Source organism: Cryobacterium sp. RTC2.1 (genome assembly GCF_035018685.1).
GTDB lineage: Bacteria > Actinomycetota > Actinomycetes > Actinomycetales > Microbacteriaceae > Cryobacterium > Cryobacterium glucosi.
The window spans coordinates 1-53,671 of the sequence record NZ_JASJXJ010000006.1; the positions used below are offsets into that span (position 1 = coordinate 1).

The 53,671-nt window shown below is 62.3% G+C and carries 51 protein-coding genes and 1 pseudogene; 21 read left to right on the plus strand and 31 right to left on the minus strand.

The features are described 5' to 3' along the window. Positions 1–507 precede the first annotated feature (507 nt). On the minus strand, positions 508–3,639 hold the full coding sequence (locus QN357_RS01710; protein WP_322188734.1) for a hypothetical protein: 3,132 nt from the start codon (positions 3,637–3,639) through the stop codon (positions 508–510). 2,168 nt (positions 3,640–5,807) lie between these two features. Between QN357_RS01710 and QN357_RS01715 the strand changes: the two genes are divergently transcribed. Both QN357_RS01715 and QN357_RS01720 read left to right on the plus strand, forming a co-directional pair. Further along, on the plus strand, positions 5,808–6,149 hold the full coding sequence (locus QN357_RS01715) for a helix-turn-helix transcriptional regulator (RefSeq protein WP_322188732.1): 342 nt from the start codon (positions 5,808–5,810) through the stop codon (positions 6,147–6,149). A 22-nt stretch (positions 6,150–6,171) separates the two neighbouring features. Then, on the plus strand, positions 6,172–7,527 hold the full coding sequence (locus QN357_RS01720) for a type II toxin-antitoxin system HipA family toxin (RefSeq protein ID WP_416347602.1): 1,356 nt from the start codon (positions 6,172–6,174) through the stop codon (positions 7,525–7,527). Between the two features lie 400 nt (positions 7,528–7,927). Here the strand turns inward: QN357_RS01720 and QN357_RS01725 are convergent, their stop codons facing one another. Beyond that, the gene (locus tag QN357_RS01725; RefSeq protein ID WP_322188728.1) at positions 7,928–8,317 is read right to left on the minus strand and encodes a hypothetical protein; all 390 of its coding nucleotides are present in this window, start codon (positions 8,315–8,317) and stop codon (positions 7,928–7,930) included. Between the two features lie 127 nt (positions 8,318–8,444). On the opposite strand from QN357_RS01725, the gene QN357_RS01730 reads away from it, so the two are divergent. Further along, positions 8,445–8,666 carry a hypothetical protein gene (locus tag QN357_RS01730; protein ID WP_322188726.1) on the plus strand — a complete coding sequence of 74 codons (222 nt, stop codon included), beginning with the start codon at positions 8,445–8,447 and terminating at the stop codon, positions 8,664–8,666. An 83-nt stretch (positions 8,667–8,749) separates the two neighbouring features. Here the strand turns inward: QN357_RS01730 and QN357_RS01735 are convergent, their stop codons facing one another. Both QN357_RS01735 and QN357_RS01740 read right to left on the minus strand, forming a co-directional pair. Then, positions 8,750–9,196, minus strand: coding sequence for a hypothetical protein (locus tag QN357_RS01735; RefSeq protein WP_322188724.1), 447 nt, complete (start codon positions 9,194–9,196; stop codon positions 8,750–8,752). Between the two features lie 114 nt (positions 9,197–9,310). Then, positions 9,311–9,937, minus strand: a complete 627-nt coding sequence (locus QN357_RS01740; protein ID WP_322188722.1) for a hypothetical protein — start codon at positions 9,935–9,937, stop codon at positions 9,311–9,313. Between the two features lie 806 nt (positions 9,938–10,743). On the opposite strand from QN357_RS01740, the gene QN357_RS01745 reads away from it, so the two are divergent. Then, entirely contained in the window at positions 10,744–11,502 is a 759-nt protein-coding gene (locus QN357_RS01745; protein ID WP_323504362.1) for a site-specific integrase, read from the plus strand. 99 nt (positions 11,503–11,601) lie between these two features. On the opposite strand, the gene iscB is transcribed toward QN357_RS01745, so the two are convergent. From iscB to QN357_RS01765, 4 genes are all read right to left on the minus strand, one after another. Then, positions 11,602–13,209, minus strand: coding sequence for an RNA-guided endonuclease IscB (gene iscB, locus QN357_RS01750; RefSeq protein WP_323504353.1), 1,608 nt, complete (start codon positions 13,207–13,209; stop codon positions 11,602–11,604). A 443-nt stretch (positions 13,210–13,652) separates the two neighbouring features. Further along, positions 13,653–13,967 (minus strand): hypothetical protein, encoded by a 315-nt coding sequence (locus tag QN357_RS01755; RefSeq protein WP_322188716.1) that lies wholly within the window; start codon positions 13,965–13,967, stop codon positions 13,653–13,655. Positions 13,968–14,186: 219 nt separating this feature from the next. Further along, the gene (locus tag QN357_RS01760; protein ID WP_322188714.1) at positions 14,187–14,573 is read right to left on the minus strand and encodes a hypothetical protein; all 387 of its coding nucleotides are present in this window, start codon (positions 14,571–14,573) and stop codon (positions 14,187–14,189) included. Beyond that, on the minus strand, positions 14,570–14,887 hold the full coding sequence (locus tag QN357_RS01765; RefSeq protein WP_322188712.1) for a hypothetical protein: 318 nt from the start codon (positions 14,885–14,887) through the stop codon (positions 14,570–14,572). Before QN357_RS01765 ends, QN357_RS01760 begins: the two co-directional genes overlap by 4 nt. Positions 14,888–15,169: 282 nt before the next feature. On the opposite strand from QN357_RS01765, the gene QN357_RS01770 reads away from it, so the two are divergent. Next, on the plus strand, positions 15,170–15,805 hold the full coding sequence (locus QN357_RS01770) for a helicase associated domain-containing protein (RefSeq protein ID WP_322188710.1): 636 nt from the start codon (positions 15,170–15,172) through the stop codon (positions 15,803–15,805). A 278-nt stretch (positions 15,806–16,083) separates the two neighbouring features. Here QN357_RS01770 and QN357_RS01775 read toward each other — a convergent pair whose 3' ends face one another. The 6 genes from QN357_RS01775 to QN357_RS01800 form a co-directional block, all read right to left on the minus strand. Next, positions 16,084–17,307 (minus strand): ROK family protein, encoded by a 1,224-nt coding sequence (locus QN357_RS01775; RefSeq protein ID WP_322188708.1) that lies wholly within the window; start codon positions 17,305–17,307, stop codon positions 16,084–16,086. 83 nt (positions 17,308–17,390) lie between these two features. Continuing rightward, positions 17,391–18,830 (minus strand): glycoside hydrolase family 5 protein, encoded by a 1,440-nt coding sequence (locus QN357_RS01780; RefSeq protein WP_322188706.1) that lies wholly within the window; start codon positions 18,828–18,830, stop codon positions 17,391–17,393. Positions 18,831–18,836: 6 nt separating this feature from the next. Then, positions 18,837–19,727, minus strand: a complete 891-nt coding sequence (locus QN357_RS01785) for a carbohydrate ABC transporter permease (protein ID WP_322188704.1) — start codon at positions 19,725–19,727, stop codon at positions 18,837–18,839. A gap of 13 nt (positions 19,728–19,740) precedes the next feature. After that, the gene (locus tag QN357_RS01790) at positions 19,741–20,619 is read right to left on the minus strand and encodes a sugar ABC transporter permease (protein WP_322188702.1); all 879 of its coding nucleotides are present in this window, start codon (positions 20,617–20,619) and stop codon (positions 19,741–19,743) included. A gap of 71 nt (positions 20,620–20,690) precedes the next feature. Then, positions 20,691–21,956, minus strand: a complete 1,266-nt coding sequence (locus tag QN357_RS01795) for an extracellular solute-binding protein (RefSeq protein WP_322188700.1) — start codon at positions 21,954–21,956, stop codon at positions 20,691–20,693. Between the two features lie 30 nt (positions 21,957–21,986). Further along, positions 21,987–23,354 carry a GH1 family beta-glucosidase gene (locus QN357_RS01800; protein WP_323504354.1) on the minus strand — a complete coding sequence of 456 codons (1,368 nt, stop codon included), beginning with the start codon at positions 23,352–23,354 and terminating at the stop codon, positions 21,987–21,989. A 649-nt stretch (positions 23,355–24,003) separates the two neighbouring features. Here QN357_RS01800 and QN357_RS19490 point away from each other — a divergent pair. The 4 genes from QN357_RS19490 (at position 24,004) to QN357_RS01815 (ending at position 26,591) form a co-directional block, all read left to right on the plus strand. Beyond that, positions 24,004–24,369, plus strand: a complete 366-nt coding sequence (locus tag QN357_RS19490) for a helicase associated domain-containing protein (RefSeq protein ID WP_322188696.1) — start codon at positions 24,004–24,006, stop codon at positions 24,367–24,369. A 262-nt stretch (positions 24,370–24,631) separates the two neighbouring features. Then, a complete protein-coding gene (locus tag QN357_RS01805; protein ID WP_322188694.1) occupies positions 24,632–24,877 on the plus strand; it encodes a hypothetical protein in 246 nt (81 codons plus the stop codon). Continuing rightward, positions 24,874–25,683, plus strand: a complete 810-nt coding sequence (locus QN357_RS01810) for a metallophosphoesterase (protein ID WP_322188692.1) — start codon at positions 24,874–24,876, stop codon at positions 25,681–25,683. The genes QN357_RS01805 and QN357_RS01810 overlap by 4 nt, the downstream gene beginning before the upstream one ends. Before the next feature lie 305 nt (positions 25,684–25,988). Continuing rightward, positions 25,989–26,591 carry a hypothetical protein gene (locus QN357_RS01815; RefSeq protein WP_323504355.1) on the plus strand — a complete coding sequence of 201 codons (603 nt, stop codon included), beginning with the start codon at positions 25,989–25,991 and terminating at the stop codon, positions 26,589–26,591. A gap of 179 nt (positions 26,592–26,770) precedes the next feature. On the opposite strand, the gene QN357_RS01820 is transcribed toward QN357_RS01815, so the two are convergent. After that, positions 26,771–27,676, minus strand: coding sequence for a hypothetical protein (locus tag QN357_RS01820; protein WP_322188688.1), 906 nt, complete (start codon positions 27,674–27,676; stop codon positions 26,771–26,773). 388 nt (positions 27,677–28,064) lie between these two features. Between QN357_RS01820 and QN357_RS01825 the strand changes: the two genes are divergently transcribed. Both QN357_RS01825 and QN357_RS01830 read left to right on the plus strand, forming a co-directional pair. Continuing rightward, on the plus strand, positions 28,065–29,012 hold the full coding sequence (locus tag QN357_RS01825; protein ID WP_322188686.1) for a GIY-YIG nuclease family protein: 948 nt from the start codon (positions 28,065–28,067) through the stop codon (positions 29,010–29,012). A gap of 358 nt (positions 29,013–29,370) precedes the next feature. Next, positions 29,371–29,880 carry a DUF6804 family protein gene (locus QN357_RS01830; RefSeq protein WP_322188682.1) on the plus strand — a complete coding sequence of 170 codons (510 nt, stop codon included), beginning with the start codon at positions 29,371–29,373 and terminating at the stop codon, positions 29,878–29,880. Positions 29,881–29,976: 96 nt separating this feature from the next. Here QN357_RS01830 and QN357_RS01835 read toward each other — a convergent pair whose 3' ends face one another. From QN357_RS01835 to QN357_RS01860, 7 genes are all read right to left on the minus strand, one after another. Then, positions 29,977–30,774 carry a J domain-containing protein gene (locus QN357_RS01835; protein ID WP_322188680.1) on the minus strand — a complete coding sequence of 266 codons (798 nt, stop codon included), beginning with the start codon at positions 30,772–30,774 and terminating at the stop codon, positions 29,977–29,979. Beyond that, positions 30,771–31,061: a hypothetical protein gene (locus tag QN357_RS01840; protein ID WP_323504356.1), complete on the minus strand. Its 291-nt coding sequence runs from the start codon at positions 31,059–31,061 to the stop codon at positions 30,771–30,773. Before QN357_RS01840 ends, QN357_RS01835 begins: the two co-directional genes overlap by 4 nt. 859 nt (positions 31,062–31,920) lie before the next feature. Then, entirely contained in the window at positions 31,921–32,487 is a 567-nt protein-coding gene (locus tag QN357_RS01845) for an SLATT domain-containing protein (RefSeq protein ID WP_322188676.1), read from the minus strand. A gap of 302 nt (positions 32,488–32,789) precedes the next feature. After that, entirely contained in the window at positions 32,790–32,975 is a 186-nt protein-coding gene (locus QN357_RS01850; protein WP_322188674.1) for a hypothetical protein, read from the minus strand. A gap of 4 nt (positions 32,976–32,979) precedes the next feature. Then, positions 32,980–33,384 (minus strand): DUF6527 family protein, encoded by a 405-nt coding sequence (locus tag QN357_RS19495; RefSeq protein ID WP_369125146.1) that lies wholly within the window; start codon positions 33,382–33,384, stop codon positions 32,980–32,982. Further along, a complete protein-coding gene (locus QN357_RS01855; RefSeq protein WP_322188672.1) occupies positions 33,381–34,556 on the minus strand; it encodes a ThiF family adenylyltransferase in 1,176 nt (391 codons plus the stop codon). The genes QN357_RS19495 and QN357_RS01855 overlap by 4 nt, the downstream gene beginning before the upstream one ends. After that, positions 34,531–34,773, minus strand: coding sequence for a multiubiquitin domain-containing protein (locus tag QN357_RS01860; protein WP_322188670.1), 243 nt, complete (start codon positions 34,771–34,773; stop codon positions 34,531–34,533). The genes QN357_RS01855 and QN357_RS01860 overlap by 26 nt, the downstream gene beginning before the upstream one ends. Positions 34,774–34,915: 142 nt before the next feature. Here QN357_RS01860 and QN357_RS01865 point away from each other — a divergent pair. The 8 genes and pseudogenes from QN357_RS01865 to QN357_RS01900 all read left to right on the plus strand — a co-directional run. Further along, positions 34,916–35,074: pseudogene (locus tag QN357_RS01865) on the plus strand (helix-turn-helix domain-containing protein); the annotation flags it as partial. Positions 35,075–35,119: 45 nt separating this feature from the next. Next, the gene (locus QN357_RS01870; RefSeq protein ID WP_323504364.1) at positions 35,120–35,311 is read left to right on the plus strand and encodes a hypothetical protein; all 192 of its coding nucleotides are present in this window, start codon (positions 35,120–35,122) and stop codon (positions 35,309–35,311) included. 5 nt (positions 35,312–35,316) lie between these two features. Continuing rightward, positions 35,317–35,874, plus strand: a complete 558-nt coding sequence (locus tag QN357_RS01875) for an ImmA/IrrE family metallo-endopeptidase (protein ID WP_322189885.1) — start codon at positions 35,317–35,319, stop codon at positions 35,872–35,874. Next, positions 35,871–36,827 (plus strand): hypothetical protein, encoded by a 957-nt coding sequence (locus QN357_RS01880; protein ID WP_322188668.1) that lies wholly within the window; start codon positions 35,871–35,873, stop codon positions 36,825–36,827. Before QN357_RS01875 ends, QN357_RS01880 begins: the two co-directional genes overlap by 4 nt. A gap of 55 nt (positions 36,828–36,882) precedes the next feature. Continuing rightward, positions 36,883–37,548, plus strand: a complete 666-nt coding sequence (locus tag QN357_RS01885; protein ID WP_322188666.1) for a hypothetical protein — start codon at positions 36,883–36,885, stop codon at positions 37,546–37,548. Positions 37,549–37,667: 119 nt separating this feature from the next. After that, the gene (locus tag QN357_RS01890) at positions 37,668–39,236 is read left to right on the plus strand and encodes a type I restriction-modification system subunit M (RefSeq protein ID WP_322188664.1); all 1,569 of its coding nucleotides are present in this window, start codon (positions 37,668–37,670) and stop codon (positions 39,234–39,236) included. Beyond that, positions 39,233–40,402 (plus strand): restriction endonuclease subunit S, encoded by a 1,170-nt coding sequence (locus tag QN357_RS19500; protein ID WP_322188662.1) that lies wholly within the window; start codon positions 39,233–39,235, stop codon positions 40,400–40,402. Before QN357_RS01890 ends, QN357_RS19500 begins: the two co-directional genes overlap by 4 nt. Then, positions 40,399–43,455, plus strand: a complete 3,057-nt coding sequence (locus QN357_RS01900; protein ID WP_322188660.1) for a type I restriction endonuclease subunit R — start codon at positions 40,399–40,401, stop codon at positions 43,453–43,455. The genes QN357_RS19500 and QN357_RS01900 overlap by 4 nt, the downstream gene beginning before the upstream one ends. A 1,016-nt stretch (positions 43,456–44,471) precedes the next feature. Here QN357_RS01900 and QN357_RS01905 read toward each other — a convergent pair. Continuing rightward, positions 44,472–45,077 carry a helix-turn-helix domain-containing protein gene (locus QN357_RS01905; protein ID WP_174774595.1) on the minus strand — a complete coding sequence of 202 codons (606 nt, stop codon included), beginning with the start codon at positions 45,075–45,077 and terminating at the stop codon, positions 44,472–44,474. A gap of 78 nt (positions 45,078–45,155) precedes the next feature. On the opposite strand from QN357_RS01905, the gene QN357_RS01910 reads away from it, so the two are divergent. After that, positions 45,156–45,815 carry a class I SAM-dependent methyltransferase gene (locus tag QN357_RS01910; protein WP_323504357.1) on the plus strand — a complete coding sequence of 220 codons (660 nt, stop codon included), beginning with the start codon at positions 45,156–45,158 and terminating at the stop codon, positions 45,813–45,815. On the opposite strand, the gene QN357_RS01915 is transcribed toward QN357_RS01910, so the two are convergent. The 3 genes from QN357_RS01915 to QN357_RS01925 all read right to left on the minus strand — a co-directional run bounded on the left by QN357_RS01915 (position 45,793) and on the right by QN357_RS01925 (position 50,315). Next, a complete protein-coding gene (locus tag QN357_RS01915; protein ID WP_323504358.1) occupies positions 45,793–46,899 on the minus strand; it encodes a DNA alkylation repair protein in 1,107 nt (368 codons plus the stop codon). The two genes, QN357_RS01910 and QN357_RS01915, sit on opposite strands and share 23 nt — an antisense overlap. Before the next feature lie 160 nt (positions 46,900–47,059). Then, a complete protein-coding gene (locus QN357_RS01920) occupies positions 47,060–49,852 on the minus strand; it encodes a cation-transporting P-type ATPase (protein ID WP_323504359.1) in 2,793 nt (930 codons plus the stop codon). A gap of 64 nt (positions 49,853–49,916) precedes the next feature. Beyond that, complete coding sequence (locus QN357_RS01925) at positions 49,917–50,315, minus strand: ATP-dependent DNA ligase (RefSeq protein ID WP_241975293.1); 399 nt, start codon at positions 50,313–50,315, stop codon at positions 49,917–49,919. Positions 50,316–50,543: 228 nt separating this feature from the next. Between QN357_RS01925 and QN357_RS01930 the strand changes: the two genes are divergently transcribed. Then, positions 50,544–50,960, plus strand: a complete 417-nt coding sequence (locus QN357_RS01930; RefSeq protein ID WP_322136979.1) for a PLD nuclease N-terminal domain-containing protein — start codon at positions 50,544–50,546, stop codon at positions 50,958–50,960. Here the strand turns inward: QN357_RS01930 and QN357_RS01935 are convergent. From QN357_RS01935 to QN357_RS01955, 5 genes are all read right to left on the minus strand, one after another. Further along, a complete protein-coding gene (locus tag QN357_RS01935; protein WP_323504360.1) occupies positions 50,904–51,854 on the minus strand; it encodes a DNA-3-methyladenine glycosylase 2 family protein in 951 nt (316 codons plus the stop codon). The genes QN357_RS01930 and QN357_RS01935 overlap by 57 nt on opposite strands. Positions 51,855–51,963: 109 nt before the next feature. Continuing rightward, positions 51,964–52,134, minus strand: coding sequence for a hypothetical protein (locus tag QN357_RS01940; RefSeq protein ID WP_166788304.1), 171 nt, complete (start codon positions 52,132–52,134; stop codon positions 51,964–51,966). A gap of 171 nt (positions 52,135–52,305) precedes the next feature. Next, positions 52,306–52,497, minus strand: coding sequence for a DUF1918 domain-containing protein (locus QN357_RS01945; RefSeq protein ID WP_134448813.1), 192 nt, complete (start codon positions 52,495–52,497; stop codon positions 52,306–52,308). 45 nt (positions 52,498–52,542) lie between these two features. Continuing rightward, positions 52,543–53,010 (minus strand): MarR family winged helix-turn-helix transcriptional regulator, encoded by a 468-nt coding sequence (locus QN357_RS01950; protein WP_241975294.1) that lies wholly within the window; start codon positions 53,008–53,010, stop codon positions 52,543–52,545. 307 nt (positions 53,011–53,317) lie between these two features. After that, positions 53,318–53,671: winged helix-turn-helix domain-containing protein (locus QN357_RS01955; RefSeq protein WP_323504361.1), on the minus strand; the 354-nt coding region annotated here is incomplete at its 5' end.

Here is a 53,671-nt window from a genome sequence, read left to right on the forward strand (position 1 = left end):
ATCAATTGGCCGGAAACGGTGCTGAAGTGGCCGGTTAATTAGCGATCAAATGGCCGGGTTCGAGTTGACAAAACACAGACTGGTTCGCTGGTCGGGATTGCGCTTCTCAACGGCCCATTGGGTGGCGGGTGACGTAGCGGTCCCGTTGTTTCGACAGTGACCGTGCAGTAGCGGATTGCACGGTCCGCAGGAGTGTGCATGAGCGTTGTGGGCCACGCGGGCAGAGCGTGCTTCAGTATACGACACTCAGCTGCGGAAGTGTCGTGTTTCGCCCACGAGGTCCACAACGGGCGCAGTCAGCCAGGACTACAGGCCCGTTTCATGCTCTGTTGAGGTCAATTGAGTCGGCGGTCAAAGGGTTCGTACGCGCAGCGTCTTCCACTTATTGTCCTGACGCCGCTCAGCAAGGAGCCGTCTCGCGTCCGACGGCGTTGCGAGCCGCTTAGCTCTACGCTCATACGCGCGGTCGAGGAGGCGCAGTGACCGAGTCGGGGTTTGTCCATGTCCCTATTCGGACTCCCCACCGTCGGCTGACATGCGCTCACCCAGGATTAGGTCGATGTGAATCGGGACGCTTCGATTGGAATGTCCAGCGACGCTGAAGACTTTCCCGACCCGATTGCCATCGCGGCCCTTAGCTAGATAGTGCGGGTGGATGAGTTTTTCGTTCCAGAGGCTTCCGAAGGAGGTCGTCGGCGATGTTCCGGCCGGAAGCGCGATGGGATAGGTGCGCTGTGCCTGGTCGAACGCGTTGACGGGGTGGAGCATGACGACGTCCATCTCTCCTGTTGCCCCGGCTGCTGTCAGGTAGCCGATTGCCGTGCCCAGGGGGCGCAGCCTGTCCTGAGTGTCGACCTGCCATCCGAGGGCCCGGTTCGCCGCGTACTGGGTGTTGGCTAGCGGAGGCAAGGCGGGATCGTTTGCGTTCAGAATGTGAGCCTTTCCTGCGGCGAGCAGGTTTCGCACAGCCCCAAGGATTGCAAGGCCTGGCGTTGATTCACTCTGGCTCCTATACGACAAGGACACCACAGCTGCCACGCGGGCAGGGAGGCTGCCCGTCGTAGCTGGGTTCATGAGGGCAAGCATTTCCGAATCGTGAACCATCTGCGCGAGGACTTGCAGGGGTGCGAGTCCGAGCATCAAGTCGACAGCCATGTTTACGTGTCGACCGTCGGACTTTCCAGTGACCTTCACACCGCCGATGACCTCCTTCGCCAGGGTGCGATACTGACCCATGATTGACAAATCTTCAGATCCTTGGCTGTGGCGGACGCCGTCCTCGGGAGAACCCTCAATGTTCGACATCATTTTGGGCCATCCGTTCAGAGTGGCGAGGTGCTGGAAGGCTTGCACAGCAGCGGCCATAAGTCGTCCGGGGGCACGGTTGTTGTCACGGAAGTCGTCCATCTCGTCGCGCGCTTCATCACTGCGGAGCGAATTCCTGTCGAGGTTGAGAACGACGGTTCGGTCGCGGACTGAGTTGATGGTGTGCTCGTTTTCAGCCGTAACGAGCAGGAGGGCATGAGGAACAAATACCTCCCGTGCCTTCAGGTCAACGCCCGAACGCCGCTTGGAGGATTTGTTGTGAATTGACCGGACGATGTCGCCGATTTTGGCCTGCTCCAGGTCGTTCGTCCGCTTGTCGGGGGACGGCGCGAGGTCGTCCATTACCCAAATGTTTGCTTGGGCGATGGCCTGCTCAACTCCTGTGGCTGTATCTTTCATCGACCCGGGTAATTTCTTGTTCGTCCAAGTGGCCCTCTGCTGATGAAAAGAGAGAATCTGGGCGACCGACCAGCTCTTACCCTGACCCGGAGGGCCTTGAACCCAGATGGCCGTCGTGCACGAGATTGGGACGGAGGGACGCAGGCCTGCTGCCATGACGACCGCCGCGATGTTGACGTCCGTCCACGGTGCGTTCTCGACGTAGTGTTCACGGAGTGCGGTCAGGTCTGTTCGGACCTGTTCGACCCACTCGTGCGACATTACAACGGGTTCAGATTTGGGAAGTCCGAAATTCGATGCCCCGGGCAGCACGATGTCGGTGACCCCGGCGATGGTCATCGCCTTGTCCTCGTCATTTGGGGAAATGATGGTGCGCCCAGAGATGAACGAGCACACGCTGGAACCCTCAACTGGAACCCACCCCATCCTCGACCATGACACGTTCTGCTGGGTCGGGACCTCGACGTTGTCCTTGATGGCCGACAACCACTTCATCCCGTCGCGACCGGGAGGCCATTCAGGGTGCAGAAGGAGGTTGTTCGGAAGGTTCGCCTTCATTTTGTCCCACTGCTCCGGCGGGTACATCAGAAGTGTGGCGGGACCGGTGACGATTGCGTGTTCGGTGATTCCGTCCTCCTTCAGCCACTGCAAATCGAAGCGACACGTAGACGTTGTGGGAATATCTTCCTCCTCAAGGCCCGCACCAAAGCGACCTGTCTTGACCTCTAGGGATGACGGTGCCCGGTGTGTTTCGACGGAGGCAACGTGACCGCCAATGTTCATCTGCACTTTCCACTCCAGCGGGCCCGGTTTGCCATCCATGTCCGGCGGCCCGGGGAGGAGGGCCTGGACAGAGTTGTTGTCCTCGGCAACCCTCCAGGTTCCGGTGTCGGCGTGACCCCGCTGACGACGCGGCGAGTCAGGGAGGGCGGCCTGCAGGCGTTCCAAAATGTTGTTCCACGTTCCGTGTTTGGCAAGGAAGTCGTCGAGCCCGACCTTGTCCCCCGCTGCTGGGATGTCGTCAACGCTGGCAATGAAGGACCCTGTCCTCGGACCATCTGCCATGAGTTGCACGAGTTCTTCGTCCACACTGAGACTGAGGTCCACGAGCTTGACGCGGGCCCCCCGCCCGAATGCGAACCGCCACAAGTTGTTGGCCTGGTTCCAGACGTTCCAGTTTGTCGCGACATCGCCATCGAACGCGAGCAGAAGCTCCCGGTTCGCCAGCGACAAGCTAACCCAGAGGTCATTGCCTTTCCAATTGCCAACACCGATGAGCGACAAAATGGTGACTCGGTTCTCGACCGGAACGCGCAGCATCAGTTCGTTGAGCCTTTGGCAGGCAGCGATGCGGGTCAGTCCACCGCTGAGCAGTTCGTCGTCGCCGACACCGTTGGCTCGGAGGAGGGCCGTCAAAGCCGAATCGCCCTTAATGACACCTTCGGTCATCAGCACTCGAGGTGAGTCAGTGAACCACTCAGCCGGCGTGGCTGGGTTCATGTCGATTACGGATTCGCTTCCGGCCATGTTCTCGTACTTGGCGAACTTCCCGGAAGCGTTCGGTCGTGCGACTCCGGGCCTCAACTGCATGGTCGTGAAGATTGGCGTCTGATCGTTTGTTCTGGCCAATGCGACCTGATCCGCCTGGTACCACATCAGGACGAGAGCGTCGGTGTACTGGGTAATGCGGTGGAGCTGCGCATACCTCTTGGTATTGGACGAACCAAAGCCGTGTGTCTTGGCGAAGGCCGGCACGTGCGAGCTCTCGATTGTTTCATAGCCACGCGCAGCAGCGACGAGTGGCGCAACGCCCGAGGAGGCAAGCTTGTGGGCGCCGGTGAACGTGACAAGTGGCGCGTAGTCGTCAGGGGTCCAGGGTGTCATCGGATGGTTGGGTGCGGTTGAGGTGGTCATACAGTCTCTATGCGCAGGTTTCGAAACCGGCTGGAATCGTCGGCGGGCACCGCGCCATACGGGGAGTCTTTTGCGAGAAACCAGAGGTCACCGGTGTCCGAACTGCAGGGGAGTGATCCTTCGCACGCGATGCGCATTGGGAGGATAAGAGGCTGACTGATTACCCCAATTACCCCAATTACCCCAATTACCGGTTCCGGGTAATGGCATCCGACCAGCGAATGACTGGGATTCATGCCCTTAGATAGATTGAGTTACCCAGTTACCCAGATAATTTCATACAGGCGAATTCCCACCAGCCATATCTGGGCGCTCGATGTTGACAAACATCTATCTAGGTCTAGCGTCGACGGGGTAACCGGGTAATGATCAATTTTTATCGCATATGATCAGGTATTTGGCTGTTACCTGGCCTGGGTAATTCGCGGGTGCATGGGTACTCATGCATGGGACCTAACTGTCGGTCACACTCTCAAATGCCTTGTGACGACGCGTCGAAACCGCGATCACTGGGCGGTGCTGCGTCTGCGGGCGGCCCACCGCAGTTTCTGAGTAGATCATTTGGCCAACCCGAAGCCATGCCGGCTTCCTCTGCTGCGCCGACTCCCGTCCAGACTGCAGGAACGCATAGCCTCGGTTGTCACGTCTCGGCTGCCTGCCAATGCCGTCGACGCCGCGCAGGTTCACTATGACCATGTCTCCCGCAGCCGCCTCGAGCACGTTGGGACCTAAATGCTGGTCCCTGAACACAGGTTCACCGCGATCACTGCAGTTCGTCAACCGGGTCGACGTTCTTCTGAATCCCACTTCAACTGCCAGGATAGAAACGCACGCGGGAACGCATGAAACTACTCCCAAACGTCAAACTCACCGCGACCTGATTGAGTGTCGCATCTTGAAAATGATTGACTCAACTACGAGCGAGCGCCCAATTCCGCATCGTCCACGATCGCGTTGATCCGGTCGAAGATCTCGAAAGTATTGGTTCCCTCGATCCCCAAGCGCGAATACAGACTGGATCGTTCCAGACTTAGCCTCGCGCTTCTGCCTCGTGCTTCAGCGTCGGCCCACATGGCGACGCCCCAGCCGGCGTGTCCGTCCGTATTCGGTCTGGATGCAGGCCTACCCTCTCCCGTGACGAGATCCTGGATCAAGTTAGTGACCGCGTCCGGCGATGATTGCGTCTTTACGGTGAACCGTCCGCGCGATGCTCGTGGGTGGGAAGCTTCAAAGGTGGTGGGAGGGATCATGCAGTTATATGTGTGCGGCGTCAATTCGGAGTTCTCCGACTCGCGCCAGACGCCGACCTGCCAGAGTTCGGCAAGTCGGCAAGTCGGCAAGTCGGCAAGTCGGCTCGCAATCGGATTGGGACTCTGCTCCCTCCTTCAGGCAATTCCGATTCGGCGGTGCAAGTGCGCGACACCTTGTGACTACTTGGTGACGGGGGAGTGCCACCAAGCAATCACACGCCCGATCAGTTGCTCGTAGCGGCATGCTCCGTAACAACGACCCGCTCAGCAGCCTCCTCCGACAGCCCCCATAACGCCACCCGCAAATTCGAACACCCAGAACTCCTCCTCGACCGTCGTCATCCCATCCAGCAGCCGCCCATCGTCGACGAACACCCGCCGGTGCGCGGCGATCGACCGCAGGTTGTCTTCGGCGACGGAGCTGCAGGCACGGACGCCGACGGGGCACACCGCAGCGCCGGCGCCGCGTACAGCTCACCGAACAGCCCGCATCCCCGCCATGCCGGCCGGAGGTAGACGGAGGCCTGGACGTCGTACCCGGCCCGGGGTGTGGGGGCGAACGCGAAGATCCCAGCCACCTGGTCGTAGACCCTCATGAGCCACGAGCTCGTTGGCGCCCGCAGCAGGCTCACCGCCACCAGTTCAGCGCCGTCGCCAGCACCGGCCACCGGCACGTCGAGGATCCCGACGACCTGGCTGGCAGCTGCGACCTGGTTTGCGGTGAGGTTGGCGAGGAGGGTGAGGGTCGACGGTCACGACTGGAGACATGTAGCGATCCACGATTGCGCCCTTTCCTCTCTGGCGTTGGCTGCACTGTCGCGAGCGATCATGGAATACGTGTCCGCAACACAGCGTTTGACAAGGCGACACGTTAGTAGCAGGCTAAAAGTGCTCTAGCCTCACAGTAAGGAGACTCGGATGACTCGCCGCACCATCGCCCTTGTGGACCAGGCCGCCGATGCGGCGCGCATCCTCGGCACTCAGGTTCGCATCGCCCGGCAGAAGCAGGGTTGGACTGCAGTTCAGCTTGGGGATAGATCCGGTGTCTCCGAGCGCACGGTTCTCCAAGTTGAGAGCGGAAGCCCGAGCGTGTCGTTGGGCAACGCCCTGAACGTCGCCGCCGTCGTCGGGGTTCCCCTCTTTGACATCACTGACCCGAGAACCTTGTCTCGGGTCAGGGTTTCGATGGAGCAGGCGCTGACGCTCATCCCTTCGAACGTACGTAACCGAAAGGAACCCGGTGTCTCCACGGACTTCTGACCCGGCACACGTCTTCCTGTGGGTGTTCCTTCCTGGCGCTACTGAACCTGTCGTCGCCGGGGTCGTCGCGCCGGCCCGGACCAGTGCCGGCCTCACGTTCCAGTACGGCGATTCTTACCTCGCTCGACCGGACGCCATCGCGCTTGGGCCTCACCTCGCCCTGGGCACAGATGTCCACTCAGCTCATCCTGTGTGGGGCATGCCGTTGACGATCCGTGATGCCATGCCGGACTCGTGGGGGCAGAAGGTCATCCAACACACGCTTGGCGTGGACTCTGAAACCAGAGTTCCAGACATCCGAATGATGCTCGCTTCCGGGTCAGACCGAGTTGGAGCGCTCGACTTCCAGGCTGAGTCCCACACGTATGTCCCTCGAATCGGCCAGGCGAGCTTGGAGATCCTGGCAGACGGTGCCGCGCGTGTTCAGGATGACGAGGATCTCACGGGGGAGCTCCGTCAGGCTGTGCGCAATAGCATGGCGACGCCGGGCGGTGCTCAGCCGAAGGCGTTTGTTCACGCTGGCGGACGACAGTGGCTTGCCAAGTTCACCGTCCGCACTGACACTGAACCGCTGATCAAGGCGGAAGCAGCTGCGATCATCCTCGCCGGAGAAGTAGGCATCACCGTGCCGCGGCACCAGCTGATCACAATGGGCGCACACGGTGACATTCTGTTGACCGAACGGTTTGATCGAACGTCGGATGGTGGGAGGCGTCAGGTCGTTTCCGGGTACACGGTCGCGGAATCAACCGACAGAGTCGGCTCGTACCCTGAACTGGTTGATCGGATGCGTCAACGCGCCGCCGAACCCACACTGGTCGGTCCGGAGATTTTCCGACGACTAGCTTTCCTGATGGTAGTTCGCGCCGACGACGACCACCTCCGCAACACATCCGCTTTCTGGGACGGCCACGCGCTTTCGTTCACCCCCGCCTACGACCTCTCCCCGTTCATGGGCGCTGGGACGTCAATGACGCAAACGAGGATCGGGACTGACGGCGACCGGCGATTCAACCTCGGAGCCCTCTTAACTCACCGGGCGTCGTACGGGCTGTCCGAGCCGGAAGCAAGCGAGATCATGAACAGTGTGATCTCGGCGGTTGACGATGGCCGGCACGACGCCGCCGAGCAGGCACGGATGACGAGCACCGAACGCCGCCTGTTCTTCGGAGCACTACTTCGACCAGAAATCATGGAAGGGCTACCTCAGACGATCGTGATCGGGCGGGCGGCGGGGTCTGACCCGGGGGAAGCGGTGGTGAGGCACCAGATTGCACCTCAGCCCAGTTATACCGGTCGGTGCGGAAAGCCGCGGGGAGGTGGCAAGGGGCCTTGCCGACGGCGGGTTGGATTGGACGGCTGCCCGTACCACGGCTGAGGGAGCCAGGAGGGTGCCGGCGCCACCTGCACGATCGCCGCCACCAGCTCACAACCGTCGCGCGCAGCGGCAACCTCAACAGCCAGGGCACCGGCCGACCACCCTCTTCGACCCGCATGCCAGCGAGGTTGGCGAAGAGGGTGAGGGTACTGAGATGGTGCTCTTGTGGGCGGTGGCACGCATTCGTTCCACATACTCGGAACTCTCGGTCATGCTGCGCGAGAGCGATCCTGTGACCGCCGAGTGGTGCGACGGCCAAATCGAGCTACTCAATACGGAGATTGTGACAGCGTTACCGTGAATGGCAGGAACGGCGTTACTGAGACTCAGGCCCGGCCACCGATCGCCCCCAACCTGGGGGTCCAACGCTTTCGTGGCGAACCCACCGCGCGACCTACGCTCAGATCATGCGACTGACCACCACCCGAACTGCCGTCACCATCCTCATGGTCACCGCATCCCTCCTCCTCACCGCTTGTTCGACGAGCTCGTCACCGCCGGCAGCACCGGCAACGGCGTCGGACGCGGCCGTCCCTGACGCTTCGAGCCTTCTGAAAGCTGATGGCGCCGGTTCTGACCAGCTGGCAGCGTATAGGACGGTCCTAGCGAAGCTCGGCACGTCCTGCGAGGAGGGTTCCACTGTCAGCTTCTCGGTGGACTCAACGGCGAAAGCTGTGAGCGTGAGCCGTTTGCAGCTGATGCAGACGGTTGCTGCGGCGGTCGGCTCATCGACCGGCGTCGACTGCACGAGCGCTGTGCTCGCTGCGGCTTCGGGAGCCCCGATCGTCACGAGCTCCGATGCGGGAACCGCTGTCAGCTACCTGTTGGGTGACGTGGCAACGACGCAGCTGCCGGCACCTGACTGTTCACTTGCCGTCGGAATGTGGACTGCTAGCGGCGGCCCAGTTGTCGTCACGATGTCCGATGTCCGCGGGCCGGCGACGGTGCATGTGACGGTGACGGAGAAGTCCGGGGCGGTCGTGGTGCAGGACGGCCAGATTCTCGGCGGGCAGAACGCGCACGATTTCACGTTCACTGATGTGGAGCCGAGCACGGTGGCGAAGGTCCTGATTACGGTGCCGTCCAACGACGATAGTCAGGGCGGTTCGTGCGTGGCGACCGGTAGCCCGACGGCGTAGAGCAGGGCTACACGCGCTGACTGGTCATCGACCGCGGCAACCCGGCAGCCGCCATCTTCTTTCCCGACCGTGAATCGAACGCATTACCGCTGCGATTCCAGTTCAGTTGCGTACTTCGTGGTTTCACCCTCAGTCCATACGGCGATGACGTACGTCAGGAAGGGCTTCACCTTGTCCCATTGCATAAAGTAAGAGGGCAGTCCCGAAGCGGTCTCGGAGCGATGATCGTCCCTGGGCTGCGTCCAGCCATTCGCTGCCAGTGCGTGCGAGTAGAAGGCGATGACCTCGCTTTGTGTGTGCGTTGTCGTCCCGGATATACCGGTCCTGGCCACGTCGCCTCCATCGAGACCGAATTGAACCCGTCCCGGGATGTCGTTGGTCCGGACATCGGTGCTGCCCGGGTACGTCAACGCGGCTTCGGGTTGTTTGGCCAGGCTGTCGATGGACTGTCCAGGCACGCAGCCGGTCAGCAGCAGGATGCAGATGCTGGCGGTGGCGGCCGCGCTCAGGAACCGTGATGCTCTGCGCACTGTTCTCCTTCTCTCTGGCTAAACGTCGTATGCATCGCAGCGGTGGGCGGCGCCGAGTCACGTTACTGCCCTGCCTCGACGACGACGACGATGATCTCGTAGCCGCGGATCGCATCACTCCATCAGCAGGAATTCAAACCCTCTGCTTGCAGCCCAGGCCTGGACCGCGGCAACCATCGCGCTCTTGTCTTGAGTGAACATGATCCCGGTGAAGTGCACGCTGGATGCTAGCGCTATCCAGCCGTCAAGCTCCGGTCCGCCTGGCGTCGGACTGGCACTCGTTACGCCCGTGACGACAACGATTCCTTTGCCAGTGACGGCCGCCTGGGCGTCGAGCGCATCTAGGATCGCCTGACGCTTGCCAGTGCCATCGTTACCCGGGGAGGAGTCCGCGAGGCTCGTGGTCGCAGGGCTGATGGCAGCCCGCACCTCGGCCACAACAGCGGCAGGCAACGGCTGCTTCGGGTCGATCGACACGACAGTGCCGTCAGCGAGCGTGTAGTCCTTCGGCGCGTTCTGCGCCAGGATCTGCTTCTCGAACTCGGAGAGCTTGCCGTCGCCGTTGGTGTCGCCGGCGAGTGCGGTGGGTATCGGGGTTGCTGTGTCGCTGAGAGCAGCCGGCGTGCCACTGGTGGGGATGAGCCCGCCCAGGTCACCACCGGAGAGGCTGCACCCGGAGAGAAGCGCCGTGACGAGGAGCGCTGAGCTCCCGATGAGAATGGTGCGTCGTGCTGCGGTCATGGTGCGTCCCCCGTGTGATTTGTGGTGCCCGTTCACCGTATCGGCTGGCGGGATGCTGCTTCGTCGCCCGACACATGCGCGGGGCGCCGCGGCGCCGCGAACTCACCCGCATCCCAGTGTTCCCGGGCCACAGAGCCCTCTGACCCCCATTTAGGCCGTCAGCCCCTTCTCACTTGGACCCGATGATTTTTGTAGGTGATTCTGCCAGGAATCATTACTATCCGGCGGCCCCACCTGCTTTGGACGGATCCGAGGCTTGAGTCGGTAAATCGAGAAACTGGCGGCTCCGAAGGTGACATCGATTGAGAATTCGCCAAGGCTCGCGGATGTGCCGCATGTCTAGAAGATGTCGCGGAGAAGGACTTGGCGGCGCAGCAAAAGATCCGGAGGCCCCCTTGCGTGGTTCCAGCCCCACAGATGCGGGAAAGACGCCCGCTGCTGGCGATAAGGTCGTCCGGCATCGAGAACGCACCGCCGCGGCAGTCACGATGGCAACACCGATCCCGCCGGCGGTAAGCATGGATCGCATTCGCGCATTCCAGCGCGAGGCCCTCGCACCGAATACGCGACGAGGGCTACGTTCGAATTGGCACGCATTCGAAAGTTGGTGCCGTGTCCAAGACCTCGCGTCGCTCCCGGCTACACCGCTGGTCGTCGCCGCCTACCTTTGCTACGCCGCAGATCTCACGGATGGTGCAGGGGATTGGGTCTACGCCGCTGGAACGCTTAGCCACTGGCTCTATTCGATCAACACTGCACATCACCTTGCTGGGTTCGCAAAACCAGGCGATGACCGCGATGTAGAAATGACCATCGCGGGTATTCGACGCGAAAGGGCTCGACCTATCGATCGAAGGGCGCCACTGTTACTCAATGAGCTGCGCCGGACCCTGGTCGGGATCGACCGCAAATCTTGGCCGCAAGGGGTCATCGGGCAGAGAGATTCCGCCCTGTTGCTCATTGGGTTCGGTGGAGCCTTTCGACGTTCGGAGCTGGCGTCTCTCGAGCTTCGTGACCTCAGGATCCATCCGGAGGACGGCCTCTACATAGGGTTACGCCGATCCAAAACGGATCAGCGAGGAAATGGAATCTCAAAAGCGATTCCATTCGGTACAAGCACTCTCACATGTGCCGCGTGTGCATATATCCGATGGCTACGCATGCTCGCGGCAGCTGAGCGCGGTCTGACGGACCGGAAAAACGAATTGAATGTGGTTTCGCTGGAGGGGCATATCTGCCGGGATGAGCTACCAACCATTGCTATCGCCGTGAACCAGCCATTCTTCCGGCCGGTGATGAAGAACGGCGCCATCAAGGAACGACACATCACGGGGAATGTGGTCTATGACGTCGTCAAACGGCGGGTGGGGGTCGCTGGGTATGACCCTCGGCTGTATGGAGCGCATTCCTTGCGAGCCGGGTTCGTGACCGAGGCCTTTCGTGCTGGCGCCACGCACCATGAAATTATGCGACAAACTGGCCATCGTGACCCTGCGACCGCTGAAATCTACTCGCGGGAGGCGTCACCTCTCGAGAACAACGCGGTGACTCGACTCGGACTGTGACCTGCAGGGCGAGCCGAGTCGCACGTTCGGGACGAAGCGATTTGGTCGGGAGCGGACGGTCTCTCTTCCGAAGTTAGGTGTCAGACGCGCTGCCTGAAGTCATGCTGGCGGCGGTGGTTCGCCAAGGTAGCCGTGCTCCCAACCGTTGTTTCGAGCCAACAAGATGAAATGAGTGTGACGGATACCGTGAAGCGTGCGGAATCCTGTTCTGAGGTTGAACGAACCGCTCGTGCGTATGGCTACTCGGCCCACATGAACCCCGGCGTTCTTGCCGGCGGGCACGACCGCCCGGACATGATCGCCGGTGGTGAAGCCAAAATGGCGCTTCGTGCGGGGAAAGGCCGTGTACGGCTTGCGGGGAAAGCCAAAGCGATCTGGTTTCGTTCGTTGATATTGGCCTCGTCCGGTGGCGGAGGCCAGGTAGATTTTCGCCGGATAGTTCATGATTGAGTCGACGAGGCCGACGGAGAGGGCGTCGATGCAGTGGCTCTTTGGTAGCCCTGATCTTGCCCTGTTGTATTTCGTGCGGGCACTCGAGTGCGTTGTGACTGGCAAGTGGGTGGCCCTGAGCGCGTCGATGAGAGCCTTCATCGTCGAATTGACGGCCGCTGCATCAGAAAGCGAACGGCGCGTGCTCGACAGGATTCGAGCCAATCGGCTGGCGTCGCTCACGAACTCATCTACCGCCATCGCTCCTTTGGCTTGGTTGCACGCAACGCACGCAAGGGTCAGATTCGAGACACGGTTCGTGCCCCCTCGCGCCCGCGGCTGAATATGATCGATGGTCAAGAAGGCATCCGCCGCGTCACAATAGGCGCACTGTCGACCACGCGTTTCCAAGAGGAACTCGCGGACTTCGTACTCAAATAACTCGCCGCGTTGATATTCGACGCCCTGAACATGGGGCTCCAATATCGCCCGCGCATCAAACTTGTTGTACTCCAGATAGATTTTTTTCACCGGAAACCAGGTTCGGAGTTTAGCGAGCATGGCCATTGTCGCGTTGATCCGGTGAGCGAGGGAAGGTGGCAGCCATCCTCTGGCTCGTCGTCGGTTCAAGAAACGCGGACTGCGATAGCGAGTGTTACGCGACCGTCGCGCTCGTCTTCGCCCTGCGCGTGATCCGAGCTTCGAATGAATCAAATATCCACGAAAGTTAACTTGAACTGCAAAGACGCCTTTCCTGCGGACGACCGTCTCGCCCGAAGAATCGTCTGAGTAGTCCACGAATACGGCCATCCCGGCGTATCTCGAGCCGGGATCAATGCCAACGACCACTCCAGGCACGACGGTCCCAGAGTCATTCGCTTTTCGATCTTTGAGTCGGATGACGAAGGGTGTTCCACAAGCAACCACAGCCCGGCCCGTGTCAAGGAGCTGCTTGACCCGGGCCGGGTGGGCTGGCATCAACGGCTTCCCGTCTCTGCCTAGGACCGCCACGTAGGCGATCGTAGGAACGGCCTTACGACCGATGTTTTCCCCGGCGCCCTGAGGCGCACGGGGAATGGCGCCGCGGGGGCCAGACGAAGTCCCCGCAGTCTCCCCTCGGCGATGTCCCGCGTCAGTCTTTCGGGCCGAATTACTTTGGCCGTCTGCTGTCTTGTGTTTCGCCCCCTCCCGAGGGGGTTCGTTTCCAGACGCTTCCAGAGGGCAAGGCTGAGGAAGCACCCTGCCGTGGGTTTCATTGCTTGCGCGGAACGTAGACACTTGACCTCGTCTCGATATTGCGGTGTCCTGGCCTGGTCAGTCCATTTTCAAATGGTCAGCGCTGTTGCGAGCTCGCTGCAACACCCGAATCGGGCGACCGACGTGAGTTACGTGTGCGCGTCGATGGGGCGTTGACGCGTCGACTCGGAGCTACCAATGGATGATCCCTTGGCGGGCCTCGGCACTTTACGGTCTGCACCGTCTTGGTGGTAACGGGGCCGCACGACGGGTGAGTGAATCTGCGCCCAGACGCGACAAGGATGGCGATGCCAGTTGCGATGGCGGATGGATGCCGGACGGCAAAGCGAGGAACGTATTTCTCACGAATTGCGGCCCGCTCGTCTGGCACGGGCGGTTCCGTTCGACCGCATTCTCGACTCAGGCAGTCGGGACCCCAACTCGAGCCAATCCTAGAGACGACGGAGGGGAATACGCCGCTTCTTCTAGTCGGGCGTGACATCGCTTGCTCCTGGAAGGTCCTCGCGGCAGATGGCTTCGATCCGTGCCACGAGCGACGTATTAGCCCAGTAGTAGTCGATGTCGTCGGACCACCCGTCGGTAAGCATGGTCCACCGGCCTCGTTCGCCGACCCGGAGGGCATCGATCGTGCGTAGAGGGCGGGTCCGGTCGTTGATGGTGGGACCCGCGTTTGCGCCGCGGACACGCGTCACGGTCCCGAAGTCCAGGTCGAAGTAGTGGTTGCTGTCTCGCGTCACGACCCGCCAGGTTCCGCCCTCCTTGCCGGTCAGTTCGTTCACGAATACAGGTTCATTGTCTGGAGCGCTCATGGTTGGTCCTTTCGTTGGGCCGTGCAGGTTGTGAACTCGATGTGGCTTTGCTGCAGGGCGGTGCCGGGTCATCGGTATCGATTTCCGGGCTGGTGATGAGATTGAGCATCAGGATCCCCCGCTGGATGATCGTGGGGCTGGGGCCAAGTAGAGGTCGGCCTAAGAAGGGTGGTGGGGCCGCTGTGGGCCTCAGTCACGGTCATGGTTCTGACGAGGAGGCGGGACAGTACGGCGGTTGATGTACCCGCCGATGAATCGGACAGTCTCAATGTCGGCCGCACTGAGTTCCCGGGCCTGCGTCATCCGTTCAATGGCGACAAGTGGCGAGCTGATGTAGTTGCCGGCAGTCTGGCTCGGGGAGACGAACGTGGCGCACCTCCCAATTTCGAGCGAACCGATATCTGTGAAACGCAGCCACTGCTCGTCCGCATAGAGGCGCCGCGCGAGGACGCCAGGTGCCCTGTTGTAGGCGCGCAGTTCCCAATCCACCAAGATCACTGAGTCGCGCTCAGTGGTCAGGCGGGTGATGCCTGGCCAGGCCTGTTCCGCAGCTTCGGGGGCTTGTCCAGCGGTCATGTCGCGGTCCCTTCGTTTGGGCCAGCAGGATCTAGTTGAGTGATCGCCATCACCGTCGTTGTTCGGCGCGAGGTCGCTACGACTCCGGCGACGCGGAGGTTGATGATGAGGTGCATCGGCTGTCCGATCGAGCACTCCACGACACGCAGCAGTGCCACCTCGGCGCCGTCTCGGCGCAGCTCGTGTTCGTTGGCGCGATCGTCGACCGTTGGTAGGCGGCGCATGACCGCACGGTCCAGGTCCAGCCAGTACGTTGATCCCGACGCGGTCTCGATCGCGAATCGGCCGCCGCTCTGCCCCGTCAAAGTGCTCACCGCACGCATCCGACTGCCCGTCTTCCACGACCCGTTGACCACAACGGCCGCCACTGGTCATACACGTCGGCGTTCAGGACGCGCGTCCGTTTCTCTACTGAGTCAGGCATTTCCATTCCTCCGATCCCTCTCGGCGGTCGGTGCGATCGCCGGTGCAGGGACGGTATCCCGGTCTGAAACGACCGCGGATCCGTGCCGGAATACACCTTCCGACCCGCCGACGAGAACCTGCCGCGCATGCCCTATCCGACCCACACACCCGTGCGGGCCGGAAAGGCACCCATGTCCGAACCAACCCCACTCGAGCTCCTCCACGCCGACTACGCCCAACTCGAACTCCGCAACAGGGCGACCCTCACCGCCGACCAGGTGCGATCCCTGATCTTCTACAACGCCGAACGCACCGCAGCGGGCGCCGCTGCGGCTACCAACCCCGGTCGAGATGTCATCGCCTGGACCCGAAACACGGAAGCGCTCAGCAACTTCGTCGCACGCGAATCCCGCATGCCCCGCGAAAACCGTCGTCTCTCTGCCGGCGCGGTCAGTGCCGAAGAAATGACCCTGGTGAACCGGGTCAGAAACCAGCGCAGGGCGTTCAAAGCCGACCGCCTCTGCACCTATCAGAAGTGCCGACTCGAGTGCATTCCGGGGTTTAGCTTCAACCCCCTCGAAGACGCCTGGCACGCGATCTACAACGCATATATCCAGTTCACACGGACCCATCGGGAGGCCCCGAAGCTACGATCCGCTCCCGCCGAAAGCGCGCTCGCGGGGTGGGCGGCGAAGAATCGGATGGCTTACCACCGAGGGAAGCTCTCCCAACGTCGAACCGCGTTGCTGAACGAGGTCGAATTCTGGAGTTGGGGAGCGTCGAAGACGCGCACGGTCACCGAGGCCCGCGACCTTGACCACCGGTAAGGACTGAGACCAATCGAGGGCCCAGTCCGGTCTGTCGCTCCGACGCGCAACACGGCTCCCCAGCTGTTGCAGTGTTGATCAGCGAGCACCAACCCCAGAACGGGATTAACGACGGGCGCAAGCTCCCCAACTGCTTCAGCACGCTGCCTAGAGTCAGCTAGACGAACGATCGAGAAGAAACCAAATGTTCGCCCGACACATTCAGGGACGTTCGTTCGTGCGGGTTCATGTCACACTGTTGCGCGGAGGTCCGTCGCTGACTGCCTGATGGTTCGCGACTATACGTTGGGGGACTGGATGAGAGCTTCGATGGGCATCAACGCCGACCCGAGCGCAACCGTGTCTCCGCCAAAACTGGAGGTGTGAAGTGTGAATTGGCTCCCGGGACGCGCCAGGGCGTTTGTTCGGATCGACTGCTCGATTCGTGGCCGCAGGCCTTCCATTAATCGGTTCCCGACCCAACCTCCGACAACCACACGCTCCGGGTTGGTCAGGTTGACCATGCTCCCGACCGCTGCGCCAAGGGTGTCGACGATGCTCGTGACGATCAGGCCGGCTGCTCGATCCCCTTTTTCTGCAGCGTCGAGAAGGTCGCCTAGAGCACGCCAGCCGGTGCCCTCGAATTGGCCTCCGGCGGCTTCCCATTCGGCAAGGATTGCGTCTGCGCCAAGGTACGCTTCCACGCATCCCCTGCTGCCGCAACGGCACAGTCGGCCGTTGACTTGTACCTTGGTGTGCCCCCACTCGCCTGCGCTTCCTGCTGCCCCATGGGTTAGTGCCCCGTCGGTGATGATTCCCAGTCCGACACCGCGACCGAGGAGAGCAACTAAGGCGTGATTGACGCCGCGGGCCGCGCCGAACCAGAGTTCTGCTTTGGTTTGTGCTTTGGCGCCGTTGTCGGCGAACACTGGGAGGTCACCGCGGATGAGCTCCGAAATGGGTATTGCAGGCCAGCCGAGGCTTTGGGCGTAGAGCACTTGAACGCCGTCTGCTTCGGTCTCTACCAGGCCGGGCAGTCCGAGTCCGATCCCAAGCAGGCGGTCCCATCGGTGGGGATTTCGGAGATGGAGGGCGAATACGGCCTGATTCAGGTCATCGACGATGCTGGCGGCGGTTTCGGGCTCTGCTCCGCCGCTGAATTCACGGTCGACGCGGTTCATCCGGAAGTCAAAGAGTTCGACGGCGACTCCACGTTCGCCGACGTCGACGCCGAGCGTGTAGGCACTGTCCGCGCGAGGGGCCAAGAGGGAGATCGGCCGCCCGCCGTGGGAGGACACCAACCCGGTTTCCTCGACGAGTCCCTCTCCGGTCAGTTCAGTGACCATGTTGGTTGCGGATGCCATCGAGAGGCCGCAGTCGCTGGCTAGTGCCGCTCGAGTGGTTTCGCCAGCGAGGATGATCTGCTTGAGTACGGCTCCCTTGTTGCGCTGCCGGAGCGACGTCACTGTTGATGCACCCGCCGAGGAGCGGGCAGGTCGGCGGGTGTTTGGGTCGACGCTCATGGTGGTCCGACGATACCAATGATGGAGCTGGTCTGGGTCTTCGGCTCGCCTCGCGAAGCCCGTTGCGGTGTTCACCTCTGCACCTACTCGGCTTCGAGGTCGAGGCTGATAAGCCGGGCAGGTGTGTTCACACGCACGGCCAGGTGGTCCTGTTCCCAGGTCACGGCGAATGAGGATGGGTCGTCGGCGTTGATCGTCCACGTCGAGGGTGGCGCTTCCAATGGGAACCTCATGACTGCCCCCGGGCGAAGCTCAATGTGTGGCACTTCCGCATCCTTGTATGGTTCGCCGGCGGTGTGGTGCCACAGACCATCGATCTCAGCTGTCGGTGAAAACCGGGTGGGTGCTGCCGCATCGGCCTCAATATATCCCCAGGCTGGAATACGAAGTGGTTGACGGCCAAATAACGCGTTCACAACGTCGGGGCGAACGGAGCAGTTGAGGAGAGCAATGCGGTGTAGCAGCTCATTGAGAACGTGCTGGGCAGCTTCGGGGTCGAGAGTTACCTCCGGGTCCGCGATCAAATTCCAGTCGGCGGGTGGGCTCACTGATATCGGGGACGTGTCGGTGTCGAGTTTCTTCCATGGCCAGAAGTTCCAGCCGATATTGTGCTGCTCATACAGGCGGGTCGCCGAATAGATCCATTCCGGGGTGTTCTCGCCTCCCTCGCCCATGTAGATCGGCAACCCGAGCCGGTCACGGGCTTCCAAATATTCGGCAATGCTGGACCGTTCGGGCGGGCACCAATAACGATGGAATTGAAGGGCAGAGTTCGGGTCGATGACCTCCGTAAATATGGACCAATTTGTTGCCCAGTGCGAGCCCTCGTAGACGATGAGGTGATAAGGGTCGATCTCACGGATCGCAGCTGTGAGCTCCCGGTAGAAATCGACGAGCTCGTCAGCGTAAATGTGTTGCCATTCGTTCGGCAGGGGTTCATTAAGCAGGTCGTAGCCGAGGACACTCGTCCGGTCGCGGTATCGGCGGGCGAGTTTTCGCCATAATTTCACTGTTTGCCTGCGATAGCGGTCATCCATGAACAGTTCGGGCTTCAGGTTAGGGGAATCGTCGATATTCGTTCCAGTTTGTCCGCCCGGTGCTCCGTGCAGATCGAGCAAAATCCACAGGTTGTGCCGCTCGCACCACTGGATTGCCCGGTCGATGAGAATGAATCCGGTTTCGATCCAGTTGCCGCTGTCGTCCATGAGGCCGCGCGAGTTGATCGGCAGCCGGACATGGTCAAAGCCGAGTTCGGCGATGCGTTGGATGTCCGCTTCGGTGATGAACGCGTCGCGGTAGCGGGCCCAGAACTCGAGTGCCCGTTCCGCGCCGAGGAGGTCGGTAATACGTGCCTCGATCTGCCGCGGTGAGCTCATCTCATCGCCGAACTTCCACATGTAGCCTTCGGCGAGCAGCCAGTTCCCAAGGCCGATACCGTGAAGCAGGAGCGGGGCACCGGTGCCGTCGACCAACTCCGCCTTGTGAGCGTGAACGTATCCGTTGAAGCGGGTGGGGTTTGTCATGTTGTCCTATTTCAGTCCGGAAAGGGAGAATCCTTGAACGACGTAGCGTTGGAAGACTACGAAGATGATGAGGATCGGGACCACCATCAGCGTCGCGGCTGCCATTTGCAGGGAGGGATTCGTCGCGATCTGCTGATTCAGAAGCGCGATACCAACGGAGAGGGTGTAAAGGTGTTCGTCGTTGGCGATGATCAAGGGCCAGAGGAAGCTGTTCCAGCTGGCGATGAACGTCAGAATGACTTGGACCGCCAAGATCGGTTTCGACAGTGGTAGCACGATTTGTAGGAAGACCCTGAACTCTCCGGCTCCGTCAATGCGTGCCGCTTCCATCATTTCCGAGGGAATGGTCGTCATGAACTGCCGGAAGAGGAAGACACTGAATCCACTAACCAGGGTGGGGAGGGCAATCCCGACGATGGTGTTGGTGAGTTTCATACCGTTCAAGATGAGGTACGTGGGAATCATCGTCACCTGAACTGGGATCATCATGGTCACTAGGACAAGGAAGAAGAGCGCGTCGCGCCCGCGGAATGTAAATTTCGCGAAGCCGTAACCGGCCATGGCCATGAGCAGGAGCCCGATCATGCTGATCAGGACAAGCCCGATGGTATTGAGCAGGTACCGGCCGAAGTCGAGGTCCTGGAAGAGTTGGACGAAGAACTCGAAGGTGGGTTTCTGCGGCAGGATCCTTGGCGGGTACGCCACGCTTTCGCTGCGGGGTTTCAGTGACGAGGTCAACATCCAGATGAATGGGAACGCGGTGGCCAGCGCACCAAGCCCCAGCACGATGCCGACGATGATGGTCAGCCGATTGGCGTGACTGCGCGACTTGCGCTTGGCCGGTCGCGGGTTGCACGCCGCCTGCTCATGCTGGACGGGCGATGTTGCTTTGGTCATGGGGGGTTGGAGCTTAGTATTCGACATCGGTTTTCCTTGCACGCAGTTGGGCGAGGGTGATCACTGCGATGATCAGAAACAGGATTACGGAGCCTGCGCTCGCATAGCCGAATTGGCTTCCGCTGAATCCTTTCTGGAAAAGGAACAGGGATATGGAAGTGGTGGCGCCGATCGGGCCGCCCTTGGTCAACACGAATGGTTCGTCGAAGAATTGGAGCCACGCGATGACCGTTGTGATCATGACGAAGAAGATCGCGAACCGCAGCAACGGGATGACAATCGAGACGGTCTTGCGGATTTCCGAGGCACCGTCTAACGACGCCGCTTCCAAATATTCGCGAGGCACGCCCTGGAGGGCAGCTAGGAAGATGATGATGTTCAAACCGGTCCCCCGCCAGATGGCAACGAACGCGACGGAGAACTTCGCCAGAAGCGGATCGCTGAGCCACTGCACCGGCGGTACCCCCACGAGGGACAGCAGGTAGTTGAATAGGCCGAACTGGGTGTTGTAGAGGTACCCCCAAACCAATGCGATGGCGACGATCGCGGTGATGGCGGGTAGGAAGTATAAGGAGCGCAGCGCGCGGTAGAAGCGGCTGTTGCTGCGGTTGAGCAGCAGGGCGACGATCAGCGAGGAGATAATGACAGACGGCACGCCGATCAGGGCGAAGAAGGCAGTATTCCCGAGTGACTGCCAGAAGGCCGGGTCGGCGAAAAGTTGAGTGTAGTTGTTGAGGCCGATGAACTTGATCACCGACCAATCACCCAACCCGGCGAGGTTCATGTCAGTGAAACTGACGAAGCCCGCAATCAGGATGGGCAGCACGCCGAAAGCAAGCAGGAGGAGTGTCGCAGGGGCGATGAGAACGTAGGGCGTAGCGCGAATCTTCATGGTTTGTCCCGATCCTTGTGGGGCCTTGGGGCGGAGCGCAAGCAGGCTCCGCCCCAAGACCCGATGGTGGGTTACTTGACCGACTGGCCCGCGGTGGACGCGTAGAGCGTGTTCAATGTGCTGTCCCGATCGGCGTGGTTGAGAACGATGGAGTTCAGGCTATCGAGCAGAGCCTTTCCGGTGACGCCGTCCCAGTTCGACACCAGCGGCAGCAGCTTGGAGTCGGCCAACTGCTTGGCGTAGACGTTGAACAACGGGTCTGACACCAGTGAGTCATCAGTCAAAGCGGTCTTGACCGTGGGAAGGTCGCCGTCTGCCTTGTACCAGGAGACCTGCGTCGCGGTGTCGGAGAGGTAGTTCAGCAGTTGCAGGGCGCCGTCCTTGTTCGCGGTCTTGGCGAAGACGCCGAGGTTAGACCCGGCGAGCAGCGACGTACCTGCTTTCGCCGATGGCAGCGGAACCGCCGACCATTTGCCGGCCAGCTCGGGGGCTGCGGCGGTGATCGCAGAGGCGAGGTAGGGACCGCTGACGACCATCGGCGTGGCGCCGGACGTGAATCCCTGCACCTGGTCGAAGTCACTGTTGGTGGGTACGCTGCCGTCCGCATACAGGCCTGCGTAAACGTCGACGGCCTTGTGGAACGCGGGCGTGTTGAAATCGATGTTGCCCGTCTTATCCACCACGTCACCGCCCTGGTCCCACGTCATTTCCACCGGCAAAGCGCTATCCCACTGCGGAATGTAGTAGCCGTAATTGCCGGCGCCGCGGGCGGTGAGAGTCTTAGCGTCGCCCCGGAGTTCGTCCCACGTGGTAGGCGGCTTTGAGATGCCGCTGGCTGAGAGAATGTCGGAGCGGTAGAACAGCACTCTGGTGTCACTGACCCACGGGATGCTGACAACTTTGCCAGCGACAGCGGTGGCCTCTCCGGATGCGCCGGCCACGAACTTGTCGGCTGCGAGGTTCGGATAGTTGGCAATCGTTGCCTGGTCCAGGGTGAGCAACCCGCCGGTGTCGGCGAAGGAACGGATCTTTGACACGCCGATCTGCACGACGTCCGGGCCGTTACCTGAGGCGACGGCGGTGGTGAGCTTCTGATCGATGCTGTCCCAGGGGATGGCGACAGCGTCGACCTTGATTCCCGTGCTCTTGGTGAACGGTTCGACGAGGGTTTCGAACTTCTTCGAGCTGTCTCCCATCACCCAGACGGTGAGAGGTTTGTCGGAGGGAACACCGGAGGCGCTGCCGGACGCGCCGCTGGAGCAGGCAGAGAGGGCAAGGACGCTGGCAGCGACGCCGGCGGCGAGGGGAAGGATCCATTTGGTGCGGGATCTCGACATTGAGGTGTTCCTTTCGATGGGGTTGGGATGTTAGGCAGAAACAGGATTTTGGACGCTGAGTGCCCGGTGGGCACCGATCAAAGCGGTGTACCACCGCGCGCTAAGTTTGGGGATCCTCACTTGGGTTCGGTAGTCGACGTAGACCAGGCCGAAGCGTTTGCTATAGCCCTCGCCCCACTCGAAGTTGTCCAGGAACGACCACACGAAGTAGCCCTTGAGGTTGACGCCCGCGGCGATCGCTTGGCCGGCAGCGTCAATGTAGCCGCGGAGATAGGCGACTCGATCCGTGTCGATGACGTCTCCGTTCGGATCGACGTAGTCGTGGTAGCTGGCGCCGCTTTCGGTGACATACAGGGGTACGGAAGTGAACTCGCGGGCAACTCGTTGGAGAACGGCCGTCATGGATTCGGGGATGACTGACCAACCAAATGACGTCGTCGCCGGCTGTGCCGCCACTTCCCTGACAGAAAAAGGAGTCGACGCGTCATCGTGAGCGATCACGCGCTGGTAGTGATTAATCCCGGCGAAGTCCAGCGGGGCGTGAATGATGGCCAGGTCCTCTGGTTCGATGGCATCGCGGAGACCATATGCGTCGAGGGCAGCGTGAACGCCAGCTGAGTACCTGCCGTGAAATACCGGCTCAAGGAAGACGAGATTGCTAACAGCGTCTAACCGAGCGGCGGCAGCCTGATCTCCGGCTAGGGAGGAGGCGGGGACGATGTCCGTAACGATATTCGTGACGCCGATGCGGGCACTGGGGTCAATGGCCCGGATAGCCGCTGTAGCTAGCCCATGCGCAAGGTTGAGGTGATGGGCCGCACGAACTGCAACGTTCAGGTCTTGTCGACCGGGCGCGTGCGCCCCGGAACCATATCCGAGGAACGCGGAGCACCACGGTTCGTTCAAAGTGATCCACGTCGACGCCAAGTCGCCCAGGGCTGACACGGTCTGAGCAGCGAAGTCCGCAAAGCGGAACGCGGTCTCTCGATCACCCCAGCCGCCCAGGTCCTCTAGCTCCTGCGGTAGGTCCCAGTGATACAGCGTCACATATGGCGCAATGTCACGCTCCCGCATTCCCGCCAATATTGCGCGGTAGAAGGCAACACCCTCCGGGTTCAGGTCGCCGCTACCGCCTGGCTGGAGACGAGACCAGGACACGGAGAGGCGATAGTTCGACACGCCAAGTTCCTTGAGCAGATCGAGGTCCGCGGGCCACCGATGATAGTGGTCGCAAGCAACATCCCCAGTATCGGCGTTTTTCGTGCGGCCTGGTGTGTGCGCAAACGTGTCCCAAATGCTCGGCCCGCGCCCACCCTCGGACGCGGCCCCCTCGATCTGGTACGCCGCCGTCGCGAGTCCCCAAACGAAATTCGTCGGGAATCTGTCCAGACGGATCATTTCATCGCCCAGGTGACCCGGGTGCGATCCGAACGACGGTTCTGCGGGCAGAGCGGCCATTGCACCGATGTGAGTACTCGTCGTTGAACTAATGATGACTCCTTAGATTTATTCCATTACTTAATATAAGCCATGGAGAATCCGTTTACAACCTGGAGTTGAATGTTCCGCCCTGGGTGATGAGCTCCACTCACCGTCGTCCCGCTCCGGAGAGCGCGAGCGCGAGCACTGCGAAATTGTTGCTCTGTCTTTCAGGCCCGGCCGGTGAACACACCCATGTTGGCTCGGCGTTCTCGGTTTGGCTCTGGCCGTCGTCGCGGATTGTTCCCCGGTCGGCCTCCTGGGGCTGCGCGGGTCAGGCGTTGGAGCAGATCCGCGCCTCCGGCCGGGCGCGCTCGATCGGCATTTCCAACTTCCTCGTCCCGCGCCTGCAACGTCTGCTCGGTGAGACGGACGTCGTGCCGGCCGTCAACTAGATCGAACTTCACCCCGCCCACCAACAGCCGGAGGTCACCGCTTTCGCGCGCGACCACGGGATCGAGATCGAGGAGTGGGGGCCCCTCGGCCAGGGTAAGTACCCGCTCTTCGCGGGTCGTCATTTGCTGGCACCTGCAGCCCGGCAATATTCTGTTCCCTAAGTCGAACCGGCGTGAGCGCATTGTCGAGAACCTCGGAGTCTAAGCGTGCAAGCCATCGTGCCCTGGGACTGCTTTCGTGGGAGCTCACAAATGCCCCGCTGAACGGCGGGCTTAGCTTCAACCCCCTCGAAGACGCCTGGCACACGATCTATGACGCATACATCCAGTTCACACGGACCCATCGGGAGGCCCCCAAACTACGATCCACTCCCGCCGAAAGCGCGCTCGCGGGGTGGGCGGCGAAGAATCGGATGGCTTACCACCGAGGGAAGCTCTCCCAACGTCGAACCGCGTTGCTGAACGAGGTCGAATTCTGGAGTTGGGGAGCGTCGACGACGCGCAAGGTCACCGAGGCCCGCGACCTTGACCACCGGTGAGGACTGAGACCAATCGTGGGCCCAGTCCGGTCTGTCGCTCCGACGCGCAACACGGCTCCCCAGCTGGAGGCGGGCACGACAGCGTCCAGCCCCCGACGGAATCCGTGCAGGAATGCAAAGCTGCCAGATTCTGCGGCAGTAGGAATGATTCCGGCCACACTGTGCGATAGGCGGGATCGATCGGTCCGCCGCTCATCGGCCGCCACAGGTATTGCGACGCGACCTGGCTCAGCTGGACTGCCGACACCGATGAAATGAGCAAATGATGGCGACAGACGACGACAAAGCAACGGCCGACATCACCGACAGCGGCGAAGCACGCCACCTCGCTATTCGCCGACCGCGGCTGGATCGTGACGGCCTCTTTCTCTTCGGCCGACGATACGGTTCACAGTCCGTGACCCTGGGCAGCGCTGAGCTCCACGCGCTCGTTCGCGACCGCTGGATCGCCGTGGACGTTCTCGGCGAGTACATCCTCTACATCCACATCGACTGGAGCGGACGATGACCCATTCGAACATTCCCTTGATCGCTGACCTGTCCTTGAGCGGAGAAACGCGTGTCGCGGTCGCCGGAGATTGGCACGCGAACGTCTCTTGGGTGCAGAAAGCTATTCCCTTCCTCGCCCGGCAAGCCCCTGGGACCCGCACGATCCTCCACGTCGGAGATTTTGCTTTTTGGCCGGGACCCGAGGGCAAGAGCTTCCTCGACAGTGTCGACTACTGGTGCCACCGTGCGGGCATCGAACGCGTTCTCGTGACGCCGGGAAACCACGAAGATTGGGATCGGCTCGACGAGGCGTTCGCACAGCATCCCGGCGAGGCTGTGCGCTTCAGTAAAGCGGTCTGGGCGTTGCCGCGCGGGTACCGTTTCGCCCTCGGCTCACGCACGTTTCTGTCGTTCGGCGGTGGTGCCTCACTCGACTATGCGAATCGCCGGATAGGGAAGACGTGGTGGCTGACCGAAGCCCCCACGGATGAGGACGTGGAGAATGCGATCGCCGGCGGCCCCGTCGACGTCCTCATCACCCACGAGTCGGTGAACGGGGGCACGGCTGCCGTCGAGAAGATTCTCGGCTCTAACGCGTTCGGATGGAGCGATACGGCACTGGCCTACGCGGCCGCAGCGCGCGACCGGGTCACCCAGGTTTGGGAGGCGGTGAACCCCGCGGTTGTCGTCCACGGGCATATGCACGTCGCCGATGAGATCGAGCTTGGCGACGGCCGCCGAGTTTACTCACTCGCTAACGATGGCGAGGTTCGAAACATGGGTCTACTCAACCTGACGGACTTCGGGTGGACCTGGGTTTGTTGAGGACACGTACTGGGGCACTCATAGGCTGTGCCTGACATATTCTCCAGCCTGTTGAGAACTGGTGAACGGTTCGGCACGTTTCGAAGGATCGTGCAACAGCTTCGTCGCCAAGAAGCATCGCTCAAGCCGCGGGCCCCGCGGCTTGAATCAGCTCCGTCGGCTACCGCCGAACAGGTTATTACCTCACTTCGACTGTTCCCAGCTGGCGATAGGTTAGGCATGTGGCGCCAGGACGGCCCAACGAAGTAGGAACCGGCTCAGTGTGGTGACACCATCATCACCAATTCCAAAATTGAAGGAAACACGTGGACCTATTTGTTGCGATGAGCGATTATCGACGAGAAGCGTCGTGGGCAGTTTGGGAACTTGATGCTTCCGGCGCGTTGACCGGCACCGCGTCATTTCCGAATGATCAAGCGCGAGCCACGATGCACGGTCGAGCGATGGTTGTTTCTCTCAACCCGGGAACCGATAGGGTCCGCGAGACCGCGGCGACCACACCGGACTGGGCGAACTTTCACAATCCGGCCCGGAAGCACAACGATATTTTTCTTGCGGAGGCTTTTGTCGGCACACCACTTTGGGGTTCGTACATGACCGACTTGCACCCTGCTATTGCTGAATCAGACTCTCGCCTCGTTCGTTCGAAACCTGACGAGATCCTGCTTGCGGTGCGGTCTCTGATCCGACAGGCAGAGATTCTGGGCGCAGTCGAGTCCATCGTCTGTGTAGGAGGAAAGACCTATCAATCGGTGGCGAGGCACGCGGCGCTTATCGAGCAGGAGCTCGGGCTCACTACAGACTCGGTCAAACGAATGCCTCATTACTCCCGCGCGAACGCCAAGATACATAGACACGATCCAGAGGCATACCGTTCGCTGGTACACGCGTCACTCGGATTGGTCTGAGCCGGAACTTCGCTCGATGCAGATTCAGGGCCATTTCATTTGAGCTCCGAATCACTCCGCCAACGACCGACTTGTTCTGAGCTGCTGGCCCGTCACCCTGTCACCCTGCTGAGGTCAGCGCTGTGACCGCAACCAGGCTGCGCCATTGGCTTCGGCAAACTGCGTCCCAATGCCATGGCCTACTTGTGGAGCATGTCCCAAATCTCCTGGCGGAGCTCGCGGAAGTTGACGTGCTCTCCTGCCATTGTGGAGGTGACGTGGTGGAGAGACCAGACATGTAAACCTCCGTAGCGGGCGGAATACAAGCCGAGGCGGTTGATGCCGTAGGTGTCGGAATAGTCCAGCAGCGCGTAGGCGATCAGCTGATACAGGTGATCGGGACTGAGCGTGTCCTTCCGGACGCCCACACTGTTCTTCCCGCCGAGTTGAGTCTTGATATCGAGGAGCAGGCCGTCACAGATCAGATCCGCTTCGGCTGCGATGAGTCGCCTATCGATGCCGCCGTCGCGCGTGGACGCGTCGAACTCGGGACCGAGATGAAAGGGCCGATCCAAGCGTCGGATCAGGTGCTGCTCTGCCGTCGTCCTGAGCGCGGCGAGTTCAACGAGCGCTGCGGGCGTGGCCTGGGCCAGCATGGTTTCGACATCAAAACCACCGTGGATGAAGAGCTCGGACACGAACGGCGAGTTGAGCGGTCCAGCTCGGTGGGCCTCAACGCACAGCGCGAGTCCCCAGACGGCGCGGGCAAAGGCGTCGTTGCCGGTCGCACCGTCACGAAGCGAGTTCCCAGCAATGCGGGCCAGGTCGTCCACAACATCCACGTAAGCCGGAAAGGGAAACAGAATTCGCGCGGAAAGGGGAACATCAGTCGGGTCAAGCAGGAACCTGATCATGAGGTCAACCGCGGTCCCGACAGTAGCGGGCGGCGCGCCCGAGCTGCCCACGATGAGCTCGCCGGCGTGGGCCTTGTACTCCTGCTGTAACCGGCGTGGGTTCGGGAACGTGACTTGCAGATATTGACGCAGCGGCGTGGTCTTGTCCTTCACGGCCCTGCTGAGTGTTCCTGTTCCCCCGGTGATATCCATGTCCCTGACCCTACGGTCCGGAGCCGACATTCGTGCGCTGTCCACACCCGGTGGAAAGGCGGTCCTATCCGATCGCTCGCCTCCACCGCATCGGATCTCATTTGAGATCGGTCACTCACGGCAGAGGATGTCACCATGAGGACGCTCGACTCAGCGCTTGCGCAGATCGAGGAGCAAAAATGCGGCGCAGGCTAGCGGCGGTGTCGCCGTGTGGCACGACGGCGGGTCTCCGAATGGTTGACCTTGAATGCAATGGCCTGAGGGACGACGACGTTTGGTGAGACGGGGGCATGTCCAAGGGTGGATGAATTGTGCACGCCCCGCGCGTCGGTCCTGTTCTCGATGCGAGGTGAACTCGGGTCGGTCCGAAATCTACGAGACTGACTCTATGAGTGTTGGAAAATCTGTGCGGTTGTTCTTGGCGGATGGAACGCCAGGCGGCTTGCTGACGGCCGAGATCATGAACTGGACCGGGCATGTGGTGGCCGCGCCGCGTTCGGATCTTGCAAGCTTGCTCAAACGTCCCGAAACGAGTCGCACGGGGATCTACGTCTTGATCGGTGACGATCCCGACAGCTTGGGTGGTGCGCTGGCTTACATCGGCGAGGGGGACGACGTCAGCAGGCGGCTCTATCAGCACGCCCGTTCGGAGGAACAAGGCGGGAAGGATTTCTGGGTCCGCGCCATTGTGCTCACCAGCAAAGACACGAACCTTACCAAGGCTCACGCCCGATACCTGGAGAGCCGCTTCATTACCATCGCCCGGGAAGCCAATCGCGCGAAGCTCACCAATTCCACTGCGCCCATTCCGATCCTGCTTCCCGAAGCAGATGTGTCGGACATGGAGTACTTCATCGCCCAGGCCCAGATCGTCTTCCCGGTCCTCGGCGTCAACATCTTCCGATCAGTCGCGCACGCGAGGGACACCATGTCCGTTCGACCCGGGGGCTCTCCCGCGTGGCACGAGTCACCGCTGTTCGACCTGGGGTTGAAGAAGGACGGCCTGATGGCCACGGCACGGGAAATCGACGGAGAATTCACTGTGCTGGAGGGGTCCCGAACCCGGTTGGCGTGGACGGGTTCTCCCGCAGACGGCTATGGACGGCTCAAAGAGAAGCTCGACCGCGATGGGACGACGGTGCTATCGCCGGATGGGCAGACTAAGTTCTTCGTCCACGATCAGGTCTTCGCCAGTCCCAGTGCGGCGGCGGCCGTAGTCTTCGGGCGCACCACCAACGGTCGCACCGAGTGGAAGGTGCGCGGGACGGGCGTCAGCTACGGCGCGTGGCAGTCCGAGGGGGTCGATTTGGCCGTGCCGGCGCCGGCCGGCACCTAACGTAGTAGGACGTTATCGGCGCGCGAAAGGCCTGTCGGTCACGCTCAGCTCAGCTCAGCTCAGCTCAGTTCAGCTGGTCCGGGTCGACGTCCGCAAGGTGGGAGAACTGAAGGTTCAGCGCGGTGTCGACGGTCGCCGGCGGCGCCGACCCTCCAGTCCGGACCGGCTCGGACGGGCCCCGAAGCTCCGGCTCGTCGGCCTGGGCGTAGAGGTTCCCGGTGGCCGTATTGTATGTCCCCGGCGCAAAGGCGGGCACGTCCGGTCGCTGGTTTCAGGGCTTGCGCCGATTCACGGATTCGGCTTCTGGCCGCGCTTCGGCGCGTACCTCATGGGCGCGGGCCAACCATAGACTCTGAATATGTCAGCTGATCGAGATCTCGATAAGGGTGTGCTCCTCGACCGTTACCCGGCGCTCGTTGCCGCCACGGCTTCCGCGGGTGTCCTGCTTGTCGGCGCATTCGACCTCCCGTTCGGGTACTACCAATTCCTTCGATATGTCGTGACGGTGGGAGCAGTCCTTCTGGCCGTTTTTGCGCTTCGAGCTGGGCACCCGCGTTGGCTGGGTCTCTTTCTGCCCATGATCGTCTTGTGGGCTCCGGCGGACGTAATACGCCTTCCCCAACCAGTGTGGGTGGCGCTCGACCTCGCCGTGGCGGGATTGTTCATCGTTGCGGGTTTCGCCATTCCTGCTCCGGCGCCGTCCAAGACGAAAGGCGTCTCATCGAAACCCTCCGTTCCAATGGCGTGGTGGATGATGACCGCGATCGCCGTCGGCATTGGTCTTGCGATCTGGATGATGGCGGGCTCGTCCGGAACCGGGAATCCTGATTGCGTCACAACGTATGACAGGTACGCGTCATGCGAATGATTCCAGACACTGGTTCTAAGTCTCCTTTTTAGAGAACCACAGCATCCCTCTCGGGGGTGGCCGAGGGGAAACCGGAGCATCCAAAGACCCGGCCGGCTAACACGTGATGGCATCAATGCTGGCGTAGACATTCGCCGAGGCAGTCGACTCGTGGAGCAAACGAACGGGCTGATTTGCCGTGAGAGCAATGTACTTTCTCGCCGTCTCGGTAGTCGGTCCTCCTAAAGTTGAGGTGAGGCGGATCGTAACCGACGCGCTGGGGCAGCTCGAATCAGACGTGAGCGTCCACATCCAGCACTTGAAGCCGGCCTCGCAGTGCTTCTGGACTGAAGGTTGGTCCACCACCACTTCCTGATGAACGTGGTCGATGATGCTGCTACCTGATTCGCTATTCCCAAATGCGGTTTTGTTTGCCGCCGAAGTTGCCATCCCCGAAGCCAGGGCAATTAGTGCCGCAATCGTCAACGCGACTGGCCACCAGCCACGAAAGAACAGGGCTCTTTTCGGTGCTGTCGACGAGAGCCTCGTTGTATCTTCTGACGATTCGAAGGGCGCTCCATCGCTTCGGCGGCCGGAGGTTTGCCCGTCGTGCCAGCGATAGGTGTCGGAGGCCCGCACGAATTCCTCGAAGCTGAGGGTCGGTTCTCTTGTGGGCCGCGGTTGCGGGGATTCGGTTCGAGGCGACGCATGTGTCGGTATCCGAGCGCGAAGGACATCACGCGCATCCGAGATGCGAACGAATTCGGCGCTGGCCGCCTTGATATCGGCGGCGGGCGCTCCGGCAAAACGGTCAGGGTGGCTCATTCTCGCGCGCAATCGATAGGCCGCATCGATTTCGGTCCTTGTCGCGGACACCTTCACGTTCAAGATCGCTGCTGCGGCCTCAGGGGTCATCTGTTAGCACCCATCTGCTTCAAGTAATGCGCGTATGCGGCTTGATCATTGGCAATTTTGACCAGTTGTGCATTTGCGAGCAGAATTGCCAGCAATTCCGCGTTGGATCGGCGGATACTGATGACTCCTCGAACGACTTGGAGGGGGCCAAAGACAATCGCCCCCCAGAGCGCTAGATATGAGCCTCCGCTCGTCGCGGCTGCTGCGAAGCCGACCGATGTCAGCACGATGCCGGCGACGAATACTCCCAGCCCGATCCAGATGGAAACCTTCGCGGATGCGAGCACAGGCTTCGAGTACATCCGCCACCCTGTGGGGTCTTTCCTCCAGTATTTCCAATTGTGGGGTGCTGGAAAACAGTTGGATTCGGGTGTCCATCCGAGTGGCGGGTTCCAGCCGAGGTGTGACGAAATCCACTCGTTAGATGGCGGCGGCCAGCCGGGAGGGTTTTTGAATGTTAAGGGTAAAGACGGGCTGGCGGCGGTCATGATTCAGGATATGGGTAATCCGGCGGCATGCTGGCCTCTGGCCGGAGCAGCACTTGTAAGCCCCGCTCAAATGAGGCGGAAAGAGAATGTCGCGGGCGGAGGAGTGCCGTTGGATCCCTCAAGGCCGCTCCCCGTTATCCTCCCGTGAGATGCGCAGACCTTACGGCTGGAGCGATACTGCGCTCGCCTACGCGGCGGCATCGCGCGATCGCGTCACGAAGGTATGCGCGGCCCTCCGCCCAGCCATTGTCGCCCACGGACACATGCACATCGCCGATGAGATCAGGCATGACGACGGTCGCCGCGTTAACTCTTGGCGCATCTTGGATCCCGCCAAGGGTCCGGTAGAGATCTATGACCTGTTCGGCGGTAGCCGACGGCAATGCTCAGAGGCGGGGGCCGGCGGCTTCGGCGATGCCTCTTGGCGTCAGAGCTGTTGCATGATCCTTCGAAACCGTTGACCCGGTCATCAGTCTCACCATGTTGGAGAGTTTGTCAGGCACGGCCCGGCGAGACCGTTTCGGGCCATTCGTTCTCGAGTGCTCGCGCACGCTGACCATCTCGCCCGACAGCCAAGGTTTCCATGACGTAAGAGCGATAGATGTTGTGAAGATGTCGCTTTGTTGTTGATCTTCGGAAGATCGCAGAAGCAGTCAGATTACTTACCCCCTCGAAGTGCCCAGTGGGCGAAGGGCCAGACAACTAGCACTGGAACACTCAGCGCGAGATAAGGAAGATTTGTCAGCCACTGTGCGCGCCTGAGGACCCAGATGCTGATTGGAGCTTCCGGATCTGCGGATTTATGGTCTGCCGACGTGTGATTCTCGGAGTCGTCCAACAGGGCATTGTGCCGTTCGGTGAGTTTGGAAACTTCTTCGTCGTGGACGAACTCGCGATCGAGCATCGACTCAGCTTCTACAGAGAGCCGCTGCAGTGCGCGGTAATTCATGAACATATCCCGGCTTCTCCCCCCGTAGTTAAGCCCGGCGGCAACGAGCGACGAAATCAACGCTCCAACGGACACGCATACAAGCACGGTTGGCCCGGCATTGCCGTACATCGTCCCGTCACTAAGCAGGGCAATTGAAGCCACCGTCGTGGCGACAGATAACGCCAACAGACAGGTGTTCCAAGCTCGCTGTCGAGCCTGCAGACGATTGGAAGCTACTAGCCGTGCTCTGTAGGACTTATACGACCTCGCAGCAACTCGTTCCAACTCACTCATGGCATCCCCCGTTGTTATGAACTCGGCTGCTCGTCGCGACGCGACGGCAGGGCAATCAATCAACGCCCGCAAGCGAGCTTCACCATACGGTGAGCGACAAAGTCGCAATCTTTCAGTAGCGCCCAATTGCTTGAGCGAGCAGCCGAGACAACTGAAGCTACCGCAGTGAAGGGCGATTTAAGCATGACGTACCCAGGTATGCGCGAGTCCAAGCGCAGCGGCGGCCGGCGCCTACGGGCGAACCCAGATGCCCGCCGCCCTGAGCGGCGGGTCGTGTAGCCGGATTCAACGGGCATGTTGCCTCAAAACCACCCGATCGTCCAGCTGACTGTGTTGACAATCGTGCGGCCAATCGCGGAGAGTAGCCACCATGTGCCCTGGAGAACGCCGATGAGAATCGCCTTGGCCAGCCAAAACGCGATCCCGCTTGCAACAGGGATGAGCAACGTCGGCAGGTTTGTGCCGATCAGTGAGAGCAATTGGTCCATTTCGTCACCGTCGCACGAGCCAGCGCCACCATGGGCGGCACCGGGTCGGCCCAACTGAAGGCACCTGCTGGTCCTCGTTTCTTAACGCGTGCCTGTCGCCGCTCCGTGCCGCCTCGATCTGGTGGGGAGAGAACCGGCGGCTCCATATGATGTCGCCTTGTGTGATCAGATAGTGCGACCTGCAGGGCAACGCCCAGCTACCGATGGATGGGGACATGCTTACGTTCTCACCGTCGTATGTGAATGACCACCGGGCGGGGGAAAGTGGCGTGATCACTTCCTCGCCGCACCCGCAGCAGCACAGGTGACCGCATGTGTTGAACCGGAGACAGATGTAGAGTACGCCCGGGTCCAGCCGTGGTGGAAAGGACTCGACGAACGCTGACTTGAGGTGCTCAACCCCAGTCACAGCTGGTCCTCGTTGGTGATGTCATTCGTAAAGACGGAATATGTGGAAAACCCTTCCCTGGTCCCGTCGGCGTAGAAGCCGATGTGACGTTTCCACCGAATGACGGCCATCGTCGCGTTGAGGGTGTTCAGGTCGGCGATCTGGATGTTCCGCCCATACTCATCGTCGTGGGCGGGCGCGTCGGGTATGCGATTTCGGTCGTGGACGTGATCGCGTCCCCCGGGAATGCTGGTGACCACGCGGAGCAGGCCGCTCATTCGGCCGTCGGTCTCTCCCACTCCCATGCCGACGTCGATGAACGGGATGTTGATTCTCTCGAGCCAAGCGATGATCGCTGGTTTCGAGGAGGCGTCGTCGGAGGCGAGGAAGACAAATGTTGAACCGGCAAGGAGGTCTAGGTTGGCCTCGTCGAGGAAGACGTCCTGGGCGATGATCCCGGTGTGCATGTGCGAGTAGATGCCTTTGAAGTAGTCCACCTTCTTAGGCTGCGAGCGCAGCGTCTCCAAAGAGGCAGCCCCTGGTGCGCGGAATGCGTTGTGGTTCTCGAACGGGTCGCCGTCGACGAGGGTGATCGTTGATACCGGGGTCTTCGCAATCTGGTCGAGGATGTATCCGCCGGTCCCACCGAGGCCGACGATCGCGATCCGTTGCCCGGTGAAACACTTCATCAGCGGTGCGAGCCCGGCACGTGACGTGGCGGTGTCGCGGTACGCAAACGGGCTGTCATCGTCGACGACGTCCCAAGAGCCTCCCGGAGTGGCGGTCACCGTCGGGTCGATCGCTAACGCCTCGTGGGCGAGAATCCGCACGTACGAGGTAACCTTCGAATACTCGTCCGGGTACGCGCCCGACCCCGGTTTGCTGGAAAGCATGAACGCCGCCTGCAGCGTGTCCGTGATCGGGTGCGACTCGGGGGTCGCCAACTGCAGCGGGCTGCCATTGGCGTGGAACGGTTGGGATCCGCCGAACCAAATCCGGTGATCGGTCTGTGACGTGATCATGTCGCCGGCGACAGCTACCGGGTACGCAAGGATCCCGTATTGCACCGTGCCATCGGCGGTGACATAGGGAATCCGGCGAACAATGAGGTGGCCGCCATCAATGACCACCTCGTACCCGTCGTCGAGGAGTCGTGAGAGATCCGGGTTACGAGCGAGTGGTGCGGTAGACATCGAAGACCATCTCCTTCTTGACAGGAACGTCCTGGCCGGCGGTGAGTGTTCCGGAGCCGTGCCCGTCGTGGCCGCGGCTGTACCGGACGGTGAACGAGTCGGCCTCCGTGGCCGGCTGGTCCGGGTAAGCGAGCTCGATGACCTGCTCGAAGGAGATCTTCTTCTCCGTCACGGGGTGGCTGCGGGTGTTGACGATGATGGTGGTTGGGCCGGGCATGTTTTCTTGCTTCTGGTCATTCATGAGGGAGCTCTCTGGCGCTGATCCATAAGCGGAGGACGCGCCACACTTCGCTCGCTGCTCGAAAAGTCGAACAGGACTAGACTAACACATGTGCTCGACATTTAGAGCAGCGAACGAAATGAGAGGCAGATCAGTGGATGCTGCACCGACCGTTGACGTTAAGGCATTACATGCGGCGCTTGACGCCGCACGGAAAGCAAAGGACCTTTCTTGGCGACAGCTCGCTAGGGAACTTGGCGTCAGCCCTTCAACCATGTCCCGAATGGCGAACGGGCTCAGCCCGGATCTCCCTGCATTCGCCGCTATGACCTCGTGGCTTCGCATGCGGGCAGAAGATTTCTACAGGAGCGGTGACGCCGATGCCGTAGGGGAGGAAGAGCCGGCGCTCGAAGCGGCCCTCGCCCCGTTGCTCCGCGCGCGCAAGGACCTCAACGACAAAGACATCGTCTACTTAGAGCAGGTCATCAGCGCTGCAGCCCAGCGCTTCCGAGACGAGCGCAGAAGTCAGGTGTGACCGCCATGCGTTGGATCCAGAAGGAGATGCGCGCCCTAGCTTCCGAGGAACGCGCCCAACTCGGTCTGGGACCGCTCGACCCATTCGATCCTTACGCTCTTTGCGACGGCCACGGCGTCCCGGTCTACACGCTGACCGATTTTCGGCACCTGGTCCCGGACGCGATCGAGCACCTCGCTGTCTCGAATACATCCAAGTGGTCGGCGGCACTCGTCCCGCTTGGGACGGCACGCTTCATCATCGAAAATGACAAGCATGTGCCAGCCAGGCGCCGATCCAGCATCGCCCACGAACTCGGCCATCTCCTCCTCGAGCACGAGTTCACCGGTGTCGTCCTGGGTGACCACAGCGGACAGTATGGCAACCAGCAGGAGAAGGAAGCGGATTTCCTCGCCGGAGAACTGCTGGTTCCGTTCGCTGCCGTCGAGAAGATGGCCTTCGCCAAATGGGGGAACAAGGAAGTGGCTGAGGCGTACATGGTCAGTGAACAGTTTGCTCAAAACCAGATGAAGGGTCAGCGAGTCCGGGCGGCGCGTGCGGAGGCGAAATTCCGCCGTCCATGACCGGAGGCCAGCCCGACCAAATCGATCGCCGAACGAGCGTTCTGCTCATCGATGCCACGGGTCTGAACGCGGATGCGCTCGGTAGCGACGGCCCGGTTGTCGGTGCTTATGAGAACTGGCTGGCCCAGCGCGCCCAGGATCTCGATAAGTCGTTCGCCGTTGACGTGCCCGTCGTCGATCTCCTTGCGCCGGACGCGACCCTTCTGCCGAACCGCTGGACCATCGATCCGACAGAACACCTCTCCGCACGCGACTGGACAACCCTCGTCGTTGATTCGTATTCCGCCGCGTCTACGGCTGTGTCCGCGCTCGGCCAGGCTTTGCCCAGCTTGAAGGTCACTCCCCTCCAAGACGAGGCGCGAACACTGTCAATCGGAGAACTACAGAAGAGCGAAGCGATTGCCGTTCTCCGTGGCCGGCACATGGAACGCAACCTCGCAGAGACGGCCCCTCCGTACCCGATCCTGACGATCCGGCACGTGCGACCAGGAGCGGATCTCGTCGGGATCGAAACAGAACACGTGCTTGCGTCACCCAGTACAACTGCCCAGCTCGTCCACAAGGGTGACGTCATCGTCTATCTAGACGGCAGCACGGTGAGTACCCGAGTCTGGCCAGAGAACGGCTGGGTTCTAGGACGATTCATGCAGTCCAACCGAGTGCTCGACGGCTCGCTAGACCCGGAGTACCTTGCTGCCGCGATCGCGGCCCCCGTGAACGAAAAATTCATGGCGGCCGGCGCTTCACGAACTCATTTCAACCTGAAGGAATTCGTCGTCCTGCTGCCCGCGCTCGCCGTTCAGCGAGCCTTCGCCGACACACAAGAGCGCGTGAACGATGAGCTCAAGCGCCTGCGGCAGGCCGCTCACGCCCTCGAAGCTGCAAAGCGGCAGCTCGCACTAGCTGCAGCCAGCGGCTCGGTCTCGATCGAGGCTAGTGAGGAGCGCAAATGAACACTCGTCAGCACGTAGACGCCATCAACCTGACCCCGTCTCGGAGCGCTCGACTATGAGCCTCCTCATGTTCAGCCATGAAGCCGACTCGATCCTCATCCTCACCGATACGTTGGCTACCGCACCCGACGGCGAAGCCTTCGTGTTCCAGAGCAAGTGCTTGACCCTGCCCCATCTGAACATGGCCGTTGCGGTCACGGGCATCGCTAACTTGGGTGCGGCTTGGAACGAACTCCTTCGGAGCTCAGCAATCGTCCAAGACATGGAGATGATTGACAAGTTCGCGCCGGAACAGCTGAGCCTCCTTTGGGCGAACCTCATGCTGGAGAATTACGAGATGGAAGGAGCTACCGCAACCATCTACCACTTCGGCTTCGAAACAGGCACCGAGCATGCCGTGCGCTACGTGTACAGATCCAAGAACGGCTTCAAATCAGAGCGCATCGAGGAATCCGGCTTCGGGGTCAAACCGCCGCCCCGCGAGCCCTTCGATGCGCCGTACGACATCGAAGCATGGATAGCGCTGGCCAACCGGGTCCGAAGGGAACAGGACGAGGCGCCACGGCCGGAGCGCACTTCCATCGGCGGGGAGTACTTCCTCACCCTGGTGGCAAACCGGCAGAGCAAAACCACTCGCATCCACAGAGCAGACGACTACGAAGCGATGTGGAGCGAGATGGTCTCGCGCCTAGCTCGGATCAGCGCAGCGTCAGGCAAATAGCCACCCTCGCTGCGCCAGCACGCACATGGTCACTCCTGTCATGGCGTGTCACCGCCCAGCGATACTGTGAGGGAGAACCTCCAACGACACCAACAGTACGCAAGCGCGAGAGATGAACGATGGCACCCACAACCAAAGAAGAGCAGCGCGCTGAGCTCCACAAAACCATCTGGCGCATCGCAAATGACTTGCGCGGATCCGTCGACGGCTGGGATTTCAAGTCCTACGTGCTCGGGATGCTGTTCTACCGCTTCATCTCCCAGAACCTCACCTCCTACATCAATGCCGGCGAGCAGAAGGCAGGCGACGTTGGTTTCGACTACGCCACCCTCCCCGACGCTCAGGCCGAGTTCGGCCGCAAGGAAACGGTCGAGGAGAAGGGGTTCTACATTCTTCCTTCGGAGCTGTTCCAGAACGTCCGGGCAGCCGCGTCCCGGGACGCGAATTTGAACGAGACGCTCGCGAGAGTATTCAAGAACATCGAGGGGTCGGCCGTCGGCACCGACAGCGAAGATGATGTCAAAGGCCTGTTCGACGACCTCGACGTGAACAGCTCCAAGCTCGGCAACACTGTCGCCAAACGCAACGAAAAGCTCGTCAAGCTTCTGGATGCGATCGGCGAACTGCCGCTCGGTGACTTCGGCGAGAACACCATCGACCTATTCGGCGATGCCTACGAGTACCTGATGCAGATGTACGCCTCCAGCGCGGGCAAATCCGGCGGCGAGTACTACACACCGCAGGAAGTCTCCGAACTCCTGGCCCGCATCACCGTTGTCGGCAAGACCCAAGTAAACAAGGTATACGACCCCGCAGTCGGCTCCGGGTCGCTGCTGCTTAAGTTCGACAAGGTCCTCGGAAAGGGCAACGTCCGGCAGGGCTTCTACGGGCAGGAGATCAACCTGAACACCTACAACCTCGCCCGCATCAACATGTTCCTGCACGACGTTAACTACGAGAAGTTCAACCTCGCCCACGGCGACACCCTCACTGACCCCGCGCACTGGGACGAGGAACCGTTCGAGGCGATCGTCTCCAACCCGCCCTACTCGATCAAGTGGGACGGTGACGCGAACCCGCTGCTGATCAACGACCCGCGCTTCGCACCCGCCGGTGTGCTCGCACCGAAGTCGAAGGCCGACCTCGCCTTCACCATGCACATCCTGTCATGGCTGGCCGTCAACGGCACCGCGGCAATCGTCGAGTTCCCCGGCGTGCTCTACCGCGGGGGAGCGGAAGCGAAGATCCGCAAATACCTCATCGACAACAACTACGTCGACGCCGTCATCCAGCTGCCACCGGACCTGTTCTTCGGCACCACAATCGCAACTTGCATCATCGTGCTTAAGAAGTCCAAGCACGACAACTCGGTCCTCTTCATCGATGCCTCGGCCGAGTTCGCACGCACGGGAAACAAGAACAAGCTCGCTGTTCCGAACCAGCAGAAGATCCTCGAAGCGTTCACCGTGCGCGAGGACGTTGAGTACTTCGCCAAGTTCGTGACAAACGAGTCCATCGCCGCGAACGGCTATAACATCGCCGTCTCGTCCTACGTCAAGGCCGAAGACACCCGCGAAGTAGTAGACATCACCGAGCTGAACGAGGAAATCGCGCGGATTGTGCATCGACAACAAGAACTTCGCACCTCAATCGACGAAATGGTCGCCGATCTGGAGAAGACGAAGTGAGGTCCGTCGACGAGCTCCTCGCCGAGTTGAGCCCTAGGGGCGTTCGGCATCTCAAGCTTTCGAGCTACGAAGTAGCACATTTCCGTACCGGCAAGCAATTGAATCGCGACACCTTGTCGTCTCACGGTGAATACGAGGTCTACAACGGAGGTGTCGCGTCGTCGGGATGGCACTCCGAATACAACACCGATGGGCCCGCGCTAATCGTTAGCCAAGGGGGCGCTTCAGCGGGATTCGTCAACTTTGTTACTAGTCGTTTCTGGGCAGGGGCGCATTGTTACGTCGTCACTCCGGGACCTGCCATTGACCGCAGGTACCTGTATCACGTCTTGAAATCCAAGCAGGCCATTATTCAGTCATCGGCTCGAGGCGCTGGGATTCCCGGACTCGCGCGGGGAGCGCTCGGTGCAACGATTGTGCCAGTGCCGCCTCTTGAGGTCCAGCGGGAAATCGTGCGTATCTTGGATCGTTTCGCTCAGTTGGAAGCGGAGTTGGAGGCGGAGCTGGAAGCCCGCCGCCGACAGCACTCTTTCTACTGGGAGACCTTTCTGAGCCCGCGTCAAGGTTGGCGAACGACAACGATCGGTGAAGTGGCCCAGGTTTTCGATGGGCCTCATGCGACACCGAAGAAGACTCAATCCGGTCCCTGGTATCTGAGCATCTCATCGCTAAAGGGCGGACGCTTTGACCTCGCAGAGTCGGCACATCTTGGAGAGGACGAGTTCGCTAAGTGGACGCGTCGAGTCGTGCCTCGACGCGGCGACACGATGTTTTCTTACGAGACGCGTCTAGGACAGGCCGCGTTTTGGGACTTGGATGTGCCTGCAGCACTGGGCCGGAGAATGGGTCTTCTGCGGCCACGAAAGGCCGTTGTTGATCCCCGGTTTCTGACGCTTGTCTACCTCGGACCACAGTTCCAGGCGCTCATCAAAGCCAAGACCGTTACGGGTTCAACCGTCGACAGGATACCGATAGCGGACATGGCCTCGTGGCAACTAGCAGTACCACCCCTTGATGAGCAGAAGAAGATAGTGGGCGCCCTCGATAGTCTTGATGCTCTCGTGAACGACCGCATTATCGGTCTCCCTGCTGAGCTTGCTGCTCGTCGGAAGCAGTACGAGTACTACCGCGACGAGCTGCTCACGTTTAAGGAGGCGGCGGCATGAGCGATGGGACTCGACTACGGTACGACCCGATCGCGGTGTCGAACGAGAGTACCGTCGTCGCGGAGTACATCTCGGACGCGAAGGCGGAGGCCGCCTACCAATCGGAAGCGGATCTCGAACGCGAGCTAATTCGACTTCTTGAGTCACAGGCGTACGACCACCTTCCGATCACGTCCGAAGCGCAGCTTGTGGCGAACCTACGCGCCCAGCTCGAATCCCTGAACTCAGTGACCTTCTCGGATGCTGAGTGGGCAAAGTTCTTTTCCGAGCGAATCGCCGGTACGAACGATGGCATCGTTGACAAGACGGTGCGCATCCAAGAGGATCACGTCCAGCTTCTGATGCGGGATGACGGTTCGACAAAGAACATCATCCTCATCGACAAGCAGAGCATCCACAACAACCGCCTGCAGGTCATCAACCAATACGAAATCGGCCTGGGCGAAGGACGCGACGCGCAGCGCGGCGCCGCCCGCGCCAACCGCTATGACGTGACGGTCTTGGTCAACGGCCTGCCGATGGTGCACATCGAACTCAAGCGTCGCGGCGTCGACATCCGTGAGGCGTTCAACCAGATCGACCGCTATCAGCGCGACAGCTTCTGGGCAGGCTCTGGCCTGTTCGAGTACGTGCAGCTGTTCGTGATCAGCAACGGCACACTGACGAAGTACTACTCCAATACCACTCGCCGCCAGCACCTGAGCGAAGCCGCCGGCTCGAAGAGGGTCCGCAAGACGTCGAACTCGTTCGAGTTCACCTCCTGGTGGTCAGACGCGCAGAACAAGCCGATCACCGAGCTGGGCGCGTTCGCGAGGACCTTCTTCGCCAAACACTCGCTGCTGAACATCCTCACCAAGTACTGCGTCCTCACCGCCGACAAAATGCTTCTTGTGATGCGCCCGTACCAGATCGTCGGAACCGAGCGGATACTGCGGAAGATCGACATCTCCACGAACTACAGGCAGCTCGGCTCCGTCGCCGCGGGCGGCTACGTGTGGCACACGACTGGGTCGGGCAAGACGCTCACGTCGTTCAAAGCGGCGCAGCTGGCGTCGAAGATGCCGAGTGTGGACAAGGTGCTGTTCGTCGTTGACCGCAAGGACCTCGACTACCAGACGATGCGGGAGTACGACCGGTTCGAGAAGGGCGCGGCGAACTCGAACACCTCGACTGCGGTACTGAAGAAGCAACTCGAAGATCCGGGCGCGCGGATCATCATCACTACGATCCAGAAGCTGTCGACGTTCATCGGCGCGAACAAGGGCCACGCGATCTACGACGGGCACATCGTCATCATCTTCGACGAGTGCCACCGTTCCCAGTTCGGGGACATGCATACCGCGATCACGAAGGCGTTCAAACGCTACAACCTCTTCGGCTTCACCGGCACACCGATCTTCGCCGCAAACTCGGGCAGCGCCGGCAACCCGCAGCTAAAGACCACCGAGCAAGCGTTCGGCGAGAAGCTGCACATCTACACGATCGTGGACGCGATCTCGGACAGGAACGTGCTGCCCTTCCGCATCGACTACGTCAACACCATCAAGGTCGGCAACGTCATCGACAAGCAGGTGTCATCGATCGATACTGAGAAAGCTCTACTCGCCCCGGAACGGATCAGGCAGATCGTCGGCTACACGCTGGAGCACTTCGACCAGAAGACGAAGCGTGCCCAGCGCTACACTCTCGACGACAAGCGCGTACGCGGCTTCAACGCCCTCCTCGCGACCGCGTCCATCGAGGCCGCTCGCGTCTACTACAACCACTTCCAGCTCCTGCAGGAGCACCTGCCCTCCGACCGCCAACTGAAGGTCGGACTCATCTACTCCTACGGCGCGAACGACGCGGTCGACGACGGGGCGCTGGACGAGGAAGGCTTCGATACCGGCGCGCTGAGCATGGACGCCCGTTCGTTCCTTGATGACGCGATCCAGGACTACAACGAAATGTTCGGCACGAGTTACGACACGTCCGCCGACAAGTTCCAGAACTACTACAAAGACCTCTCACTCCGCTTGAAGAACCGGGGTATCGACCTCGTCATCGTGGTCAACATGTTCCTCACCGGCTTCGACGCCACCACACTGAACACATTGTTCGTCGACAAAAACCTGCGTGCCCACGGCCTCATCCAGGCTTATTCGCGCACCAACCGCATCCTGAACTCGGTGAAGACCTACGGCAACATCGTGAGCTTCCGGAACCTCGAAGACGCTACGAACGATGCGATCGCCCTGTTCGGCAACAAGAATGCCCAAGGCGTCGTGCTGCTCAAGGCATACGCCGAGTACTACAACGACTACGCCGAGAAAGTCGCGGAACTACTCGCCGCCTACCCGCTGGGCCAGCAGATCATCGGTGAGGCCGCGTGGAAGGACTTCATTCAGCTGTTCGGCGCCATCCTGCGTCTACACAACATTCTGACTTCGTTCGACGAGTTCACCGGGAATGAAATCCTCACCGACCGCCAAGGGCAGGACTACCGCAGCATCTACCTCGACCTTTACGCAGAGTTCCGCAAGGGCACCGACGCGGACAAGGAGCAGATCACTGACGATATCGTCTTCGAGATCGAGCTCATCAAGCAGGTCGAGATCAATGTCGACTACATTCTCATGCTCGTCCAGAAGTACCGTGACGAACGAGGCGACGGCGACGACAAAGAGATCCGTGCCGAAATCACACGAGCCGTCGCTGCTAGCCCTTCCCTGCGCAACAAAAAAGACCTCATCGAAGACTTCGTAGACAACATCTCTGTGGACGGTCACATAGACCAGGAATGGCGCGCATTCATCGCAGCCAAGCGTGAGGCCGAACTCGAGACGATCATCGCCGACGAGAACCTTCAACCCGATGAGACCCGTGTCTTTGTCGCGACCGCGTTCCGTGACGGCCAGATCCAGGCAGGCGGCACCGCCATCACCAAGGTGCTTCCACCTGCCTCACGATTCTCCGTCGACGGCGGGCACGGCGAGAAGAAGCAACGCGTAATCCAAAGACTCGGCGAGTTCTTTGAGCGCTTCCTTGGATTGAGTTCAGGCGCCGGCGAGTGACGCTACCGCGTACTCACTAGACCCAGACCGTGACCAACGAAGATAAGTAATCTCTCCATCTAGGTCGCCCCGAGGCGCTGGCTCTGGGCTCTGGAAGCACCTAGCCAGTGACAAAATGGATCTGCGTTGAGGATGTTAAGGAATGGGAACTTGAGCCTAGGTCGGTCTTCGACTCTGGAGGCTCAAGCACTCTGCGAGAAGGATCATGTAGCTAGCGAAGTCACAACGGACCATACGACCGGCTAGCTCGGTGGTGTTCATCCGGACTGCGACTTACGTTTTCGCCTAGGGAACCTGACGCGCACTCATCGGGCTACAGCGTGCTCCGCGGAATTCCGCGACACTCCTTCCGTTCGGACTGGTCACACCATTAGGGAGTCTCCGCATTTCCCGGACTAGGTGGAACGAATCCCGAAAAGCATGGGATCTCTCACGCGCACCGGAAAGTCGACGGCGGTCTCGGGGGATGTCTCGATGCTGCCGGCCTGCCACATGTCGAGGGCCAGCAGCAGCCTCCAGCGCCTATCTAAGGCGTTTGGCTCCATGTGTCACGCCGTGGGGATGTTCAGATTGTTCCGACCGCCACTGAGGCTAGTGCGGGCGGTGGGGGTGTCGTGACGCTGTAAGAGTGCATTGATGGCCACATGCGGAGTCAGAAGTCGGGTATGGCGCAGTGATCTGTTCCGTCGGCGCCCGCTGATTGGGCGGAGGCTCAGAACCAGCGCCACGGACTTTCGTCGCGCCGCTCATCGAAATTCGCCACATTGCGTTCGCCACTATGGGCACCGGGGAGGAGTATGGCAGGACCATTGAGATCAGTCGAAAATCCCGGTCAAGCGTCATTAATTGGCGACAGTCGATCGGTGCTGCATAGTGGTGAATCCCATGATCCCAGATCAGAAGGTTGGGGGTTCGAATCCCTTCGGGCGCACAAGACAAAAGCCCCGCACTCACTGAGATGCGGGGCTTTTTTGTGGCTGTCCGCGGGATCCGCGGCCGAGCCCCCCAGCCGCGTCTCACTCGCCCAGGCGCCCGGGTGGAGCTGCGCGCACGTGCATCCGCTCGCCCTGGCGGCCGAAGAGGGTGAGGAACTCGACGTCGCCCGGACCGACCCGGCCGAACCAGTGCGGCGTGCGGGTGTCGAACTCGGCGGCCTCCCCGGCCGGGAGCACCAGGTCGTGCGTGCCGAGCACGAGCCGGAGGCGGCCCCGGAGCACGTAGATCCACTCGTATCCCTCGTGCACCCTCGGATCCGGCTCACGCTCCGCTACCGTTGCGGGGATCAGGTGTTTGAACGCCTGCGGCCCGCCGCTCGCGCCGCGGGACAGCGGCACGATCGTCTGGTCGCGGTGCCGCGTCGGCCGGAGGTGGATGCGCGGGTCACCCGTCTCCGGCGCCCCGACCAGTTCGTCCAGCGGAACGCCATAGGCCCGCGCCAGTGGCAGCAGCAGCTCGAGTGCGGGACGCCGTTGCCCGGATTCGAGCCGGGACAGCGTGCTGACCGAGATGCCCGTGGCGCGCGACAGTTCGGCGAGCGTCATACCGTGCTCGCTGCGCCGCGCCCGAAGGAGCGGGCCGACGGCGGCGAGCATCGTCTCCGTCGTGGGGGAAGTGTCGTCCATGGGTCGATCTTGCCACTTCGGCAAACGGGCTTGGCGATTCCGTCGATCCTGCCCGAGCATCGGAGCAGGAGGTCTGCCATGACACACGAGGAACACCCGTTCGGCCGCGACTACTGGGAGGAGCGTTACGCCGCCCCCGGTCTGGCGTGGAGCGGCGACCCGAACCCCGTGCTCGTCGCCGAAGTGACCCCGCTCGCACCGGGCCGCGCCCTCGACATCGGCAGCGGGGAAGGTGGTGACGCACTCTGGCTGGCGATGAGCGGGTGGCACGTCACCGGTGTAGACATCTCCACGAACGCGCTCGCCAAGGCACGCGCCCGGGCGGAGTCCGTCGATGGACCGGCCGCGGCGCGCATCCGTTGGGAGCAGCACGACCTGACGTCCTGGTCGCCGGAGCCCCGCTCATTCGACCTCGTCACTTCGCAGTTCATGCACCTGCCCGGGAGCGCCCGAAGCGTGCTGTTCCGGGCCCTCGCGGCGGCCGTCGCGCCGGGCGGCACGCTGCTCATCGTCGGTCACGACGTCTCCGAAGCTGATGCCGGCGAGCACCGGGCGCACTTCCGCGAGCTGATGTTCGGGGTCGACGACGTGCTCGCCGCGATCGGCGACGCAGAGCTCGAGGTCGAGGTCGCCGAATCGCGTGAGCGGGAGGCGCCCGCCGCCCACGACAGCGCGACCCCCGTGCGCGACGTGGTGGTCAGGGCGACCCGGCCGGTCAGGCCTCCGGCAGCAGGATGAACGGCGTCCGGCCGTGGGTCACGCCGTTCACCTGCAACTCGACGGCGTGCTCTCCGGGGTAATAGCGGCGGGTGGTGATCGCCCGGAGCGAGTGCCCCTTGGTCAGCAGCACGACCTCGCCGGGCTCCAGAGTCATGGTCGTGAGCTTGAACGTCTTGCCGGTGAGGGTGCCGTTCGCCTTCTGGTGGTGCAGGACATAGTCGACGGCCAGCCGGGTGGCCACACGGGCGTTGTTGCGGATGCTTGCGGTGAAGTCGACCGTTCCGCCGAACGCCACCTTCGTCTCGGCCAGCACCGGGCCGGCCACCGTCACATCGGCCGCATGGAAGCCGAGCTGGGCGAGGGCGGCAGGATTGCCTCGCTTCACGAGGGTGCGCAGCGCGTGCCGCACGAGCCGGGCGGTGTGCCCGTCCGGCTCGGCGAGCCACTCGGCCGTCGTGGCGACCGCGAGCTCCGGCTGCTGCCTGCTCAGGTCGTTGAGATGGTTGGCGACCGACCGGCGCACGGCCTCGTCATCGTCGCGGTAGAGCGCGTGCAGGATCGGCAGGGTCGCGGTCGGCTCGGCGAGGATCCCCGGGACCCGCCGAGCCCAGGGCAGGAACGGCCGGGTGCCCTCGGTCGCGAGCCTGCGCACGTCGACGTCGGTCGAGGCGGTCCAGCCCAGCACGACCGGGAGCGCCCGCTCGAGGTCGTGGTCGAGGAGTAGCCGGATCGCGAACTCGGAACTGAGCCGGCCGGTGAGCTCGGCGAGCATGCCCAGGGCGTCGTCGAAGGCGGCATCCGTGCCCGCCTCGATGCCCTTGACCGCGATCGCGGTCGACACCGGCCAGATCAGCCAGCCGGTGAACGGCGCGGTTCCCGACGCGGCTGCGCGGATGGTCGCGGCGAATGAGTCGTAGCCGCCCGGCAGGTCTGCCAGCAGGGCGTCACGCAACAGGTCGCTCCGCTCCCGCAGTGAGAGCGGGTCGAGCGCTTCCGTGGCTGCGCGCAGCGCGGTGAGCGGCGCGTGCGGTGTGACGGCCTGGATCGCCGCGGTGAGGGCGACCGCGGTCGGCACTCCAATGAGTTGGTCGGCGAAGGGCATGGGGCTCCTGGTGCTGGTGTAGCGGTGTACCCCTCCAGCGTGCCAGATTGCGGTCGCGCCGAACACCCCGCCGGTTTCTTCCGTCCGCGCCCGAAACGGCGGGCGCGGTGTGCCGAAACCGGCGCGGGCGCGGTGCCGGTCGCGGTGAGAAGCGGATGTCTCAGGCGCGGCCGGCGTCCGCGCTCGCACCGCGGCGCCGAAGGGCAGCAGCCCCCTCCCGGATCCCGAGGAACACGATCGCGGCACCGAGCACGAACGCCCAGTCCAGGACGCCGAGCCCGCTCGTGCCGAAGAAGCCCGCGACCACCGGCACGTAGACGATGACGAGCATGATCGTGATAGCGAGGGCGACTGCATACCAGAACGAGGGGTTGCTGAACTGGTACCTCGTGAAGAACCCGTGCACGCTGCGGCGCTGGATGATGCTGACGAGCTGGCAGACCATGATCGTGACGTAGGTGATCGACATCGCCTGGGCGAGCGGCAGAGCGGGCACGGTCTGGCTGAACGGGTCGATGCCGTTCCGGTCGTAGAACAGCAGGTAGTTCGTGATGGCGAAGATGCCCATCAGGGCACCGCACCAGAGCACGTCGACGATCGACCGTCCGTTCAGGATCCGGGCGCGGGAATCCCGGGGCGGGTCCTTCATCGTCTCCCCTTCGGCGGGGTCCTTGCCGAGCGCCGCGATCGGGAAGATCTCCCCGAGCAGGTCGATAGCGAGGATCTGCAACACGTTCAGGGCGAGGGGTACGCCGAACAGGGAGGCCAGGGCCAGGCTCGCGGTGTTGACCACGAACTCGGCGATGTTCGAGGTCAGGCAGCTGAGAACGCCCTTGGTGATGTTGCGGTAGATCGTCCGTCCCTCGGCGATCGCGTTCACGAGGGTTGCGAAGCTGTCGTCGAGCAGCACGATCTCGGCGGCCTGCTTGGCCACATCCGTCCCGGAGGCGCCCATCGCGACCCCGATGTTCGCATGCCGCAATGCTGGCGCATCGTTGATGCCGTCGCCGGTGACGGCGACGATGTGCCCGGAGGCCTTGACGAGGTCGACGATACGCACCTTGTCCTCCGGCGCGACCCTGCTGAACACCGTGCCGCCGCCGAGTGCGTGACGGAGAACCTCGGCGTCGGGCATCGCCGCAAGCTCCGCGCCGGTGACGATGCTGAGCCCGTCGTCGCCAGAGAGCCCGGCCTGGTGTGCGATGGCCTCGGCCGTGAGGGAGAAGTCGCCTGTCACGATGTTGACCTTCACCCCGGCTGCGAGCACGGTCGTCATGGCGGCGGGGACGGCAGCGCGGATCGGGTCCTGCATCGAGACGAGTCCCAGGATGGTCAGGTCGCGTTCGATGACATGGATGTCCCCGCTGGCGGCATCCGCTTCGGTGAGCACCCGCATCGCGAAGACGAGGTTGCGGAGTGCGCGGCCCGCCTTCTCGGTGTGCCGGGCGAGCAGGGCCGCCCGGTCGGCGTCCGTGAGCGAACGCACGGCGGTGCCGTCGTCGATCAGGGTGGCCCGGGCGAGCAGGCTTTCCGGGGCGCCCTTCGAGTATGCGGTGAGCACTCCGTCCGGGTCCCGGCGGATGCTGGTCATCAGTTTCCGGGTGGAATCGAACGGCAGTTCGTCGATCTCGGGGCAGCGGGCGCGCAGGGCCTCGAGGTCGACTCCGGCCTTGCCGGCCGCGACGAGGAGCGCGCCTTCCGTCGGGTCGCCGAGGATGCGCCAGTCGTCGTCCCCGGCAGGGGCGACGAGGCGGGCGTTGTTCGCGAACACCCCGACGGTGAGGAACGCGCGCAGCCGGGCCGTTGCCGTGTCGCTCCGGGATTCCGGCTCGAAGACGCCGACGGGCGCGTAGCCGATCCCGGTGACCCGGTAATCGGCGCCGCAGACGACGAGTTCGCTGACCGTCATCTCGTTCTTGGTGAGCGTGCCGGTCTTGTCGGTGCAGATCACGTGCGTCGCCCCGAGCGTCTCGACGGAGCTGAGCTTCTTGACCAGGGCGTTCTGCCGGGCGAGGGTACCGGCCGCGGCGGCGAGCGCAGTGTTGACTTCGGCGGGCAGCCCCTGCGGGATGAGGGCGCAGGCGAATCCGACGGCGAAGAGCATCGCCTCGCGGAGCGGAAGCTCGGACTGCACGGCGATGACAAGCACGACGAGAGACACCACGGCGACGCCATAGCTGACGTACTTCGCGATCTTGCCCGTCTCCACCTGAAGTGGGCTGCGGGTCTGCGGGGCCGACTGGCTGAGCCGGGCGATTCGGCCGAGCTCGGTGTGCATCCCGGTCGCGGTGACGAGTCCGAGCGCCTCACCGGTGGCGACGCTCGTGCCCGCGAAAGCCAGGTTGTGCCGGTCCGCGAGCGGCACCTCGTGCGGGATCGGCCGCGCGTACTTCCGGGTCGGGTCGCTCTCCCCGGTCAGGGCGAAGTCGTTGGTGGAGAAGGCGGTGGTGTCGACCAGTCTCACGTCGGCGGGTACTGAGGCGCCTTCGGTCAGGCGCACCACGTCCCCGGGCACGAGCGCCCGGGATTCGATCTCGGTCAGGGCGCCGTCCCGATAGACCTGGGTGGTCGGGTCGACGAGCCTTTCGAGCGCCTCCATGGTCTTCTCCGCGCGGTTCTCCTGGACGAAACCGATCAGGGTGTTGAATCCGACGAGTGCGACGAGGACGCCGGCGGTGCCCAGGTCGCCGAGGAACCCCGTGATGGCGGCGCTCGCGAGGAGCAACACGATCATCCAGTCGGCGAACTGGCGCAGGTAGCGCCTCAGCGTGGATTCCTTCTTGAGGGTGACGATCGCATTGCTGCCTGCGCGGATCCGCCGCTCGTCCGCGGCGCCGGTCGTGAGGCCGGAGCGGGAGCTCCCGAATGCGCTGAGCACCTCATCAGCCGTTTCCCGATAGATCGACGCGGCGGGGTCAGCAGAATCGGCAGGGTGGAGCTGCGGCAAGCTCATGGACCAAGGCTACGCTTCGGCCCGGGCGGCGGATGCCGGCGCCCACCGGCCGGGGCGTCCGCGCTCAGTCTCCGCGGGCGGTGGTCTCCTGCACCAGCGGGGCCGCGTGCACGAGGTATCCCTCCCCGCGTCGGCGGGGAAGGGAAGCCTGCCGCGGATCTGCGGCGACAAGGGAGTCCTCCTCCCCGGTCACGACCAGACCGGCAGAACTGTTCGCCGATTCGCTCAGGCAGTGCAGCCATCTCTCGTTGATGCTCGGGGCGTGGCCGCCGGAGAACCGGAAGTAGAGTGGAATCGACGGGTTCAACCACGCCGAACTGTGACCGCCGGATTTCCCGACATCGGGCCAGGAGAGCAGGAAGCTCTCGCCCCTGCGGAGCTTCTGCACGATCACGATCTGCAGGTGAGCGAGAATCCGATCGTCGAAATCGACGATCATCCCCTTGTACATCAGATATCCCATGGCGCGCCATTCCGGATCGGCCTGAGGCCCAGCGCCATCGATGTCGCCTCGAAGCATATTGCCCAGTTATACGCGTGAGAATTCGTCACTACAACCAATTAAGCGAGCTTCTAGGCAACCTTCGGATCAGGGGAAAGACGGCGTGGCAGCGCGTGAGGGCGGGGCCGGTGGACCGGGCGTACGCTGTGCTCGTCGGCTGCCGCAGAGGGTGCCAACGGGGAGAATCTCATGACACAGGCCAGGAAGAACGTCGCGAAGCGATCGGCACGGAAACGGGCCTGGAGCGACCTCAGCCCCCGGGAGCAGACCGGGGTCCTCGTCGCCGGGTCGGTGCAGCTGGCGCTCGCCGCGACAGCATGGGCAGACCTTGTGAAGCGGCCCGCCGCACTCGTCAACGGACCCAAGCTCCTGTGGGCCGCCATCATCGGACTGAACTTCGTCGGGCCGATCGCCTACTTCGTCTGCGGCAGGCGGAAAGCACCCTCGGCAGGACCAGTGCCGGCAGCGGTCACCGTGCCCGCGGCGCCTTTGGCGCCCGCGGAGCCCGACGCGAGTCCAACGCCCGCACCGACACAGTCCGAGTCCGCCTCAGTGACCCCTGTGGTCGACGAAGGCGAGCCGGGGCCCGTGCCGGGGCTTGCCTAGGCTCCCCGAGGCCTCCAGCAGGCGGACGACCCGGTAGCGATGCGGCTGCCAGATGCGCATCGCGGAGACCATGAGCGCGTCGTCGAAGTCCGCGTCGAACAGGGTATGGCCGATCGCCCCGGCGAGGTGGTAGTCCCCGACCGAGAGCGCATCGGCGTCGCCGAACGCCCGCTGGGCGACTTCCGCCGCCGTCCACTCGCCGATCCCCGGCACCGCCCGCAGCCGCGCGCTCGCCTCGGCCGCCGACAGGTCGCTCGCCGCTTCCAGCTGCCGCGTCACGGCGAGGCAGACCATCACCGTGCGGGACCGCTGCGGGTCGACACCGGCCCGATGCCACTCCCACGAGGGAATGAGCTGCCAGGCCCGTGCCGAAGGCGGCACGCGCATTCCGGCAGGTGCCGGGCCGGGAGCAGGTGTCCCGTGCGCGCGGACGAGGGTGCGGAACGAGGCCGTCGCCTGCAGGCTGATGACCTTCTGTTCGAGGATCGCGGGAATGAGCGATTCGATGACCCGCCCGGTGCGGGGGATCCGCAGGCCGGGCCAGCGCCGGTGCGCATCCCGCACGAGCGGATGCTGCGCCTCGAACCCCGAGGGATCGTCGCGCTCCCCGAGAAGTTCCGGTGCGTCCTCGACGGCCTCCCTCGCGCCCTCGCCCCACGCCTCGCAGTGAAGCTCGGTCAGGCCGGACTGGGTCAGGCGCAGGGTCGCGGGTCCCGATCGGGTGAGCGTCGTGCGCCACACGGCACCGTCCTGGCTCACCTGGAAGGTGGGGTCTGTCCGGCCCCGGCGCAAGCGGGAGAGAGTGAGCCCGACATCCGTCGGATGGGCGGGCTTCCACCGGCTCGAGCAGTCCGCCGCCCCCGGTGCGTTGTCAGGTCCCGTCGCTGTGCCCACCCTGACAGCCTAGGGACTGCGTACGACACAGGGGCGTTCCCGGAGGCTCACTGCGCTTCGGGTGCGCTCCGAACCCCGGACCCTGTTCCTTCGAACACCCGGTGCCGGGTCAGTGCGCCCCGACCGTGAGGTGCTGCTTGCGAATCGGCTCGATCCGCACACTCGTGCGTTCGCAGCCCGAGCACTTGAGCACGTAGAGCGGCAGGGTGACCTGCTTCGCGTGCGCGGCGTTCGGCGTGAGCTGCGCCGGCGAATGACAGAACGGACACGTGATCAGCATGGTTGGGTCCCCTAATCCTCTTACCCGCCACGGTTTGTAACGTGTACTTCAACGGTAGCTCTCGAAACCGGCCGTGGTACCCCCTAGACGGATGTGACGAAGTATGTATCCAAACCGAAACGTATGCCGGGTCCCGGGTGCAGGCGCGCCGGCCGCCGGTTCTCAGCGGTCTCAGTCCGTGTCGGAGCGCTCGACGACGAAGTCCGTGCCCGGGTAGACGACGCTCTGGTGGCCCTCGCCGAAGCGGACGAGGTACGGCGGTTCGCCGTCTGGCCCGCGGACCTCGATGATCTCCCCGTGCTTGTCCGGTGTCTCGACCGTCCGGCCGCGAATGATGATCCTGTCGCCGATGATTGCGTGCATGGTCACGAACCTCCTGCGGCTCACGCTACGCCGGGGCGGCGGTTCTCAACAGGGCAGGTCCTCCGGCGGCGGGCAACCCGCCGGCCCGATCCGGAGCCGGTCGCACAGGGATGTGAGCTGCTCGAGCTCTTCGTTGGAGAGGGCATCGCCGAAGCGGGCCGAGATCGACCCCATGTGGTCGACCGCGACGCTGCGGAACAACGCGTACCCGGCGTCCGTCAGCTCGACGATCGCGCCGCGCCCGTCGTTCGGGTCGGTGAGTTTGCGGATATACCCGCGCGAGGCCAGGCGATCGATCAGGCGACTCACGCTCGGCTGGGTGAGCAGCACGTGCTGGTTCAGGTCACGCAAGCGGATGCGCCGGTCCGGCTCCCTCGAGAGGTTGAAGAGCACGTCGTACTCGTTGAAGGAGATCTCGCGGGACGGGAAATCGCTCGCGAGGCTGCGCATGATCGCCACCTGCGCGCGGAAGAGCGACTCCCAGGCGGATACTGCGGCCGCTCGATCCGTCACCGGTCCTCCTCAGTCATGTCTTCCCAGACTAGAGAATCTACGCCAACCCTCGCTGCACGCCTCTTGGCGAATTCGCAGAAAGAATACAGCCGCACAGCTAGCTTTCCGTTACCGGTTCGTTATATATTCGTTGTGCGTCAACCGTTTGCTGTGGCGGAAGACGCGAAATGTGATTGCAGGACACTCTTGGTGCAAGGGAAGAGGGTCGGTCGTTAAGCCTCTACGACCGGCCCTCAATCACGTTAACGGCCCGTCCGCGTCATGAACCCGCCGCTCGTCACGCATCGCGCACGGCCGGGGAGAAGGCCTAGAAGATGTCGGGGCTCGGCGTCGTCGACTGGCGGATGGAGACATCCGCGTGACGGTCGAAGCGGTAGCCGACGCCACGCACCGTGCGCACGATGTCTTCGTAACGGCCGAGCTTGGCGCGCAGGCGGCGCACGTGCACGTCGATGGTGCGCTCGTTGGGTGCGTCGTCCTCATCCGCGGCGTCCCAGAGCTTTTCGATGAGTTCGGCACGCTCGATGGTGCGGCCCTCACGCAGCACGAGGTACTGCAGGAGTTCGAATTCCTTGTAGGTCAGCGCCGCGGTCTCGTTGTCGAGCACCACGCGCTTGCGGGAGATGTCCACGACGACGCCGCCGGCGGCGCGGTCCGGGTC

What these genes read in the sequence shown, in the direction of transcription:
- QN357_RS01770 (WP_322188710.1), top strand. Translation starts at nt 15,170, where the DNA reads ATGTCCGAACCAACCCCACTCGAGCTCCTCCACGCCGACTACGCCCAA.
- QN357_RS01890 (WP_322188664.1), top strand. Translation starts at nt 37,668, where the DNA reads ATGGCACCCACAACCAAAGAAGAGCAGCGCGCTGAGCTCCACAAAACC.
- QN357_RS01830 (WP_322188682.1), top strand. Translation starts at nt 29,371, where the DNA reads ATGTCAGCTGATCGAGATCTCGATAAGGGTGTGCTCCTCGACCGTTAC.
- QN357_RS01780 (WP_322188706.1), bottom strand. Translation starts at nt 18,830, where the DNA reads ATGACAAACCCCACCCGCTTCAACGGATACGTTCACGCTCACAAGGCG.
- QN357_RS01790 (WP_322188702.1), bottom strand. Translation starts at nt 20,619, where the DNA reads ATGAAGATTCGCGCTACGCCCTACGTTCTCATCGCCCCTGCGACACTC.
- QN357_RS01800 (WP_323504354.1), bottom strand. Translation starts at nt 23,354, where the DNA reads ATGATCCGTCTGGACAGATTCCCGACGAATTTCGTTTGGGGACTCGCG.
- QN357_RS01885 (WP_322188666.1), top strand. Translation starts at nt 36,883, where the DNA reads ATGAGCCTCCTCATGTTCAGCCATGAAGCCGACTCGATCCTCATCCTC.
- QN357_RS01825 (WP_322188686.1), top strand. Translation starts at nt 28,065, where the DNA reads ATGAGTGTTGGAAAATCTGTGCGGTTGTTCTTGGCGGATGGAACGCCA.
- QN357_RS01715 (WP_322188732.1), top strand. Translation starts at nt 5,808, where the DNA reads ATGACTCGCCGCACCATCGCCCTTGTGGACCAGGCCGCCGATGCGGCG.
- QN357_RS01905 (WP_174774595.1), bottom strand. Translation starts at nt 45,077, where the DNA reads ATGGACGACACTTCCCCCACGACGGAGACGATGCTCGCCGCCGTCGGC.
- QN357_RS01835 (WP_322188680.1), bottom strand. Translation starts at nt 30,774, where the DNA reads ATGACCCCTGAGGCCGCAGCAGCGATCTTGAACGTGAAGGTGTCCGCG.
- QN357_RS01795 (WP_322188700.1), bottom strand. Translation starts at nt 21,956, where the DNA reads ATGTCGAGATCCCGCACCAAATGGATCCTTCCCCTCGCCGCCGGCGTC.
- QN357_RS01845 (WP_322188676.1), bottom strand. Translation starts at nt 32,487, where the DNA reads ATGAGTGAGTTGGAACGAGTTGCTGCGAGGTCGTATAAGTCCTACAGA.
- QN357_RS01875 (WP_322189885.1), top strand. Translation starts at nt 35,317, where the DNA reads ATGCGTTGGATCCAGAAGGAGATGCGCGCCCTAGCTTCCGAGGAACGC.
- QN357_RS01910 (WP_323504357.1), top strand. Translation starts at nt 45,156, where the DNA reads ATGACACACGAGGAACACCCGTTCGGCCGCGACTACTGGGAGGAGCGT.
- QN357_RS01740 (WP_322188722.1), bottom strand. Translation starts at nt 9,937, where the DNA reads ATGACCGCAGCACGACGCACCATTCTCATCGGGAGCTCAGCGCTCCTC.
- QN357_RS01775 (WP_322188708.1), bottom strand. Translation starts at nt 17,307, where the DNA reads ATGAGCGTCGACCCAAACACCCGCCGACCTGCCCGCTCCTCGGCGGGT.
- QN357_RS01880 (WP_322188668.1), top strand. Translation starts at nt 35,871, where the DNA reads ATGACCGGAGGCCAGCCCGACCAAATCGATCGCCGAACGAGCGTTCTG.
- QN357_RS01745 (WP_323504362.1), top strand. Translation starts at nt 10,744, where the DNA reads ATGACCATCGCGGGTATTCGACGCGAAAGGGCTCGACCTATCGATCGA.
- QN357_RS01710 (WP_322188734.1), bottom strand. Translation starts at nt 3,639, where the DNA reads ATGACCACCTCAACCGCACCCAACCATCCGATGACACCCTGGACCCCT.
- QN357_RS01900 (WP_322188660.1), top strand. Translation starts at nt 40,399, where the DNA reads ATGAGCGATGGGACTCGACTACGGTACGACCCGATCGCGGTGTCGAAC.
- QN357_RS01760 (WP_322188714.1), bottom strand. Translation starts at nt 14,573, where the DNA reads ATGACCGCTGGACAAGCCCCCGAAGCTGCGGAACAGGCCTGGCCAGGC.
- QN357_RS01925 (WP_241975293.1), bottom strand. Translation starts at nt 50,315, where the DNA reads ATGGGATATCTGATGTACAAGGGGATGATCGTCGATTTCGACGATCGG.
- QN357_RS01730 (WP_322188726.1), top strand. Translation starts at nt 8,445, where the DNA reads ATGTCCGATGTCCGCGGGCCGGCGACGGTGCATGTGACGGTGACGGAG.
- QN357_RS01860 (WP_322188670.1), bottom strand. Translation starts at nt 34,773, where the DNA reads ATGCCCGGCCCAACCACCATCATCGTCAACACCCGCAGCCACCCCGTG.
- QN357_RS01850 (WP_322188674.1), bottom strand. Translation starts at nt 32,975, where the DNA reads ATGGACCAATTGCTCTCACTGATCGGCACAAACCTGCCGACGTTGCTC.
- QN357_RS01940 (WP_166788304.1), bottom strand. Translation starts at nt 52,134, where the DNA reads ATGCTGATCACGTGTCCGTTCTGTCATTCGCCGGCGCAGCTCACGCCG.
- QN357_RS01810 (WP_322188692.1), top strand. Translation starts at nt 24,874, where the DNA reads ATGACCCATTCGAACATTCCCTTGATCGCTGACCTGTCCTTGAGCGGA.
- QN357_RS01805 (WP_322188694.1), top strand. Translation starts at nt 24,632, where the DNA reads ATGATGGCGACAGACGACGACAAAGCAACGGCCGACATCACCGACAGC.
- QN357_RS01945 (WP_134448813.1), bottom strand. Translation starts at nt 52,497, where the DNA reads ATGCACGCAATCATCGGCGACAGGATCATCATTCGCGGCCGGACGGTC.
- QN357_RS01870 (WP_323504364.1), top strand. Translation starts at nt 35,120, where the DNA reads ATGCGGGCAGAAGATTTCTACAGGAGCGGTGACGCCGATGCCGTAGGG.
- QN357_RS01930 (WP_322136979.1), top strand. Translation starts at nt 50,544, where the DNA reads ATGACACAGGCCAGGAAGAACGTCGCGAAGCGATCGGCACGGAAACGG.
- QN357_RS01920 (WP_323504359.1), bottom strand. Translation starts at nt 49,852, where the DNA reads ATGAGCTTGCCGCAGCTCCACCCTGCCGATTCTGCTGACCCCGCCGCG.
- QN357_RS01855 (WP_322188672.1), bottom strand. Translation starts at nt 34,556, where the DNA reads ATGTCTACCGCACCACTCGCTCGTAACCCGGATCTCTCACGACTCCTC.
- QN357_RS01785 (WP_322188704.1), bottom strand. Translation starts at nt 19,727, where the DNA reads ATGACCAAAGCAACATCGCCCGTCCAGCATGAGCAGGCGGCGTGCAAC.
- QN357_RS01915 (WP_323504358.1), bottom strand. Translation starts at nt 46,899, where the DNA reads ATGCCCTTCGCCGACCAACTCATTGGAGTGCCGACCGCGGTCGCCCTC.
- QN357_RS01820 (WP_322188688.1), bottom strand. Translation starts at nt 27,676, where the DNA reads ATGGATATCACCGGGGGAACAGGAACACTCAGCAGGGCCGTGAAGGAC.